Raw genomic sequence first — 57671 nt, forward strand, 5'->3', positions numbered from 1 at the left:
TCAAAATCGTTTGACTATTAGCGGCTAAAATCGCCCGGCGCTAACAGACAGCCCATGAACCAGACACGGCAAACCAATGCCTCCCATACTTTTTTGGCAGCGCATGCCATTAAGCAGCTGCGCGAAGAGCGCGGCCTCACCCAGCGCGCCCTGGCGGAAAGCCTTGGCGTGACCGATAAAGCCGTCAGCAAGTGGGAATCCGGCCGCGGCCTTCCCGACATTTCCCTCGTTGAGCCTTTGGCCCAGAGACTCGGCATAAGCGTGGCCGAGCTTTTGGCTGGTGACATTCGGGCCAACGCCAACCGTGCAGGCAATATGCTCAAAGGCGTCTTTTACGTTTGCCCTATCTGCGGAAACGTTGTGCACGCGCTCGGAGAAGGCAGCTTTAGCTGCTGTGGCTCCACGATGTTTCCCCAGGAGGCCGAAGAGCCGGACGCGGACCACGCCTTTTCCATCGAGCGCATCGAGGACGATTGGTACGTCACGCTTGATCATCCCATGACCAAGGATCACTACATTAGCTTTGTGGCATATGCGACTATGGACGGCATCTGCTTTAAGAAGCTCTATCCAGAGCAATCGGTGCAGCCGCGCTTCCATATTACCGGGCGCGGCAGAATATTTCTTTACTGCAACCAACACGGACTCTTTACGTCGCTGACGCCTCGCAAATAACGGCTGTCTATCCGCCCTCCTCATGCGTTCCCAGGGGACCCAAAATGAGCGTGGATAATCTCCCGTTTTTAGCCTGTTTGTGGGCTCAAAGTGGGAGATTATCCACGCTCGTTATCTGAGTGTCCAAAAATCCACGCTCGTCGCTACTTGAGTCCGGGCAGGCGGGTGTAGGGGAACGAGCGCTCTAAGAACTCGGAGCAGCGGGCGTAATCTTTGGCAAAGTAGCTGCTATAGAGCGAATCGAGTACGTATTGCACGGCGATATGGCTGGCGAACTGCGTGATGCGGTGCGTCATGCTCTCGTGGTCGCTTACCGTGAGATAGGCGGCAAAGCCGGGGTGAATGCGGGCACAGTACGGCGTGCCGATGACGATGACCGGGACATGTCGACTGCTAAGGATCGGCAAGATCTCCTTGAGGTTGGGGGCAAGGCCGCTGTAGGAGATGACGATTGCCACATGGTCGGGACCCGAGGCGAGCGCCGTGCGCACCTGCGCCTCGACGCTGTCGTGGCACGTCGCGCTTTTGCCGGCGGAAAGCAGGCGATCGCGGAACATTCCCGCTGGATACAGGTTATGCGAGCCCGTGTAGATGTCCACGGTGCCGGCGCGCATGATGAGCTTGGCGGCGTGGTCGAGCTGTGCAGGGTCGAGCAGCTCCTGCGTTTCGGCCAAGGTGGTCTGGTAGAGCCCCTCCATGCGCTCCATCACCTGCGCAGGGGCGGAGGTGGCATCGAAGGGAAAGTTGATGTCCACGTCGCGCCGGTTGCCCGCCTCGGTCGCCTGGCGGATGAGCTCGACCTTGAGGTCTTTGAATCCCTCGAGGCCGAGCTTTTTGCAAAAGCGGTGCACGCTCGCGACCGAAACGTTGGCGCACGCGGCAAATTCCTTAATGGAAAGCCCGCGCACATCCTCGCCCATGGCGAGGGCCGTTCGCCCAAGTTGTTGCTCGGTGGGGGTGAGGCTTTTGCCCTGCGTGATCTTTCGCCTGATATCCATATGGCTCCTATGCGTTTGCGTCGCGATAAACCAATCATAGCGATAAATAAAACGTTCGGCTTGGCTGGGAGTTTTGGTCCGCCGGTCTATGAACGACGGACCGCTCGACGCTGTGCGGGCTCAACATAGGGGCGCTGTCCTTGTTGGGCCGTTTGCGCCCGGGGCGTTACCCGAGCACGCGTACGGGCCCCAAGAGACCGCTGGGCTCGGAGGGCTCGGTCATGCCGAACACGTCGGGGACGGCGTGGTCGAGGGTGTTGATGATGTCAATCGTGAGCGCGTGCTCACCGGCTAAAAGTGCGGCGGCCTCAAAGCGGTAAGGCGGACAGATGCGGGTGCCGAGGGATTTGCCGTCGAGGGTGACGGTTGCGGTCTCAAAGACCTCCCCAAGGTCGATGACAGCGCGGCTGGCCGCTTCGCCCAGGACAAAGGAGGCCTGGTAGCGGAACGTGCCGGCCTTGCCGGGGAACTCGGCCGAGGAAAGGTCGTGCAGGTCTGCAAGCTCAACAGACTCGCCAAAGGCATCGGTACCAGGGGCAGAGAAGGCAACCGCCCAGGGCCCGTCGACGCATGTGGCTTCGTCTCCAGCAGTTGCCGCGCCGGCGGAACCTGTAGCCCCAAGGACCACGATGCAGCTCTCGTAGGGAGCCAGCTCGAGCGTGCCGTCAAAGGCGGCGGGCTCGGTGCCGTTGAGCAGGTCGAGGCGCGCGCCTGCAACGGGTGTGCCGTCGGCAAGCGTAATCTGAGTGGAGATACCCTGCTTGGGATGCTCGTTGACGAGCATCAGATAGCTCTCGCCCGCCCGCTCGTAGCGCAGTGCGCGCAGCCAGGGCTGGGGCTCGGCGCAAACCACGGTCTGCATGCCGGTATTGGCAAGTGTACCTGCGAGCTCGGTGGTCGCCAGGAGTTTGATGCCGGCGAGCGCGGTTGCATCCAGGGAGGCAAAGCCCTCGCGGGCTGCAATATCACCGTCGTAGCGCTTGCTCGGCAACTCATCCAGCGCGTACACGGCAACACCTGCGGCTGCGGCGCGCGCGGCAAAGTCGAGCACGGCGCCGCCGACAAACTCGGCTCCGGGCATCACCAGGCAGCGGTATGCCTGGCCGTTCACGCCAAAGCCGCTACCGTCTGCGGCAATTTCAACGGCATAGCGCCCTGCGTCCTCAAATGCCTCTGCCGGCACGATGTCAAAGTCGACCTGCGCGCGCATAAGCTCGGAGCCGGCATGCTGCATAAAGTTCGCCTCGCCTGTCCACTCGGCGTCCGCATGGTAGAGAAGCGCCACCGGGGTCGTTGCGCGCCCGCCGCTCAGCAGGCTCGCCGTACGGTTCATGTAGCTCATGAGCTGCCCAAAGTGTGCAAACTGGGGGTTTTGGCCATGCGCATAGAAATGCGGCGGGCAGTCCCAGTCGGGGAAGGCGGCCATGCTAAAGGCATGCGGCACAAACCAATTGACGCCGCGCACCAAAAAATGATCGGCGATCCACTTCATCTCGCGTAGGCCTTCGTGCCATCCAAATGCGCCAAAGACCTCGGCCATGCAGCGCCCCTGCTTTTTGGGATCGAGGTGTGCTGCCGAGGAGCCCAGCTTGGGCAGCACGTAGTTATAGAACTCGAGGTCCCACACGCCGCGTCCGTAGCTGTGAAGGCCGCGGTCCATGCCGGGTACCAGCTGGTTGATCACGATGTCGACGCCCGCCATGTCCTGACCGCCCACGGCGCGGAAGTAGTGCCCGGCGCCCACGCCCAGGCGCGCGTGGCAGTCCTTGTCCTCGATAACGTGGCCGATGTACTGCACGCCGCGCGCGCGGCACCAGTCTCCGAGCTGGTCGCAGAAGCACTCCTTATAGAGGGTGCTCGCGATGTCCATATAGACGTGGCGTACGTGCGCGCCGGCCGGCTCGCGGTCCCACAGGTGCGGGAGCTCGGCCAGGTAGCGCTCGCCCAGTGCCGCGCGTAGGCGACACTCAAGCTCGGCCGACCAGGGTAGGGGCGCGGTGGCCTTGCCGATGAGCGTGTCCGAGATGCCATCGGGGCCCGTGGTGCCCTTCTCGTTGGCAAATCCGGGCTCATCGGAGAAAAAGCCCAGGATCGTCTTGCCAAACTCATCGCCCAGATGCTCAAAATGCGGCTCGTAGACAGCATCGATGAGCTGCGCCACCGAGGTGCGGTCGACCATATTGATGTAGTCCTCGTTGTAGGAGGTCTTGCCGCTCGTGAACATCACGCATGCCTGCGTGAGGCCCGCAGGTGCATCGAAGACCAGGCGGCTGGGGTTGCCGTCTGCATCGTCGATTACTCGGTAAGCGACGTCGACGGGGCTGCCGTCCTGCATAAATGTCACGCCGTAGAAGCGCTCCGTTTTGTCGAGCATGTTGGCGAGCGCGATGCTCGCGGCGGACGTGGGGCCCACGATGTCGAACGTGCGGTGCGTGAGCACGATCTTGCGGAGCTCGGGCACGGCCTCCTTGACGGCGCCGTTGGCAAAGCCCGTGGGGAAGTGCGCGTCGTCCAAGATCCAGAGCTTAAGGCCCAGCTGCTTGCACTCGTCAATGACAAAGCGCAAGTCGCGCCACCAGCCCTCGCCGCAAAAATCGGGGTGTGGGCGGCTTTCGAGACAGACCTCGTGGATGTCGGCGCCGGCGATCTTCTCCAGATACTCGGCAATGGTCTTATGGCTCTCGCCCTTCATCCACAAAAACGGAAGCACATGGTTGTCGTATGTACCCTCGAGCACCTGCTGATAGTGCGCGGTCATGGATCCTCCTTGGCTCGATCGATCTGCTGCATAGCACAGATTATGGACGCGTCGGCGCGTTCTGCTAATATCTGAATCACGACGAACTATGACTAAATCAACGATTGGCAAGCCATGGAGATCGACGAGCTCGAGCGTAGGCTCAGCGAACTGAGCGCCAGTGAGATCGCTTATAAAGACGGCATGGCATTTGATTGGTCGATTATGACCGAGCATGTCGAAATCGACGGATGCCCAGTGCGCAAGATTGGGCAGCCAGGGTTTGCCTATGCCCAGCCTGGCATGCCGCGTGGCCTGACGATAAGGAAAAACTCGCGCTTTAATGCAGTTCCCGAGCACGTGCATGATTACGTGGAGATGAGCTATGTGTATCGCGGGTGCTGCCCGCAGACGGTGGCGGGGGAGAGGCTCGAGTTGCGCCGCAACGAGGTGCTTTTGCTCGACGCCCTTTGCCCTCATGCCGTGGCGGCGCTCGGCGAGGACGACATCATGCTGAGCATGACCGTTTCACGCTCTTTTTTGCGCCGGAGTCTCGAGTCGAGCCTCTCGCGCGAGAGTGCGGTCTCGCGGTTTTTGTTCAACGCGCTCAACAGCGAGACGGACCATCGGGGCCATGTCCGTTTTTACTGCGGCGAGAGCCGTCGGATTCGGCGCTACATGCAGGAGATGCTCTGCGAGCTGTACGACCCGAGCCCCAACGGTCCCGAGATCGTCTTGCGTCTGTTTCAGCTGATTTTGGCCGAGCTCATGGATTGCTACGAGCGCGAGCTGGTGCGCGGCGCGGCGGACGGCGCGGCGGGGCCCACTGCCCTGGTGACGGGAATGCTTGGCTATATCGATCGCGAATTCGCTGTATGCTCCCTCGAGGGGATGGCGGCGGAGTTTGGCTTGAGCCCTAATTATGCGACGGCGCTTCTCAAGCGCCATGTGGGCAAGACCTTTAGGCAGCTTGTGCAGGAGCGACGCCTGGTACGTGCGGCCGAGCTTCTGCGCGGCGGCGCCACGGCCGGGGCGGCTGCGCATGCGGTGGGCTATGAAAACATGAGCTTCTTCTACCGTAAGTTTCACGACAAGTATGGCTGCACCCCCGCGGCATACCGCCGGTAAGCGCGGGGCGGATCGTCTTCGCTCCTTCGGTGTCAAAAAGTTTCAGCTGCAGCGCTGTTGCAGCGCGCGTCTGCGAAAAGAAGTGTCGGGTTTGGCATCCCTGCCCCTGCCTGTCGCGTGCGTGGGCGATACTCGGCCTATCGACCCGCAATGCAAAGGAGATGCTCATGGCAAACATCAAGTTCCCCGAGGGTTTCTATTGGGGCGGCGCCACGGCCGCCAATCAGTTTGAGGGCGCTTGGAACGTTGACGGCCGCGGTCCGTCGGTCGACGACCACTTCTTGGGCGGCAGCTACAAGGAGCCGCGTCAGATTACGATCGACATCGACTCCGACCGCTTCTACCCCAACCATGACGGCATCGATTTCTACCATCACTACGAGGAGGACATCGCGCTGTTCGCCGAGATGGGCTTCAACATGTTCCGCATGTCCATCTCTTGGAGCCGCATCTTCCCCAACGGTGACGACGCCGAGCCCAACGAGGCAGGTCTCGCCTTCTACGACCGCGTCTTCGACTGCCTGCGCGCTCACAATATCGAGCCGCTCGTGACCCTGTCGCACTACGAGATGCCCTATCACCTGGTCGAGAAATACAATGGCTGGGCGAGCCGCGAGCTCATCGGCTTCTTTGAGAAGTACTGCCAGACCGTCTTCGACCGCTATCAGGACAAGGTCAAGTTCTGGCTCACCTTCAACGAGATCAACTGCGGCACCCAGGACATGGGTAACCTCTTTGGGACCAGCATGATCCAGGGCTTTGAGGGCCCGGCTTCGGCGGTCCACACCACGCCGCAGGCCCGTATGCAGGCCCTGCATCACCAGTTTGTCGCCAGCGGCCGCGTCGTGCGCTATGCCCACGAGCACTATCCGCAGTTTAAGATGGGCAACATGGACTGCTTCATCCTCTCCTATGCCGCCACGTGCGATCCGGCCGACGTGTTCGCCACGCAGCAGGAGATGAATACCATGAACTGGTACTGCTCCGACGTGCAGGTGCGCGGCAAGTATCCGTTCTATGCCAAGCGCTTCTGGGCCGAAAACGATGTCGAGCTCGTGATGGAGGACGGCGACCTGCAGGATATCGCCGACGGCAAGGTCGATTTCTACACCTTTAGCTACTACATGTCCGGCACCGTGGGCACCCACAAGGACCACGAGATGACCGAGGGTAACATGACCTTTGGCGGCAAGAATCCCTATCTGGAATCCACCGACTGGGGCTGGCAGATCGATCCGCTGGGCCTGCGCATCGCCCTCAACGAGATTTACGCCCGCTACGAGATTCCGCTGATGGTGGTCGAGAACGGCATGGGCGCCTACGACGAGGTCGAGGAGGACGGCTCCATCCACGACCCGTATCGTATCGCCTACTTGCAGAGCCACGTCAAGGCCATGGGCGAGGCCATTGCCGACGGCGTCGACCTGATCGCCTACACCTGGTGGGGCCCCATCGACCTGGTTTCCGCCGGCACCGGCGAGATGCGCAAGCGCTATGGCTTCATCCACGTCGATAAGTACGACGACGGCACCGGTACCTACGAGCGCCGCCGCAAGGACAGCTTCTACGCCTACCAGAAGATCATCAAGTCCAACGGTGCCGAGGGCCTGGATTAATCGACAATATGAGTGCCACCGGGGAAAAGCGTTGGGATGGGCTCGCGATTCGAGTCCCCACCTTAGCATTTGAACCATTTGGCACTATAATCACCATAGGCATGCGCATAACGTTGCGCTTAATCAAGAGGAGAAAACGTATGGGTCTGTTTGACATGTTCAAGAAGAAGGCTGAGCCCGCGGCTGCCGCTGCTCCGTCCTCCATCTCTGCTTCTGCCGGCGCCGACGTGCTGTGCTCACCCGTCAAGGGCAAGGTCATCAAGATGGCCGACGTGCCCGATCCCGTCTTTGGTGGCGAGGTTCTGGGCAAGGGCTGCGCCGTGTGGCCCGAGGACGATCTGGTTTACGCTCCCTGCGACGGCAAGGTGACCGTCACCATGGGCCACGCCGTGGGCCTGCAGTCCGATAGCGACATCGAGGTCCTGGTGCACGTTGGCGTCGATACCGTCAACATGAACGGCGATGGCTTCGAGGGCTTCGTCAAGGCCGATGACGTCGTTAAGGCTGGCCAGCCCATGCTCAAGATCGACCGCGCCAAGATCGCCGCCGCCGGTTACAAGGACTGCGTCGTGGTGGCCGTGTCCAACACCGCCGAGTTTGCCGATGTCGAACTCGCCGTCGAGGCCGACTCCGCTGTCGCCGCCGGTGACGCCATCGTTAAGGTCGTCCGCAAGTAAACTGCGGCAACATAAGGATGTGCAAGGGTGGTCGGGTTTTCCGGCCACCTTTTTTATTGCACCGCGGGGAAGCGTTTTATTGCACGTTGGGCGGGCTTGCAAACCGTTCGGACGTTAAATCGAGCCGGCTGCGCCTTTGCTTTGCCGGGGGTGTTCGTTAGCGGCTAGTATGGCCTTATTGTTACGACGTGCACCGCGTCGGGAAGCGTGGTGCCGCTTGTTGGGAGGAATGTCATGAAGAAGAAGCTGCTGCTTGCGCCCCTGATGGCTGTTCTGGTCGCGTGCGTGGTTGTGCTTTCCGGCTGCGGAGGTCCTTCGGTTGAGGAACTCATTACCGAGGATCTTTCGACGCAGTTTGACGAGGTCAAGAACGGCGGCGACGACTTCCTCGCCGGCCTGGAAGAGGCCTCGGGCGACGAGTTCGAGCAGCTGGGTATCGATCCCAAGGAGTATGCCAAGAGCTATCTCGAGGGCTTTGACTACAAGATCGGCGACGTGACGGTCGACGAGGACAAGGGCACCGCAACTGCGGAGGTCACCATTACCTGCAAGTCCATGAACCAGATCGTTGAGGATTTTGCCACCCAGTACCAGGAGAAGGTCGCCGCGCTCGATTCGATGCCTTCCGATGACGAGCTGTACAAGATGGCCGGTCAGGTTATGGTCGATGTGACTAAGGCTGCTAAAACCAAGGACACCAAGGTCACCTTCAAGTACTCCTGCAATGACGACGGCGAGTGGTCTGCCGACGATTCCGCAACCAACGAGATGATGAATGCGATGATGAACTAGGGGAGTTGCGGCGTTTTACCAAACGCCGCAACTGCTCGACGCTGCAAGCCCGCCAGAGCGGCAATCTGCCTTTCAGCTTCGGCGGCATGACCAAAAGGTCAATGCCGCCTTGTTTCAAGGCACCTTGCTCGCTCTGGCGGGCTTTCGCTGTCGTTGCCAAAACATCGGCGCTTCCGTTGCTGGGGCACTCATTGGGGACAGACTTAAATGAGTAGTCGGGAAAATGCGAGCCGGTATTTGGGCGAATAGTGGGTCGCGGTTTCCGGATGGGGTGGGTTGCGGAAAGTGTGACCAGGAATATTGCTCCAAAACGGGATGGCGTTTTCCCGACGCGCCTCAAGCGGAAAGCGCATCCCATTTCGGAGCTCCAAAACGGGATGCGCTTTCCTCGCGGAAGAATTGTCGCAGCTACGTTAAGCAGTGCCGCTCGCTACTCACCCAGCACCAGCGCCGCGAGCTCTGCCTGGGTGTCTACCACGTAGTCGGCGCCGGCGGCCTCCAGCTCTGCGCGGCCGCGGAAGCCCCAGCTGACGCCGGCGCTCTTAAGGCCGGCGTTGTGGCCAGTTAGGACATCGACATTCGAATCGCCCACATAGAGCGTGGTCGCCGGATTGGCGCCCAGCTCCTTCATCACGTGCAGTGTGACGGGCGCTTCGGGCTTAGGCGGAAACGCATCGACACGGCCTTGCACCAGCGCAAAGCGCTCGGAACCAAAGTATTTCTCGATAAGCGGAACCGCCGAGACGTGGTCCTTGTTAGTGAGCACGGCAAGCTGAATGCCCGCGGCGCGCAGACGGTCGAGCATCTCAATCGTGCCGGCGTAGGGGGCGGTGTGGTCCTCCTTGTGCTCGCCGTAGTAAGCCCTAAACTCGGCAAGCGACTGCTCAAAGGCGCGCCCGTCGCCCGCATACTCGGCGGGCATAAAGCGCTCGACCAGCTTGAGCATGCCGTTTCCCACCTTATAGCGGTACTCGTCAACGGCAAACGTAGGCCAGCCGTGCGTCTCGCAGGTATGGTTGCCGGCTGCCGCCAGGTCCTCAAGCGTGTTGAGGATGGTGCCGTCCAGGTCAAAGATCACATGGGAAAAAGCTGCTGCCATGAAAGCTCCCGTCATTGGGTTTAAAACGCACCTCATAATACTGGGCTTCCGCGTTGGGCGTGCTTGGAATCTGAACATCTTCAGGGATATCAGGTCACATTGCGCCGACCGTGCGGTTCCGCCCTAGCAAATTCTCGGCAGCTGTTCTCCCACGAGCATGTCGAGAATGCGGGTCGAGCCCCAGCCGGTGCGCACGCGCACGGCGGGATGGGCGCCCTCGGCAAGTGGCAGCACGCGACCGATGATGGCGGCATTCTCGCCGTAGCGGGCGGCGCGCATGGCGCTCAGCGCGGCATCGGCTTGCTCGGCCGGCACGACGGCAACCATCTTGCCCTCGTTTGCCACCTGCAGCACATCGTAGCCGAGCATCTCACAGGCGGCCTGTACGTCGGGACGCACAGGCACGGCATCCTCGTCGACCTCGATGGCAACGCCGCTGGCCTGGGCAAACTCGTTGAGCGTGGATGCCAGGCCGCCGCGCGTGGGGTCGCGGAAGCAGCGGGTGTCGGGGGCGGCGGCGAGCACGTCGGCAATCAGGTGGTTGAGCGGCGCGGCATCGCTTTCGATGGTGCTCGAAAACGCCAAGCCCTCGCGTTGGCTCATGATGGCGATGCCGTGGTCGCCTAGCGTGCCCGATACCAGGATGGCGTCGCCGGGCCGACAGTTTGCACCGCTGAGCTCTACGCTCGCGGGCACTTCGCCCACGCCGGCGGTATTGATGTAGACGCCGTCGGCACCGCCACGCTCGACCACCTTGGTGTCACCGGTGATTATGGACACGCCCGCCTCGCGCGCCGTTTCGGCCATGGTCTGCACAATCTGGCGCAGCTTGTCCATGGGATAGCCCTCTTCGAGGATAAAGCCGCATGAGAGGTAGCGCACGTTGGCGCCCGAGGTCGCGACGTCGTTGACGGTTCCGCATACGGCGAGGCGGCCGATATTGCCGCCGGGGAAGAACTGCGGCGTCACCACAAAGCTGTCGGTCGACATGGCGATTCGCCCGTTTGCGGGCAGCGCGGCGACACCGGCATCGTTGCCCTCGAGCAGCTCGGGCGACCCAAAGGCATCCAGAAAGACCTCGTCGATGATGCGCTTCATCATCTGGCCGCCGGAGCCGTGGCCCAGCAGGACAGTGCTATCGGTGGCAGTACGGGACATATCGAAAACTCCAATCGTGGGTGGTGCCAGCGTGCGGGTGCGTCCGGGCTAGTCGCGGTATCTAAAGTACGCCGCGCAGCTGCCTTCGGAGCTCACCATGCAGGGGCCGACGGGATGCTCGGGCGTGCAGGTGCGGCCAAACAACGGGCAGTCGCTCGGCGTGATAGCACCGCGCAGCACGTCGCCGCAGCGGCACCCGCGTGGCTCAACCGTCGCCTCAACGGGCACGTCAAAGCGGGTGCCGGCATCAAAGCGCGCGAATTCGGGTCGGATGGAAAGACCCGAGCCGGCGATCGGCCCCAGCCCGCGCCACGTGGTGTCGCATGGCTCAAACACCTGCTCGACCAGCTGGCGCGCTACGGGATTGCCGTCTGCATTGACGCCACGGCGGTAGGCGTTGTCGATTGCGGGCCTGTTCTCGACAACCATCTGGACCAGCATGCAGATGCCCTGCAGGATATCGACCGGCTCAAACCCGGTGACTACGCCGGGGGTCTCGAACTCATCGACCAAAAACCCAAAGGGTGCCAAGCCCGTGATGGTGGCGACGTGGCCAGGCAGGATAAAGCCGTCGATGGTGGTCTCGGGATCGTTGGCGATGGCGCGCAACGCCGGCGGCGTGGTCTTGTGAGCGCAGTAGACCGAGAAGTTCTGGAGCCCGCGCGCGTCGGCCTCCAGGATAGCGGCGGCAATGGTGGGCGTTGTGGTCTCAAAGCCGACGCCCATAAAGATGACCGGGCGTTCGGGATTTTGCTCGGCAATGTCGAGTGCGTCGAGCGGAGAGTAGACGATGCGGATGTCGCGCCCCGCCGCCTTTTGCGCGGCAAGCGAGGTGGACGATCCGGGCACGCGCATCATGTCGCCAAAGGTGGTGATGATGGCGCCGTCTATGTTAGCGAGCGCGATTGCGTGGTCGATGTCGCGGTTGGCGGTGACGCAAACGGGGCACCCCGGGCCGCTTAGCAGTTTGAGTCCTGTCGGCATAATGGAGCGAAAGCCATAGCGGCCGATGCTCACGGTGTGCGTGCCGCAGACTTCCATAAGGTTGATGGTGCGGTCGCCGACGAGTTCATGGATGCGTTCGATGAGCTCGCGGGCCAGCTTGGAATCGCGAAATGCCGAAAAGTCGATACCGGAGCGAACCGGCTGCGCCGCCGCCACTAGTATGCCTCGGCCGGGTTGGTGGCGAGCTGGTCCTCTTCGGCCAGCTCGGTCATGGTATTGACGAGCTCGAGTGTCTCTTGGGCTTCCTGCTCGTCGACAATCTGAATGCCAAAGCCGGCGTGCACGAGAATATAGTCGCCTACCTGTGCCGTCGGCACGAGGCGCAGCGAAACGGGGCGCTCGATGCCCATCATGTCGACGGTCGCCTTAAGGTCGTCGTCGCGTTTGACCACTTTACCGGGAACGGCAAGGCACATAATGTTCCCCTTTTATACGTTTTGCGCTGGATAGGCGCCTAATTACCCATCAGTTGATGGTAGCGCTCGCGGGGGTCACGAGCAAACGCGTTACACCTGTGAGACGGCGGGGCGCAGGCTGGCAAAACAGCCTATCGCGATGCTGTCTGCGCGAGGCGAACGCGAGTGATGGCGGCCTGACCGTAGGCGATGCAGCCGTCGTTAACGGGCACGGAGCGGGGGACCAAGACGGCAAGACTGGCGTCTTTGAGTTCGTGGGTAAGGAGCCGAAGCAAAAGTCGGTTCATGAACACTCCGCCCGAGAGCACGACGGTGTCGAGGTCTTCACGGACGCAGATCTCGCTTGCGATGCGGGCCGACGCGCGTGCGATGGTGACATGGAAGTCGAGCGCGAGCTTGCCAGCGGGCACGCCGGTCCTGATTCCCTCCAAAAGCGCCTCAAAAAGCGGCCTGGAGTTCAGAACATGGCAGTCGTCCGGACGGGATGATTCGGTTACGGAAAAGCTGGCCATATTGCCGGTGGGGCAGGCACTTTCACTGCTGAACGCGCGCCAGGCGGCGGCTTCGAGTTCTATGGCGGGTTCGCCCTCGTAGGTTGCCTTGTCGCAGATGCCCAGAATTGCTGCCGCGGCATCAAAGAGGCGCCCCATGCTGCTGGTACGCGGGCTGTTGATGCCGCGCTCGATCATGGTGGCTGTCACGCTGCGCGTTTGCTCGTCGAGACTGTCCAAAAGCCGAGCGGCACCTGGGTGCTCGAGCAGGCCGAGCTCACTGAGCAGGGCAAAGGCGTTGCGGCGGGCGTCGCGCACGGAGGCCGCCCCGCCGGGGAGCGTCCAGGTGCGCAGGTGCGCGGCGCGTTCAAAATCGGCAAGGCCGGCAACAAGAAACTCGCCGCCCCAAATGGTCCCATCGGTGCCGGCGCCGGTGCCGTCAAAGGCGATGCCAAGGACACGCGCGTCGGTTGTAAGCTGGCCCGCGGCGATGGCCTCGGCCATCACGCTCGCGATATGTGCATGATGATGTTGGACTTCGATAAGCGGCAGATTGTGCTTCCGTGCCAGTTCACGCGCCCACTGGCTCGACAGATAGCTGGGATGCATGTCACATGCCAAGGCGGCAGGCGCCAGGTCAAAGAGGTTTTCCAAGCGCGTGCGCGCGGCGTTCCAGGCATCGAAGGTCTCGCCGTTTTCGACATCGCCGATATGCTGCGACACAAAACAGGCCACATGGCCGTCGGCGTCCTCGCGCGTGAGCGCGATCGTAGCTTTTTGCTGCGGCCCGCAGGCGAGCACGCAGGGTGCAGTGCCGTCGAGCGCCGGCAGCGCTAACGGCTGCGGCGCATATCCGCGTGCGCGACGCACAGGCATGGCGGCGCCATCGACCACGCGTACCACGGAGTCGTCGTAGCGCGAGAGGATCGCGCGGTCGTTACCGAGCAACGAGTCGGCGATGCCGGCGGCAACGAGGTGTTTCCAGGCAAGGTCGTCGTCGGTCTCGATGGGTTCTTCGCTCAGGTTTCCGCTGGTCATGACGAGCGCGTGCATACCGCAGACTTCTGCCGCGGCAAGCAGCAGATGCTGAAGCGGGGTGTAGGGGAGCATAACACCGAGCTCGGGAAGGTCGTGCGCGACGGACGGCGCGAGCGCGAGGGCGTCGGGGGAATCTCCACTCTCGCAAACGGCACGTCGGCGCAGCAGCACAATGGGGCGAATGCTGCCGGTCAGCAAGCCGCGCTCAACGTCGTTGACATGGCACAGGCGTTCAACGTCGGCAAGGTCGCGTACCATAACGGCAAGCGGCTTGTTGCTGCGGCGTTTGCGACGGCGCAGCTCGGCTACCGCCTGCTCGTTGGAGGCGTCGCATGCCAAGTGAAATCCGCCCAGACCCTTGATGGCGACGATGCCGCCGCTGGCCAGCAGCTCGACGCAGCGCTCGATGATAGCGTCGCTGGCCTCGCGTGTGGTGCCGACGGCCGGTGTCGCGGACGAATTCCCGCACGCATCGCCGTTCACAGCCTCGCGCCACGTAATATGCGGCCCGCAATCAAAGCAGGCATCGGGCTGCGCGTGAAAACGCCGGTCGAGTGGGTCGGCATACTCCGCGGCACACTCAGGACACATGGGAAAACAATTCATCGACGTGGCCGCTCGGTCATAAGGCAGCGACCGGATGATGGTAAAGCGCGGTCCGCAGTTAGTGCAGTTGATAAAGGGGTAGTGATAGCGTCGGTCGGCGGGATCGAACAACTCGCGCAGGCAATCGTCGCAGGTGGCGATATCGGGCGAGACGAGCGTCGTGTGCGCGGTCTGGTCCTGCGATGCCACAATGCGAAAGCCCTGCTCATCGGCAGCGCTCCAGCCGCTAGGCTCCAAATCCGCAATATCGACTCGCTCAACGCGGGCTGCCGCAGGCGCATGCGCAGAAAGCGCGGCAACAAAAGCATCGAGCGCATCGGCCGGAGCGTGCGCCTCGATATGCACGCCGTCGCCCGCGTTGAGCACCCATCCGCAAATGCCATGCGCCATGGCCTCGCGATACACAAACGGCCGCATGCCAACGCCCTGCACAATGCCCGTCACATGAATATGCACATGTCGCATGCGACACCCCTCATCAAAACCGACCAAATAGGGACAGGTGCGCTACAGCCCCAGGCTCTGCTTGGTGGCGGCGCACGTGAGCTCGCCGTGCTTAACGCCGCGCAGGCCCAGCAGGCGGTCGGCTAGTTCGTAGACGCGCTCGCCGCGACCCTTGAGCGCCAGAATCTCCAAGCAGTTGTGGTGATCCAGATGCACGTGCATGGTCGATACGATCTCGTCGGTGTAGTCGTGCTGCACTTCGTCCAGACGGCGCGTCAGGCCACCGGTATGGTGGTCGTAGATCATGGTGAGCGACCCGATAACATGCTCATCGGGCGTGCGCATCTGCTCCTTGGCGATCGAGGCGCGAATCAGGTCGCGCACGGCCTCGGAGCGGTTGGCCACGTCGCCGCGGCGCGCGATCTGTTCGTCAAAACGGCGCAGCAGGTCGTCCGGTGCGGTAACCGAAAAGCGGACTAGCTCGGAGCCGGAGCCACTACAGTGGCAGCCTGCGTCACCGTCCGCCCCGTGCGGATGCTCGTGCTCGTACCCGCAGCCGTGCTCGTGCTCGGCCACGCTACACCAGCTTTACGGAGCCAACGGAGTTATGGTCGGCCTCGATGGCCTCCTCGTAGCCCTCGAGCGCATCGTGCGCCTCGTGCAGTGCGGACATGGCGGCCTCGAGCTTGGCGCCAATGCGCTCCATGTCAAAGTTCTCGGTCGCATGCAGCAGCTGATGGCTCCACTCGTGAGCGAGCTCAATGGTGTCGTCGACCTGCTTGACGCTCATGGCAAGCTGGCTCATGTTCATTCCGACGTCATGCATGGGAATCTCCTTTTGTGCGGGGCGATATGGTGGTTCAAATTTTACTACGCCCGCCCTGGGCGCCGTCGCATAAGAAAACGGGCGCGAGTCCGTCTGACCCGCACCCGTTCACTGGGGGCTGTTTGTGTCTACCATACTATCCGTGGTTGCATGCCTTGCGTTTGGCACTCCAGTGAGCGGTGCGAAACCGCTCATGGACGGCAGGCAAGTAACAAGCGTATTACAGATGTTTCTTCAGCAGTGCCTGAAGTCTTGCCTTGGGTAAGGCGCCGACCGAGCGGTCGACCTCCTCGCCGTTCTTAAAGACGATCAGCGTGGGGATGCTCATGACGCCAAACTTCATGGCCAGGTCCTGGTTGTCGTCGACGTTGCATTTGGCGACGGCAAGCTTGCCGGCCAGCTCGTCGGCAAGCTCGTCTACGATGGGCGAGAGCGAGCGGCAGGGACCGCACCACGGTGCCCAAAAATCGACCAGCACGGGAAGGCTGCCGTTAACGACGGAATCGAAGTTCTCGGGGGTAATCTGCTTAATGTCAGCCATAGTGACCTCCATAGTGCGACGCGGCTCGGCCGCGTAAAACTCAGTACGACCGTGCTTATACCCAACGGCCCGCAATGCAACCACTCGCAGGCGGCTCTTTTATATAATGGTGGGCACGCAAACGATTGGAGAGCGCATGCCCACGTCACAAAGCCAGAAAAAAGAAGCCATCGCCCAGGCGACCGAGCAGGAGCTCGCATCGCTCGCAGGCCGCGGCGTGCGTATCGCGGGCAACGCGTGCTCTCCGATTGTGCTGGTCAAAGGTGATTTGGATGATGCCGAGCGTGCGGGCGGTGAGCTGGCTGCCGGCGCGGATGGCGCCGCGTTGCGCAAGGCGCTCGGTGCCATCGGATATGCCCCCGAGGATTTTTGCGTGCTGGCAAGCGTCGCCGGCGCGGGCGACGGAGCGGTCGCGGCGGGCGAGGCCCTGACGTGCGACCTGTTCCGCGAGGCGCTGGAGACCTTGGACCCCGAGGCGGTACTGCTGCTGGACAACAGTGCGGCCGATGTCATGCGCGAGACCTATGCCGATATGCTTGTGGCAATTGATGACTTTGACACCGCCATGCTCAAGCCCGGCCTGGTCGCCCATGTGCAGGGGCGCCGCGTGCTGGCGCTCGACGGTTTTGAGGCGGCGCTCACCGACAAGGCCGCCAAGCAGCGCATGTGGGCCTACATTAAGCAGCTGACCCCGGCGGCTGCACCGCTGTAGCGAGGCTGGCGGCAGCTCTACATCACGGCGCGCAGGTCGGCGGTGATGCCGTGCGCGTTGATGTCCGCGGAAAGCGACGAGAGCGCAATGTTGACCGTTTCGTTGGCGCAGTAGCGGCGCACGGCGGTGCGGTCGTTGATCTCGCGGAGCGCGTCGATGCGCTCGAGCGCCTCATCGGTGTGACCCTCTTCGATCAGGGCCGCTAGACCGCGCAGGTAGTGGCGCATGTCGTGACGGAGAACCGAGAGCTCGCGTCCGGACTGGCGCCAGGCTTCGAGCTCTTTGATGGCCGCGCTGTCGCGGGTCGCGAGCATCCAGCGCTCGCGATCGGCGATTTCCTTTGCCTCGTATTCGCGAAGGTAGACGGCAAGAAACATAAGGTAGGAGGCGCAGAGGGCGAAGGCCAAAAACTCAACGGTTTTTCGGTTTCCTGCCGCAAGAACGGGTTTGTTCCCGGAGCCCAGCTGCTGCGTCGTGAAGTCGTTTCGGTTCCCGAGGGGGAACGCGAGTTCTTTGGCGATGAGGTCGAGGAGTTGATTGCCATCGACCGCATCCGCACGGCCGACGGCAGCCCCATCATGGTCGAGTACAATCTTTTCCCTCGAGCGGGTCTCGAGTTCCTCGAGACTGAGCCGCTGGGCGACGCTTCGCTGTTCAAGCTCATTCGCGAGCGGACGGATCGTCGCGCGTTTCGCGGCAGCGAGCAGTCGCTTGGTATCCAACTGGCAAATGACGAGCTCGCGAAACTGCTCGAGGTCCCTCTCGCCGAGCCCCTCTTCAATCTGAGGGGCAGGTATCGCGATCAATTCAACAAGCCGCTGTACGTGGGGCAGCAATATATCATCGGGTCGCGATACACCTTTTCGATGTAGCGTCGCGAAGGGCGCCCTTCGCCGTTGCGGCGCACGAGTGGATTCAGGAGAACCATCATCATGGTCCAAGGAGCCTTCCCTTCAAAGCCGTCATCTTCGATATGGACGGCGTCATCGTCGATACCGAGGCGTATTACCAGATCGAGCAGCGCGAGTTCTTCGAGGAATTCGGCATCGAGGTGAGCGACGAGGAGCTGTTGGCGACCGTGGGCGCCTCGTTCCAGTCGTTCCAGCGCTCCCTCGTCGACTGGTTGGGCCGCATCGGGCGCGTGGTGACGCCGGACGAGGCCCTGCGCATCTATCGGGATTGGAAGAATGGGCGCGAGGTCGATTACGCCGCACTGATGAATCCCGGCGTGCACGAGTCTTGGCGGGTCTCAAAGAGCGCGGCGAGCGCCACACGCACGCCGCGCGCTCGTTTTCGGCAAACGCTTTCCTTCTCGGAAGGGAAAAGCCGGGTATGGAACCCGTCCCATCGCCGTTGGTATCATAGCTAGGCGAGAGGAGGTCAAAGCCGATGGACGTGCAGCTGGCGCGATTTGCGCTCCACATCATGGAGCACGAGGGCATCAAGCCCGCTGAGCTTGCCGAGGCGTTCGGCGTGAGCGTTCGTACCGTGCGCAACCATGTGCAGGCGGTCAATCGCAGCCTTGAGGGCGTCGCGTCTATCGACCTTGCGCGCGGGCGGGGCTATACCGTTTCCGTCGCCGACGAGCAGGCGCTTGATGCGATATTCGAGCAAGCGCGCAAGCAGCGGCGTGCGTCGTTGCCCCAGACGGCCGAGGCCCGCGTCTCCTATCTCCTCAACGATTTGCTCTCGCGCAGTGATTACATCGCCATCGACACACTGGCGAGCGTCCTTTATGTATCACGGACGAGCATATCGAACGATTTGAAACAGGTCGAGGAGCGCTTGGCGCAGTTTGGCCTCGCCATCGACAGGCACAGCCATCATGGCATCAAGGTCATCGGATCCGAGATGGCCAAGCGTCTGTGCCTCGCGAGCCTCGCCATGGAGGGCTCGGATGAGCTGAAGGGCGCGGCGCGCCTCTCGGTCGACGCCGAGGCGTATCGTGCGCTGTTCGACGTGGTTTCCGATTGCGTCGACGACGTGACGACCGAGGAACGCTTCGCCATCAACTCGGTCGCCTACCGCAACCTCATCACGCATATCGTCATCGCTTTGTTGCGGATACGCGAAGGTTGCTATGTGCCCATGGAGGGCGAGCAGCTCACCGAGATTCGGAAGTCCCCGAGTTTCCCGATTGCCCGGCGCATCTCCGATGCCATCGGCGCACGCACCGGCGTCGTTTTGCCCGACGAGGAGGTCGCCTATATCGCCATCCATCTGGCGGGCAAGCGCCTGCTCGGGGATTTCGATGCCGGGGATGATCAGGAGGCGGGGCTTGTCATCTCGGATGAGGTGTGGGATGCCGTGACGGGCATGCTCGACGCGGTGTGGCGCACGTTCCGATTCGACTTGAGGCACGATTTGGAGCTGCGCATGAATCTCGCGCGCCATCTCGTGCCGCTCGAGGTGCGCTTGCATCACCATCTGCATCTCGATAATCCCATCTTGGGGGACATCAAGTCGCGTTTTCCGCTTGCCTATTCCATGGCCGTCGAGGCGGGCTCCTCGTTGGCGGCGCATTATGAAGCTGAGCTTTCCGAGGAAGAGATTGGCTACATCGCTCTCTCCTTCGCCTTGGCGCTCGAGCGCCAAAAGACCGATGCCCCCAAGAAACGCATTCTGGTGGTCTGTGCCTCGGGCGCGGGCAGCGCCCGGCTGCTGGAGCACCGCTATCGTCAGGAGTTCGGTTCGTACGTCGAGCATATCGAGACATGCGATGCCGCCCACGTGCGCTTCGTCGACTTCTCGCGCATCGACTATGTGTTCACGACGGTTCCGCTTGCCGAGGAGGTGCCGGTCCCGGTACGCCAAGTGGGCTATTTTCTGGACGCGGCAGAGGTGAGCGACGTGCGTGAAATCCTGTTTTCCGATTCGCGGCGGTCGGATGCCCGCCCGCTGTTCTGCGAGGAGCTTTTTCTGCCGCATGCGTCGTGCTCGACGCCCGAGGAGGCAATCGAGCTGCTGGTCGGCAAGGCCTCGCGCGTCTACGACCTTTCGCCCGATTTCCTCGATTTGGTGTATCGCCGCGAGCAGGCGGCTCCGACGGCATTCGGCAACCGGGTCGCCATGCCGCACCCGCTCGAAGCGGCGAGCACGCAGAGCTTCGTGGCCCTCGCCCTCACCGACGAACCTATCATCTGGGGAGGTCGCGAGGTGCAGGCGGTGTTCCTCGTCTCAATCGCCCGCGATGCGACCGACGTCTCCGAGGGTTTCTTCTCGGCGATGTCTGAGCTGGTTTTGAGCGAGGCGTCCATCGACCGCCTGCTTTCCGAGCGCTCTTGGCAGACGCTCATCGAGTTGGTCGATCCCATCGAGTCGTGCTCCGCACGATAGCCCATACGTTTTCCATTGAGATATTTGCAAACCGAGAGGGAGGTGAAAACCATGGCAGAGGAGGAACAGAGCACCGAGATGATCTCCTTCGGCATCATCGCTTCGGCGGGTCAGGCGCGCAGCCTCGCCTTCGAGGCGCTGAAGAAGGCCAAGGAGTATGATTTCGAGGCGGCGAAGGCCCTGCTCGAGCAGAGCAAGGAGGCCGCGCTCGAGGCCCATCACGTGCAGACCCAGCTTCTTTCCAAGGAGGCTTCGGGCGACCATACCGTCGTCGACGTGATGCTCGTGCACGCCCAGGACCATCTCATGACCTCGATGCTCGCGCAGGAGCTGGTCGAGGAGATCGTGAATGTGTATCGCGAGCTCGACGCGACGCGCGCCGAGTAATGCGGGCGGGATGGCGCGCTCAAGGCCGCCGTCTTTGTTGATACGACCGTTATGCAAGGAGAATCAAAACAATGAAGGTATTGCTGGTTTGCGCCATGGGGATGTCCACGAGCATTCTCATGAAGAAGCTTGAGAAGTATGCCGCTGAGCAGGGGATCAATTTCAGCATCGCCGCCCAGAGCGTCAACACGTACAAGACGGTCTGCCATGAGTATGACTGCATCCTCATGGGTCCGCAGATTTCCTATCAGAAGGACAACATCGCCGCCGAGTCCGGCATGCCGGTTGCCGTCATTCCGCCGACCGATTACGGCACGGGCAACTGCGCCAATATCATGAAGCTCGTCGAGTCTCTCGTCCAGGGCTAGATACCCGTCTCGATCGAAGAGAAACGGAACACCAATGTCCAAACTTGACAACCTGTATCAATCCCCAGTGATGATGAAGCTGCAGGATGGGGCGGCAGGCTCCAGGCCAACAAGGCCCTGTCCGCCATCAGCGGTGGCATGATGGCGGCCATGGCGGTCATCCTCGCCGGCGCCATCTTCACCGTCGTCGCCACGCTGCTGGATATCGTAGGCGTGCTCGAGACGACCGACGCCGCCTATATGTGGCTCACCACGCCCTATAACATGACCATGGGCATCCTGGGCGTCGTCGTGGCCTTCGCCGTGGGCTACATCTACTCCAAGAACTTGGAGATGGAGGGCGCGCTGGCGAACGGCATCGTCACCATGATTCTCTTCCTGCTCGTGTGTGCTCCCGTTCAGAGTGTCACCCTGCAGGACGGCTCGACCATGAGCGTGCTCGCCACCACCTACCTTGGCGGCACCGGTCTCTTCACCGCGCTCATCATCCCGCTGGTTTCGGTCAAGATCATCGATTTCTGCCAGAAGCATCACGTGAGCCTCAAGATGCCCGACGCGGTTCCGCAGTTCCTTTCGGACGCTTTCGCGACCCTCGTGCCGCTCGTCACCTGCATCCTGCTCTGGCATGGTCTCAACACACTTGCCCAGATGACCATCGGCGTCGTGCTCCCGGGCGCCATCGCCGGTATCCTGTCCATCCCGCTGACGCCCCTCATGTCGGTGCCCGGCATGTTCGTACTCGCGTTTGTGTGCCAGCTGCTCTGGAGTCTCGGCATCCACGGCGCGATGGTGCTCTCTCCGGTCATCATGGCCCCCATGATCCAGTTCTACACCCAGAACGCCGAGCTCGTCGCCTCCGGCCAGGCTGCCATGTTCGCTCCGATCGCCCTGTATGGCGTCATGTCTTGCTGCGGTGGTAGCGGCAACGTGCTGCCGCTCGCCGTGCTTTGCATGCGTTCCAAGTCCGAGCAGCTTCGCGCTGTGGGCAAGGCCGGTATCGTTCCTGCGGTGTTCAACATCTCCGAGCCCATGGCGTTCGGTACCCCCATCATCTATAACCCCATCATGGCCATCCCGTTTATCCTGAACCCCATGATCATCATGTTCTTTGCCTATATCGGCTACTCGCTCGATTTCTTCCAGCCCGGCCACCTGCTCATCATGACGCAGCTGCCGATCATCATGCAGAGCTTCATGCCCTCCCTTGCGTGGCAGAACCTCTTCATTGCCCCTATGGCCTTCGTCATCGCCTTCTTGGTCTACCTGCCGTTCGTGAAGGTGTATGACCATCAGCTGTGCGAGAAGGAGGCTGCCGAGAAGGCCGCTTCCGAAGCGTAGGGACCATCTTGGCGCATGTGCGCATGTGCCCCGCTCTCTGCGGGTGACTTGTGATTGGGGCGCGGCTCTTCGAGTCTCGCCCCTCGTTGTATTTGGAGGTGTTCCATGGGTAGATTTCCCGATGGATTCTTGTGGGGCGGCGCCATCTCGGCCAATCAGATCGAGGGCGCATGGGATGTGGACGGCAAGGGCGTCTCGGTGCCTGACGTGTGCACGGCCGGTTCGCATAAGGTCGACAAGCGCATCACGCCGACCCTTGAGCCGGACACGTTCTATCCGAGCCACGAGGCGTGCGATTTCTACCATCGCTATCGCGAGGACATCGCGATGCTCGCGGAGATGGGCTTCAAGGCGTTGCGGCTCTCGATTGCGTGGACGCGCGTCTTCCCTACGGGGGAGGAGGCGGAGCCCAACGAGCTCGGTCTGGCGTTCTATGACCGCGTGTTCGACTGCTGCCGCGAGCACGGCATCGAGCCCATCGTGACGCTCAGCCATTATGAGATGCCCTATGCGCTGGCGAGCAAGTACAACGGCTGGGCCGGCCATGAGCTCATCGCGTGCTTCGAGCGCTTTTGCGCCTGCGTGTTCGAGCGCTATCGGGGCAAGGTGCGCTACTGGCTCACGCTGAACGAGATGAATACGGGCATCGGTCGCGGCGGGGCCGTGCTCAACTTGAGCACCGTCCGTGGGTACGAGGGGCCCATCAACGGCCTGCCCGATAACCCCGCCGAGCGCTTCCAAGCGCTGCACCATATGCTCGTCGCTGCCGCGCGCGTGACGGCTCTGGCCCACGAGCGCTATCCCGAGTACCGCATCGGCTGCATGTCCTCGTTTGCGCTCATGTACCCCTATACCTGCGATCCCGATGACGCGGTGCTCGTGCAGCAGCGCATGCGCGTGGCCAATTGGTTCTGCTCCGATGTTCAGGTGCGAGGATACTATCCCAGCTACATGAGGCGCCACTTTGCCGAGAAGGGCATCGAGGTCGCGATGGAGCCGGACGACGCCGAGACGCTCGCGCGCGGCACGGTCGACTTCGTCACGTTCAGCTACTACATGTCGGTCTGCCTCTCCGCGCATCCCGAGAAGTTCGAGACGACGGGCGGCAACTTCGCCTTCGGCGCAAAGAATCCCTACCTCAAGACGAGCGACTGGGGTTGGCAGGTCGATCCGGTGGGCCTGCGCTGGTCGCTGAATGCCATCTGGGATCGCTATCAGAAGCCCGTCATGCTCGTGGAGAACGGCTTGGGTGCCTACGATACGGTCGAGGAGGACGGTTCCATCCACGACCCGTACCGCATCGAGTATTTACGCCAGCACATCGAGCAGATGGCCGAGGCGGTGGACGACGGCGTCGACCTCATGGGTTACACCTCGTGGGGCCCCATCGACTTGGTGAGCGCCTCGACCGGCGAGTTCGCGAAGCGCTACGGTTTCATCTACGTCGATCGCCACGATGACGGAACGGGCACCTTCGAGCGCAGCCGCAAGGACTCGTTCTATTGGTACCAGCGCGTGATCGAGACGAACGGCGAGGATCTCGGCGGGGAGGTCTCCCATGCGTGAGGTGCGGTTGGGCATTTCCCTCTACCCGGAATTCGCCTCTGCCGAGGCGTGCCGAGAATACCTGCGCCTCGCCGCCCGTCACGGCTATCGCGTGCTGTTCGTGGCGCTGCTCGGCGTCCGCGATGAACGCGATGAAGTCACGGCACGTTACCGGGCTTTGACCGACGAGGCGCATGCGCTCGGCTTCGAGGTGTTCTGCGACGTGAACCCTTCGGTGCTTGCGCGATTCGGCGTGAATGCGAGCGTTTTGCGCGGCAAGCTCGATCTGGGATTTCTCCAGGAGATAGGCTGCGATGTCATGCGTCTCGATCTCGGTCTCTCCGAGATGGAGGAGGCGTTTCTCACGCGCAACGAGGCGGGCATCGGGGTGTGCCTCAACGCCTCGGCAAACGCGTGCGACCACATCGGGGCGCTGCTCGCAAGCGGTGGGGAGCCGGCGCGCATCGTAGGCTGCCATAACTACTATCCGCATCGCTACACGGGTCTGACGCTCGAGTATTTTCTGACCTGCTCGCGTCGGTGGAAGGAGCGCGGGCTTCCACTCCAGGCATTCGTGTCATCGCAGGAGCCGGAGGCCTTCGGCCCGTGGCCGGCATGCGACGGTTTGCCTACGCTTGAGATGCATCGCGATCTGCCCGCCGCCGTGCAGGCCCGTCACCTCGTGCAACTCGGCTGCGTGGATGACATCATCGTGGGCAACTGCTTTGCGAGCGAGCGCGAGCTTGCGGCAATCGCTGCGGGCGTCGCAGCCCCGATGGCGTTCACCTTGCATCGCGCTCCCGGTTTGCCGAAGGAGCTTGAGCGGCGCCTGCGCCTCGGCCTGTCGTGTCGTCCCGAGCAAAACGGCTATCTCGTGCGCACCGTCGAGAGCCGGATGGTGAAAGGGGAGGTCGCTCCCTTCAACACGGTCGATATCCGGCGGGGCGATGTGCTCGTGGACAACGACGGTTACGGCCAGTATGCCGGCGAGGTTCAGATTGCGCTCGCGGCCATGGAAAACAGCGGGCGGACGAATGTGGTGGGGTATATCGATGGCGCGGAGCTCATGCTGCTCGACGGCCTGCGTGCGGGCACGCGCTTCACGTTCAATGTGGTCTAACCGTCCGGACTGCGGCGGGGCGGTTAATCGAGTTGCGCGATGCGCCGCCCCGCGCATCTGCTGATTACAATCGCAAGAGACGCACGCTCGTCTCCGCAAGAGCGGGGGCGAGCGTTTGCGTAGAGGTGCCGCGGATCTCGGCGAGCAGGGAGAGCGTGTGGGCGAGCGAGGCTTCCAGCTCTGCGGCGGAGCAGGGGGCATCGAGCCATGCGGGCGCATCTGTCTCCAAGAGCAGTGCGTCTTCCGGCAGTTGGCGCGCGTAGGCGCGCCCGCGCCTGGTCGCGAGCATGCACGCGTTGACCGAGACGAGGCACCCGAGCGCGCGCAGGCGGTTCAAGTCCTCGCCGCTGCCCGAAAACCAGTGGAAGATGCAGGTCGCGTGCGCGGGGAGGCCGTGGCGCTCGAGGATGTCGAGCGCTTCTGTGGCGGCGTGCACGGCATGGATGGACACGACGCGGCCCGCGCGCGGCTGCGCGGCGCAGGCGGCCACGATGCGGTCGAAGGCGCAGAGCTGCGCCGCGCGCGTCGATGCATGGGCGCGCGAGAAGTCGAGCCCGACTTCGCCCACGAATTCGTGGGCGGCGGCTTGGGCGGTCGTCCACGCAGCCGTCTTCTCGCCGGCAGGGCCCGCCTCGATGCGCTGGATTGGCAACACCTATTTGGACGATTCCGGTAGGGACAGCCCCGCCTTTCTGAACTCGACCGGCGACATGTAGCCCAGCGTCGAGTGGATCCTGAAGTTGTTGTACCAGTGCACGTAGTCCGAGAGCTTGGCCCGGAGCTCGCGCGTCGTGCCGAACGTCTCGCGGTGGACGAGCTCGGCCTTCAGTATCCCGTCGGTCGACTCGTCGACGGCGTTGCCGTGGGGGCGGCCCTTGGCCGACAGCGACCTCTCTATGCCGAAGGCCTCGAGCATCAGGTCGATCTCGGCGTTGTCGAACTCGCTGCCGCGGTCCGTGCGGAATACCTCGATGCCCGCGCTGCGCCGACATGGGGCAGCGGCCCCCGTTGGCCGCCATGGCCCTCACTTCCGAGCGTATACCGGCGCCGCTCGTCTTAAGACGTCGACCTCCATCCGGAGCCTGCGGTTCTCGCGCTCGGGCTCCAGGATCCGGTTCTACTCGGGCGTGCGGTTGTCGGCGGCGCGCGGCGAGCCGGTCGCGTTTATCGGCTTGACCCGCCTCTCCACGGTGCTCTTGCCGAGGCCGCACTCGTCCATGGCCTCGCGCCTGGGCTTTCCGGCGTTGTGGAGATCGACTATCTTCCTCTTGAACTCGTCGGTGAAATGCCTCGGTCTGGGGCCGGTCGAGGCCGAGCCCCCGGTCCGGCTGGGATAGCATGTCGCTGCGGGCCATCGTCTTTCCTCTCGTCGAATATCTAGGCGCTGACGATTCTAGGCGATGGCCCTCTCTTGCTTCTTACACCTCGATTGTGCGCGCTACCCCCAGCGGGCCCGGATCGAGCGATTCGGGCCCGCTTTTGGGGTCTGCCGGAAGCCCGGTGGTCAAAAAAGGCCAAATATGAGTACTGTTACCAGTTTAGTGGCAGCCAAATGGCCTCCAAAATCGGTGCCAGCGGCCAAAAGCGCATCGATTTTCGTCCGTCAGAGTCACGATCGGGCTCCAAACAAGGCGATTTTGCTGATCTGGACCGGAAAATCGCTGCTACTAATTTGGTGACAGTACTCATATTTGGCCTTTTTTGACCACTGCCCCTTGGTCCAGGACAATGCGGGCCGCTCGAATCTTGGGGCGGGTCCATTTTCGACTATCCTCAGCTTGCCAGTTCGAAAATGGACCCGCCCCAAGATTGAATCTTTATTTCAACTTTACACCTAGGTTTACAGCTGTCTTGTCAGCTGTAAACCTAGGTGTCATACTAAAGCCCCAAGATTCGCCAAAAGAGAGGGGCCTTGATGGCACAGAGCGCGAACATGGATGCGTCGGAGCTTGCACGCGATATCGCGGCCGGCCTAGCATCGGCAACGACGGCAACGGAGCGCGCGGCACTGGTGCCCGCAGAGCTCGTCGAGGCCATTCAGCAACTAAAAACCCAACGTGACACGGTGATCCTGGCGCACTACTATGTGGCGCCCGAGGTCCAGGCCGTTGCCGATTACGTCGGCGACAGCTTTTACCTGGCAAAGCTTGCCAAAAGCCTGCCGCAGCAGACTATCGTGCTGTGCGGCGTGGAGTTTATGGGTGAGAGCGCCAAGCTGCTCAACTCCACCAAGACCGTGCTGCTGCCCGAGCCGGGTGCGGACTGCCCCATGGCGCACATGGTCAAGCGCGAGACGGTCGACGCGGCGCGCGCCGAGTACGGCGACGACCTTGCCGTGGTCTGCTACGTCAACTCGACGGTCGAGATCAAGAGCTGGAGTGATGTGTGCGTCACCAGCTCCAACGCCGTCAAGATCGTGTCCGAGCTGCCGCAGCAGCATGTCCTGTTCATCCCCGATCAAAACCTGGGCCGCTTTGTGGCCGAGCAGGTGCCCCAAAAGCACGTCATTCTCAACAACGGCTACTGCCCGCGTCATCACATCATCACCGTCGAGCAGATCGTCGACGCGCAGGAGGCGCACCCCGACGCGCTCGTGCTAGCGCACCCCGAGTGCAAGGCCGACGTCCTGGCTGAGGCCGACTACATCGGGTCTACTGCCGGCATCATCAAGTATGCCGAGGAGTCGGACGCGAGCGAGTTCATCATCGTGACGGTCCGCGGCGTGCTCTACGAACTTGAGCGCCGCTGCCAGGGCACCGGCAAGAAGTTCTACTTCCCTGCGGTGCAGCCCACCTGCGTCAACATGGATCTCATCACGCTCGAAAAGCTCGTACGCTGCCTAGAGACGGGCGAGGGCGAGGTGCAGATTGGCGTGTCGGACGAGGCTGCCGACCAGGCCAAGCTCACGCTCGACCGCATGCTCGAGTACGCGGCGCGCTAGAACAATGTGACATGAGGGGCGGTTCCCCAGTCACGTCACAAGGGAGAGGATTCCTGTGGAAACCAAGCAATACCCCGACATGGAGTGCGACGTCGTCATTGCCGGCTGCGGCGTAGCGGGCCTGTACGCGGCGCTCAACCTGCCGACGAGCACGCGCGTGATCATGCTCTCCAAGGGCGCGGTCGACGAGTGCGATTCGATGCTCGCGCAGGGCGGCATCTGCGTGCTGCCCGAGGGCTCGGACTACGATGCCTTCTTTGAGGACACCATGCACGCCGGCCATTACGAGAACCGCCGCGAGAGCGTCGACATCATGATTCGCTCGAGCCGCTCGGTCATCAACGACCTGCTAGCGATGGGCGTGGATTTTGAGCGCAAGGCCGATGGCGGCCTCGACTTTACCCGCGAGGGCGCGCACAGCCGTCCGCGCATTGCCTTCCATGCCGACATTACGGGTAAGGAGATTACGACCAAGCTGCTTCAGGCCGTCCGCAAGCTGGACAACGTGCAGATTCTCGAACACGTTGCCATGACCGACATCCTGACGGCCGAGCGCGATGGGGCCACGGTGTGCACTGGTGTCGTCGCTGTTGCCGTGGACGAGGACGATTCAGCTCGCCCCGCCGACGAGCTGGCAAATGCCGCTGAGGGCGTGCATGTCGGTAAGCCGTTTAAGATCCATGCCCGCCATACGCTGTGGGCGACGGGCGGCATCGGTGGCGTATACGACCATTCGACCAACTACCCGCAGCTCACGGGCGACGCCTGCTACATCGCGCAGGAGCACGGCATTAAGATGGAGCACCTGGACTACGTGCAGATCCATCCCACGGGCCTGTTCTCGCCGCAGCCAGGCCGTACGTTCCTGATCAGCGAGAGCTGCCGCGGTGAGGGCGCGATTCTGCTCAATGCCGCCGGCGAGCGTTTTACCGACGAGTTGCAGCCGCGCGACGTTGTCGCTGCCGCCATCCGCGAGCAGATGAAGCAGGACGGCACCGAGCACGAGTGGCTGAGCTTTGCCCCCGTCGAGCGCGATGTAGTGACCGGGCACTTTGCCAACATTCGCGCGCGCTGCCTTGAGGACGGCCGCGACATCTTGGACGAGCCCATCCCCGTTACGCCCACGCAGCACTACTTTATGGGCGGCGTATGGGTCGATAAGGACGGCCGCACTTCGATGCCCGAGCTCTACGCCGCGGGCGAGACGGCTTGCAACGGCGTTCACGGCAAGAATCGCCTTGCATCAAATAGTCTGCTCGAGGCGCTGGTCTGGGGTCGTCGCGCCGCGTGGTACATGCGCACCGGCGAGTCGCTGGCCGTGGAGCAGGCGGGCGAGCCCGCGCTCGATGGACGCCATCGCGCCCTGAGTTCCGATACCCTTGCAATCGATGATTTGGCCCGTGCCGCCGGCACGCAGGCCGCAGAGGAGTAGACCATGAATCCCATTACCATGAAGCTCGTCGTCGATGATCTGATTTTGCAGGCTCTGCGCGAGGACATTACGTTTGAGGACGTGAGCACGGCGAGCGTGTGCCCCACGGCGCGTCCCGCCACGGTGGAGCTTATCGCCAAGGCCGACGGCATCATCGCCGGCTTGGATGTGTTTGCCCGTACCTTTGAGCTGCTGGATTCGCAGAGCTCGGTGCTGCTCGACGTTGCCGATGGCGAGGAGGTGCACGCCGGCGACCATGTGGGTCAGGTGCGCGGCGATGCGCGCGTGCTGCTTTCGGGTGAGCGCGTGGCGCTCAACTACCTGCAGCGCATGAGCGGCATCGCTACCTACACGCACAGCATGGCCGCGGCGCTCGAGGGAACCAAGACCGTGCTCGTCGACACGCGCAAGACCACGCCGGGCATGCGCGTGTTTGAGAAGGCGGCGGTTGAGATTGGCGGCGGCAGCAACCACCGCTACAACCTGTCGACGGCCGTCATGCTCAAGGACAACCACATCGATGCCGCCGGTGGCGTGACGCGCGCGATCGAGATGGCGCGCGCTCACGCATCGTTTACCACGACGGTTGAGATTGAGTGCGAGAACCTGGACATGGTACGCGAGGCCGTGGAGGCCGGTGCCGACATCATCATGTTCGACAACATGACCCACGATGACATGGCTGCCGCGATTGAGCTTATCGCCGGCCGCGCCAAGACCGAGTGCTCGGGCAACGTGGACGCCAACAATGTCCGCGCGCTCGCCGACCTGGGCGTTGACTTTATTAGCTCGGGGGCATTGACGCACTCTGCGCCGATTCTCGACCTCTCGCTCAAGCACCTGCGTCTGCTGGACGGTAAATAATGAACGCCCGCGAGCGCCGTCGTGCCATCATGGGCGTGCTCGAGGGAGCCAGGGAGCCCGTTTCGGGCAGCGCACTTGCCCGCGAGGTTGGCGTGAGCCGCCAGGTCGTGGTTCAGGATATTGCCCTGTTGCGTGCCGATGGGCACGATGTCGTGGCAACCAACCGTGGCTATGTGCTGCAGGAGGCCCCCAGCAGCCCCGCCGTGCCCACGCGCTTGGTCAAGGTTCGCCACAGCGTGGAGCAGGCAGGCGATGAGCTCACGAGTATCGTCGACGCCGGCGGCGCCGTGCTCAACGTGATCGTCAATCACCGCGTGTACGGTAAGATCACGGCCGACCTGGACATCCGCAACCGTCGCGATGTTGAGCGCTATCTGCACGATATCGAGAGCGGCAAGAGCTTTCCACTGCTAACGGTGACGAGCGGCTATCACTTCCATCGCATTGCGGCAGAGGACGAGCAAACCCTCGACGAGATCGAGGCCATGCTCAAGGAGAAAGGCTACTTGGCAGACCTCATGCCCTACGAAGACGACCTATCGTAGCCGACGCTGCAAACGCCTCATTTGGGCAATCTGGCCTTCAATCGTCGGTCGCGTACCAAAGTACGCTTCCCTCCTCTTTCAGGCCACCTTGCCTCAAATGGGGCGTTTTCGCTGGCGCGAGTTCAACCAACGGCGGTGCCAAATTAGCTGCCTGTACAAACAAAAGGAGGCCTCCGCGGCGATGCGGAGGCCTCCTTTTTGTGCACGGTGTACTTTTGAGTGTGCAAGTGCGGGAGTTGTTACTCCTCGACGATCTCGGTGATCGCGCCAGCGGGGCAAGCGTCCTGGCAAGCGCCACAGGCGACGCAGGAGTCCTCGTCAGCGACGGTGGCGACGTCCTGGAGCTCCAGAACGCCAGCGGGGCAGGAGTCGACGCAAACGCCACAAGCGATGCACTCGTCGGCATCAATTACGGGATGAGCCATGGTAGTTTCCTCTCTGTTGACCGACGCTACAGACGATGCGCGCCGGTTTGATTCGGGCAAAAACATACCACGGGAGCGACCGTTTGCAATACCCTCTGGCCGGCATCTTCATACCGTTCGCCGAGTATGCCAAGGTTTACTAAAAAACACGCAGGTGGGGCCGTTGAGCTGCGTAAATGTTAGCTAAAGGTGACTTGAAATATTGCGCTATTAAGCGCGCCTGCGGAAAGGGCATCCCGTTATTTGGCCGAAAAACGGGTCGCAGCTTCCGGTTGGACCGCCTGGCGGAAACTGTGTCCCAGAATTCGCGCTCAGACCGGGATACCCTTTCCGCAAGGCAGCCCTAGGCACCTTCGGGCCCAAATCTCAGCCATCTCTACATAGATCTCAATAGATTTGCCGAGAATTCAATCAGCGCATCTACCTGCGCATTTAAGAACCTAAACTCTCAGCAATAAGAAATCTTATATGAATTGACTTAGATTTTGTATATTCCAGCCCATAAGGGGATACACTACATCCTGAAAGACAAGCCGAAGCGCCGCGCGACAGACCGTCGAGGCGACGCGAACGCAAAAGAGAGAGGGAATTTCTAATGAGTAAGATTCTTGGTATCGACCTTGGTACTACTAACTCCGCCATGGCCGTTCTCGAGGGCGGTTCTCCGACCATTATCGTGAACGCCGAGGGCGACCGCACCACCCCGTCCGTCGTGGGCTTCCGTGCCGACGGCGACCGCGTTGTGGGTAAGGCCGCTAAGAACCAGGCTGTCACCAACCCCAAGAACACCGTGTTCTCCATCAAGCGCTTCATGGGCCGCAAGTACTCCGAGTGCACCTCCGAGATCAAGACCGTGCCGTATGAGGTCAAGGAGGGCCAGGGCGGCCGTGCCGTCGTCGACATCGAGGGCAAGGATTACACCGCCGAGCAGGTGAGCGCCATGACGCTCGCAAAGATGAAGGCCGACGCCGAGAAGTATCTGGGCGAGACCGTCACCGACGCCGTCATCACCGTCCCGGCCTACTTCAACGACGCCCAGCGTCAGGCCACCAAGGACGCCGGTAAGATCGCCGGCCTCAACGTCAAGCGTATCGTCAACGAGCCGACTGCTGCTGCTCTTGCCTATGGCCTGGACAAGCAGGGCACCGACCAGCGCATCCTGGTCTTCGACCTGGGCGGCGGCACCTTCGACGTCTCCATCCTCGACCTCGCCGACGGCGTGTTTGAGGTTCTGTCCACCTCGGGCGACAACCACCTGGGCGGCGACGACTGGGATCAGCGCGTCATCGATTGGATGGCCGATAAGTTCCAGCAGGAGAACGGTGTCGACCTGCGTCAGGACCCCATGGCCCTGCAGCGTCTGAAGGAGGCCGCCGAGAACGCCAAGAAGGAGCTCTCCGCCGCCCAGCAGACCACCATCAACCTGCCGTTCATTACCATGAACCAGTCCGGCCCGCTGCACCTCAACTACACGCTGACCCGCGCCGAGTTCGAGAAGATCACCCGCGACCTGCTCGAGCGCTGCAAGCAGCCTGTCACCAACGCCCTGCGCGACGCTAAGCTCAAGCTCTCCGATCTGACCGAGGTCATCCTCGTCGGCGGCTCCACCCGTATGCCCGCCGTCCAGGAGCTCGTCAAGACCATGACCGGCAAGCAGCCCAACATGTCCGTGAACCCCGACGAGGTCGTTGCCGACGGCGCTGCCGTCCAGGGCGGCGTGCTCACCGGCGACGTCGAGGGCATCCTGCTGCTCGATGTTACCCCGCTGTCGCTGGGCGTCGAGACTATGGGCGGCATCATGACCAAGATGATCGACCGCAACACCACGATCCCGACCTCCAAGACCGAGGTCTACTCCACCGCTGCCGACAACCAGACCAGCGTCGAGATCAACGTGCTCCAGGGCGAGCGCGAGCTTGCCCGCGACAACAAGTCGCTCGGTAAGTTCCAGCTGACCGGTATCCCGGCTGCCCGCCGCGGTGTGCCGCAGATCGAGGTCACCTTCGACATCGACGCCAACGGCATCGTCAAGGTCTCCGCTAAGGACAAGGGCACCGGCAAGGAGCAGCAGATCACCATTTCCGGCTCCACCGCTCTGTCCGACGACGAAGTCGATCGTATGGTCAAGGACGCCGAGGCTCATGCCGAGGAGGACAAGAAGCAGAAGGAAGAGGTCGAGGTCCGCAACCAGACCGATAGCCTGTGCTACTCCACCGAGCAGACCCTCAACGAGCTGGGCGACAAGGTTTCCGCCGATGTGAAGTCCAAGGCCGAGACCGCTATCGCCGACGCCAAGAAGGCGCTCGAGGGCTCTGACGTCGAGGCCATCAAGGCCGCTGGCGAGTCCCTGCAGTCCGTGGCCTACGAGCTGGCCCAGGTTGTCTACGCCGACGCTCAGCAGCAGACCGACGGTGCCGCCGGCGCCCAGCCTGCCGACGATGACGTTGTCGACGCCGACTACGAGGTTGTGGACGACGAGGACAAGTAATCATGTCCGCCCGTAAAGCTCGCACGGAGGCGGCCGCCACTGGCGCCGCCCCCGTTGACTCTGAGGAGAAGGACGTGAAGATTCCCGTAGAGGCCGTCGACGATACCGAGGCCAACGAGGCCCCGGCCGCCGAGGCTGCCGAGAACCAGGTAGAGGATTCCAACAAGGAGGCGACGATGACCGAGGACGAGATGGTGGAAGCCGCTATCCGCGCCGGTGAGGAAGCCGCCGACAACGACTTTAAGCTCAAGTTCGAGCAGGCCCAAAAGGAGCTTACCGACGTGCGCAGCGAGCTCGATGCTGCGGCAGAGGCTCAGAAGGCTGCCGAGGACAAGGCGAAGGACGCCACCGAGCGCACCGCCCGTTTGCAGGCCGACTGGGAGAACTTCCGTCGCCGCACCGCCAACGAGCGCATCGCCGAGCGCGACCGCGCGACTGAGAAGCTTGTCACCGCGCTGTTGCCGGTAATCGACGATATCGAGCGCGCGATCGACCATGCCCGCAGCCAAGAGCTTGCCGACGACTTTAAGCAGTTCGTCGATGGCGTCGACGCGGTGCATGCCAAGCTGCTCGATGTGTTTGCGCACGAGGGCGTTGAGCCCATCGACCCCAAGGGCGAGGCGTTCGATCCGCTCGAGCACCAGGCTGTGGGTCGCGTCGAGGACGCATCGCAGTACGACGAGACCGTCAACGACGTGTACCAGAAGGGCTACCGCATGGCGGATCGCATCCTGCGTTCCGCGATGGTGACGGTGACCTACGGTGGCGAGAAGCGCCCCGCACCGGAGCCCGAAGCGGCGCCCGAGGATGCTTCGGCCGATACGGCCGAGAGCACCGAGGAGTAATTGAGAAGGGCCCCGGGGCAACACCCGGGGCCCTTTCTGGCCTAGTGCCATATGAAAGCATGAGCCGTCGTCTGCATGGGCGGCGGACGTAACAGGAGAGGAGCTACGATGGCTGCAGGCAAAACCTTCTATGACATCCTGGGCGTATCCAAGAGCGCCTCCGACAAAGAGATCAAGAGCGCGTTTCGCAAGCTCGCGCAAAAATATCACCCCGATGCCGGCGGCGACGAGGCCAAGTTTAAGGAGATCAGCGAGGCCTACGAGACGCTTTCGGACGAGAAGAAGCGCAAAGAGTACGACCAGATGCTCATGTTCGGCGGCATGCCGGGCGCGGGCGGCGCGTATGGCGGCGGCTACGGTGCCGGCGCGGGCGCCAGCGGCTGGGGCGATATCTTCGACAGCATCTTCAGCGGCAATGGCGCCTGGGGTAGCGATTGGGGCTCGGGCTTTGCCGGGGCTGCGGGCGCTGCCGGTGCCGGCGCGGGTCGCAGCCGCGCTCGCAAGGGCGGTGACCTATCGCTGACCGTCGATGTGACGGCCGAGGACGCGTTTCGCGGCGTGACGCACAAGGTCACCTATCGCATTCCCTCGACAGGCGAGCAGCAGACCATCACGGTCTCGGTGCCCGCGGGCGCGGTCGATGGCGGCAAGCTACGCTACAAGCGTCGCGGCGAGTATGGCGTTGCGGGTGGCGAGCGCGGCGACCTGGTCGTGACCACGCATGTGGAGGAGCACCCGCTGTTCAAGCGCAAAGGCGCCGACGTGACCATGGAGGTACCGGTCTCGGTCTACGAGGCGGCGCTCGGCTGCACGGTGGACGTGCCCACACCCGGCGGTGCGACGGTCCGTTTGAAAGTGCCCGCGGGTACTCAGACGGGTAAGAAGTTCCGCTTTAAGGAGATGGGAGCGCCCGACGTTAAGCACCGTGGCCGTACGGGCGCGCTGCTCGTCGAGATCAAGGTGCAGGTCCCCACGAACCTATCCGATGACGAGCGCGATGCCATGACCAAGCTGCGCGAGGCCGACACGCGCGACTATCGCGAGAAGGTCAACCGTTACAAGGCGACGTACTAGGGCGGTCGCGGCGCGCGCCCGCGCCCGCGGGCTTATGATGGACGATAACGAGACGGAAAGGGGTCAGGTAGCATGGCCGAGGACAATAGGAACAAACCGCTGTACATGATCAGCGTGGCGGCCGAGCTGACCGGCATGCATCCGCAGACTCTGCGCGTCTACGAGTCTAAGGGTCTGGTGAACCCCCAGCGCTCGGGCGGTAACACACGCCTGTATTCGCGTGCCGATATCGAGCGTCTGGAGCTCATCAACCAGCTGACTGACGAGGGTATCAACCTTGCCGGCGTGGTGCGCATTCTCGATATGAAGGAGCGTGCCGAGGAGCGCGAGCGCGAGAACGAGAAGCTCCGCGCTCGCGTGCGCCAGCTCGAGGATGAGCTGCACGAGTACAAGATGCAGAAGAAGATCACCGCCCTGGCCCCGCGCGATGGCTCGGTTAACCCCGAGCAAGTCATGCGCAAGCTACTGGGCGCCGGCGGGGATCTCTAGGTTCCGCCGTTCTGCCGACCGGCGGACCGGCCGACGCTGCGCGACGTCCAGAGCGACAATTTGTCATTCAAAAGGCAAGGCATGACCAGAAGGTCTATGCCTTGCCTTTTTCATGCCAACTTGTTCGCTCTGGACGGCGCTCGCTGTCCGTCCTCTGCCTGCGGCGTTGCCTTGCTCCGGATGCGGTAGGGTAGTCATTGGGGACGTTCTTAAATGACTAGTCGAAAGGGACACTCTTGCGCCAAATCTGCCGGCCCCACACCGGGCTCGTCCTTTACTTTACTGAGATAAAGTGAACGCGCAGATTCGTAACCCGCTCGCAACCGTTCTATGGCACGATATTGAACGAATGTATGCTATGCGCCCGAGCCTTTCGGGCAGAGTGGGAGACAGTATGGTTAAGCTGTACGAGGACGGCATCTACCTGCGCGGCGGCAGCGAGGTTGTGCCTGCAGCCGAGGCCGCTGAGCGCGGCATTACGCAGACGCCCGAGGATGTCAAGCGCGGCACCATCGCGTATTCGATCCTTCAGGCACACAATACGTCCGGCGACCCCGAGGCGCTCAAGATTCGCTTCGACGCCATGGCGAGCCACGACATCACCTTTGTCGGCATCATCCAGACGGCGCGCGCCTCGGGCATGGAGCAGTTCCCGCTGCCCTACGTGCTCACCAACTGCCATAATTCGCTGTGCGCCGTGGGCGGCACCATCAACGAGGACGACCACGTCTTTGGCCTCTCTGCGGCCAAGAAGTACGGCGGCATCTTCGTCCCGCCGCACATCGCCGTCATCCACTCCTTTATGCGCGAGAACTTTGCCGGTTGCGGCAAGATGATCTTGGGTTCCGACTCGCACACCCGCTACGGCGCTCTGGGCACTATGGCCGTGGGCGAGGGCGGCGGCGAGCTGGCAAAGCAACTGCTGCGCGACACCTACGACGTCGCCTATCCCGGCGTTGTCGCCATCTACCTCACGGGCGCCCCGCGCCCCGGCGTCGGCCCGCACGACGTTGCGCTCGCCATCATCCGCGCTGTCTTTGCCAAGGGTTACGTCAAGAACAAGGTCATGGAGTTTGTGGGCCCCGGCATCGCGAGCATGACGACCGATTACCGCAACGGCGTCGACGTCATGACCACCGAGACCACCTGCCTGTCGAGCATCTGGGCCACTGACGAGGACACGCATGCATTCCTGACCATGCACGGCCGCGGCGACGACTACCGCGAGCTCAAGCCCGCCGATGTCGCCTACTACGACGGCTGCGTCGAGGTCGACTTGTCGAGCATCAAGCCCATGATCGCGCTGCCGTTCCATCCTTCCAACGGCTTTGAGATCGACGAGCTCAATGAGAACCTCGAGGACATCCTTCACGAGGTGGAGCTCGAGGCCGCCAAGATCGGCGAGGGTAAGACGCACTTTAGCCTGCTCGACAAGATCGTCGACGGCAAACTGCACGTGCAGCAGGGCGTTATCGCCGGCTGCTCGGGCGGCAACTACGACTCCGTGGTCCAGGCTGCCCGCGTGCTCAAGGGCGCCAACACCGGCTGCGGCGAGTTCTCGCTGTCGGTCTATCCCACGAGCCAGCCCGTGGCGCTCGAACTTACACGCCGCGGCTATATCTACGACCTTATGGAGGCCGGCGCGATCGTGCGCACGGCGTTCTGCGGCCCGTGCTTTGGCGCTGGCGACACGCCCGCCAACAACGGCCTTTCGATCCGCCACACCACGCGCAACTTCCCCAACCGCGAGGGTTCCAAGCCGGGTAATGGCCAGCTGAGCGCCGTGGCCCTGATGGACGCCCGCTCCATCGCGGCGACGGCTGCCAACGGCGGCGTCCTGACGCCGGCGACCGACCTGCCCGAGGAGACTTGGGACGAGGCCTGCGAGTACACCTTTGACGACGTGCCGTACAAAAAGCGCGTGTACTGGGGCTTTGGCAAGGCGGAGCCTGCCGACGAGCTGGTCGAAGGCCCCAACATCAAGCCGTGGCCCGCGATGGAGCCCCTCGGCGACGACATCCTGCTCAAGGTGTGCTCCAAGATTATGGACCCGGTCACCACGACCGACGAGCTCATTCCTTCGGGCGAGACGAGTTCCTTCCGCTCCAACCCGCTGGGCCTGGCCGAGTTTACGCTGAGCCGTCGCGATCCGGCCTACGTGGGCCGCTCCAAGGAGGTCGACGCCGTGGAGAAGCGCCGCGTGGCCGGAGAGGCCGCGGGCGACCTGGCGGCGCTCGATGCCGAGCTTGCCGGTGTGTTCGAGGCGCTGGCTGGTGCGGGTGTCGCGGCCGATGCCAAGGCGACCGAGTACGGCTCCATGCTCTATGCCAAGAAGCCGGGCGACGGTTCTGCCCGCGAGCAGGCTGCGAGCTGCCAGCGCGTGATCGGCGGCCTGGCCAACATCGTCCACGAGTACGCCACCAAGCGTTATCGCTCCAACGTGATGAACTGGGGCATGGTGCCCTTCCAGATGGAGGTGGAGCCCAACTTTGAGGTGGGCGATTACGTTTTCGTGCCGGGTATCCGTGCCGCGCTCGATGGCGATCTGAAGGACATCGCCGCCTACGTGGTGCGCGCCGACGGTGCGGTCGAGCAGATTGAGCTCTATATTGCCGATATGACGGCCGAGGAGCGTGCCATCGTCAAGGCCGGCTGCCTGATCAACTACAACAAGTTTAAGGCCGCTGCCGAGTAACGCACTTAATTGTCCGCCCGGGTCTTACCCTTTCCCGCCCGCTCACGCGCTTCGCGAGGGTCGCGTTCGGGAAAGGGTAAGCCCCGGGCTACATTTCTGCGTTCTCGTTGGGTCTTGAGGGACGCTAATAAATAGACTTACTTGATGCCGCCTCTTTTTATTGGGGCGGCTTCTTTTTGGACCACCACAAAGGTGCCTGTCCCCTTTGTGGCGGTTTCGTTTGTCTCGATCTGTAACAGCTGGTCTGATAAAAGCGGGCTTGGTGTTACAGATTGAGAATTTCGGACGGGGCTCCGCGTTCCATCTCGATCTGTAACATCTGGACCCCAATTTGCCGAGTAGTTGTTACAGATCAAGACAAACGTCCGCAGCCGATCATTTCATCTCAATCTGTAACACTTAGGGCCCAAAGGGGCTGCTAGATGTTACAAATCGAGACAGTGGAACATCGGAGCCGAAACCACCACAAAGGTGCCTGTCCGGCGGGTTCTTATTTCGATGGGGTCCAGGTTATTTCATCGTCAAATAGCCAAGTGCGTGCTGAGCCACTGTCGCGCGCTGTCTGTGGATCGGGCTCGCAGGTTTGTTCGTAGGCATCCTCGGTACACCGATCCATAAAATCGACGACTGCCGTCTGGTCGCCTTCCATGACGTAGATCACGTTGCCATCCGAGATATAGACTCCCGGCCCTTCGTTGTCCACGCAGCCGGGGTCGTATGAGACGTTGCACAGTCTGCTCCCGTTTGCCGCATCGAGTTCAAGGGTCGAATGATACCCGCCATTCATTTGGCTGTTCTTGGCTCGATATATTACGGCGCCGTACCACCGCTTAAACGTCTTGCCTTTGAGCAACTTGGCTGCCTTACCGATAAGCTGCTCATCTTTGGTATAGCGCTTGGCCCCAAGTTCGATACGGGGATAGTTGCTGACCCCAAGCGCTGCGGGCGTACCGTCAAAATCGACGGTGATCGAATCGGGTTTGACGATATCGGTGAGGATTTCGATGGGATAGCTTACGGTCTCAATCGCTGCCTGCGTTGCAGAGGCGGGGAGAAATGCGAGATAGATAATTCCTACGCCGACTGCGGTAATCGCAAACGCTAAGACGAGCAGGCCGATATAGGTGGAGCGTTTCACGGCGGGTACCTCGCAAACAGTATGCATTCATTAAGATAAGTGATACCAGCTTACGACAATATTCAAAAGAAAGCGACCGCCCGGAATGAGGGGGCTGAAAGGCCCCATTGGGCTTCGATTTGGGGTCGCCAAACGTAGGCCGGGCTTGATGCCGCCTCTTTTAATCGGGGCTGATTCTTCTCTGGACCACCACAAAGGGAACAGGCACCTTTGTGGCGGTTTCGTTTGTCTCGATCTGTAACGTCTTGGCCGCTAAAAGTGGGCCTGGTGTTACAGATTGAGATTTTCGGATGAGGCTTCGCGGTTAATCTCGATCTGTAACATCTGGACCCCAATTTGCCGAGTAGTTGTTACAGATTTAGACAAACGGTTGCCGTCGATCGCTTCATCTAAATCTGTAACACCTGGGACCGAAAAGGGCCGCTGGATGTTACAGGTTGAGACAGCGGGGTGTGTTGGAGCGAAAACCACCACAAAGGCCCCTTGCGGTGGTTTTTGAGGGGCCAAATGTTTTCCTGTTAGAGTCTAACGCGGACTGTTGGCACCTTTAGTTGTTAGCGGCGGGAAACGGCCGCATGATTAAATAGTTGACCTATTCTCACTACTTTCACTATTTGCACTATTGATACTATAATCACGATAACGACGACAGTAGGAAGGTGGGTACATTGAAGCGCACGATAATCAACCCGTTTAAGCCGACCGCTGGCGCTGAACCTCCGGTCCTTATCGGACGCGAGCGGGTTATTGATGATTTTAGGGACGGCATCGAAGAAGGCGTGGGCGCCCCCGGAAGGCTCATGCGCATTACCGGCCCGCGCGGGTCGGGCAAGACGGCGCTGTTGACAGAGCTCGGCGATATTGCGAAGTCGTATGGTTGGCGCGTGGTTGACGTGACTGCGGCGGGCAGTATCGTCGACGCCATCCAACATGAGCTCGCACGCACCTCGGACAATACCGAGCTTCATTTAGAAGCAAGTCTTGGTGTGGTGAAAGCGGGCGTATCTAAGTCCTCGACCGGGCCTGAGACGTTGCGGGGCGTCTTGACGCGCGTGGCGTCGCAGGAAACGCAACATGGTGCCGGTCTGCTGGTGACGGTCGATGAAATACAGGATGCGGATGCTGATGACGTGCGGCTCGTTGCAGCGGCCGTGCAGCACCTTATCCGCGAACGCAAGAATATCGCGTTTGTATTTGCTGGCTTGACCATGGGCGTAATGGACCTCATCAACGGCCGTGCCCTTACATTTCTACAACGAGCTAAGGCTGAGGAGCTCGCCTCGATTCCGCTGTCGGATGTTTCGGATTCGATGGCTTCAACCGTGGAAGGTGCCGGTTTGCACTTGGATGGCAAGGCGCTTGAAATGACGGCTTGTGCTACGAGGGGATATGCGTATCTCGTGCAACTCGTGGGCTATCGCGTATTCGCGAATGCGCGCAGGCATGCCGACCGCGATGCGTCGATTTCACTTGAGGATGCCCAGAAGGGCATTGAAGATGCGTATGGGGAGTTTGAGGGCTCCGTGCTCGACGTTGCCCTTGCCGATTTGCCGCTTCGCGCGATTGAGTACCTCATTGCCATGGCCAAGCATGAGGGGAATGTGCCGACCAAAGAGATCGCAGCGGGGCTCTCCTTGCCCCCTGCGAGCCTGACAGCGACACGACGGCAACTTATCAAGGCACAGGTTATCGATGCACCCTCACGCGGCATGGTGAGGTTCTCGATTCCATTGCTGCGCGAATATCTGCTTAAGAGCTCGAATGAAATCCTATCAAGATATTGATATTTGTCGGATAGCTTGAAGGGGCCAAAAGCCAACGTCAGAGACTAAAAACGGCCTTCAACGCCGGCGATTGGTCCCTGCCAACCCAAAGAAGCCGCCGCAGGGATGGTTCCTGCGGCGGCTTCTTGCATCGTAGGGCGGAAATGATCGCCGAAAACCACCACAAAGGGGACGGGCACCTTTGTGGTGGTGGGGAGCGAGCTCGATGTCGCCGTTCGGGTTGAGCAACATTTCGATGAAAACCTCTACAGGATTTCGTCCGGGCTGGCGGATTTGGTCGTTTTGGGGATGCCGAGTTTGGACGATGCGAAATCGTCAACATTGTCCTTGATTCCATCTTTAGTGAAGACGGTGACCGTATAGGTGCTGTGCCCAAATTCGCTTTTGTCGCGTATCGCCCAGGCCTGCCAGTAGGCAGCTCTGCCTCGCTCTCTGATTTTTCCAATGCGGCGGAGTTCTGTTCGCTTTAATTTCTGGTCGCTGTCGACGGTTCGGCCGACCTCATCGGTGAGCCCGCACTGTTCAAGCAGTTTGTCGAGGACTTGGTTCATGTGACGCTCATCGGTGTTTGGAGCATAGTCGTAAGCGAGGGTGATGGAGGCAAGGGGTTGGTCATCGATCAGATAGTTCATCGCTTGAGGTTCAAGGTTGAAGTAGGGAGAACGTCCGTCGACCTGACCGAGCAGCGGCAGCTTTGACCGCCAAAGCCCGGTGGGAATTGCATCTTCGTAGAGCACACCGCGGCAGATAAAGGAGAGCGAGGTGGCACGCGAGCCGGCGTCGACCATCCCGCACAAATCGAAGGGCGAGGCGATACCCAGGGAAAAGGGTGTGACGACGATAAGAAAGAGCATCACGATGGGTATGGCGAGAATGGCAATGACGTTGCGAGCAGTAGAATAAGACGACTTCATATCTGCTCCTTGAGACGAAGAGCTATCAAGAACGAGAGAAATGAATATGCTTTAATCACAGTTCATTTTAACCTCAATACGAGCAGGAATAACGGATATTAGGAGCGAGCTCGATGTTGATGTGGACCAACACAAATGAACTGCGTCCCCTTTGTGGTGGTTCCGTTTGTCTCGATCTGTAACAGCTGGGCTGTTAAAAGCGGGCTTGGTGTTACAGATTGAGATTTTTGGGCGGGGCTCCGCGCTCCATCTCAATCTGTAACACCTGGGACCGAAAAGGGCTGCCAGATGTTACAGATTGAGACAGTTGGGTTCCACGGTCGCGCCGGACCGACACTCTCAAGTCCTATCTTTCAATCACTCAGAAAATCTTATATATAGAGACTTAGATTTGTGTATAAGATCGCGCAAAGCTGGCAACAATACTTCTCGAACAACGTGAAGCCGCCCCGTAGGGCGGCCGCCCCAAGAGAGGTGATTCCATGAGAATCGATAAGCTAGCAATGACGTCGCGCGAGGCGTTACAGACTGCCATGAGCACGGCCGCCGACGCGCAGGCCGGCGCGGTGGAGCCGATTCACCTGCTGTCTGCCCTGCTCGGTGCCGGCGAGCGCAATATCTCCGTGATCATCGAGCGCATCGGCGCCGACCCGGCCCAGCTTGCACGCTCCACACAAGATGCCATCGACCATGCGCCCAAGGTGTCGGGCGAGGGTCAGCAGATGGGCCTGTCCAACGAGCTCGTTCGCGTGATCGAGAAGGCCGAGAAAAAGGCCACCAAGATGGGCGACAGCTTTGTGGTGACCGAGCATCTGCTGATGGCACTTGCCGAGGACAAGGGTGAGGCGGGCCGCGTTCTGCGCGACGCCGGCGTTACCAAGGAGCGTATCGAACAGGTCTACGAGGAGCTGCGCGGCGATGACCGCGTGACGTCTGCCGAGGACAAGACGCAGTTTGAGGCGCTGGAGCAGTACGGTCGCAACATCTGCGACCTCGCCCGCGCCGGCAAGCTCGACCCGGTCATCGGCCGTACCGACGAGATTCGCCGTACTATTCAGGTCCTGTCCCGCCGCACCAAGAACAACCCCGTGCTCATCGGTGAGCCGGGCGTGGGCAAGACGGCCATCGTCGAGGGCATCGCCCAGCGTATCGTGGCCGGCGACGTGCCGAGCACCCTGCGCGACCGCGACCTCATCGAGCTCGACATGAGCGCGCTGGTCGCCGGCGCCAAGTATCGCGGAGAGTTCGAGGATCGCTTGAAGGCTGTGCTCAAGGAGGTACAGAAGTCCGAGGGCAAGGTCATCCTGTTCATCGATGAGCTCCATACCATCGTGGGCGCGGGTGCCACCGAGGGCTCCATGGACGCCGGCAACATCCTGAAGCCGGCGCTTGCCCGTGGCGACTTGCATGCGATCGGCGCGACTACGCTTGACGAATACCGCAAGTACATCGAGAAGGACGCGGCGCTCGCCCGTCGTTTCCAGACCGTAATGGTCAGCGAGCCCACCGTCGAGGACACCATCTCGATTCTGCGTGGCCTCAAGGAGAAGTACGAGATCTTCCACGGCGTGCACATCACCGATAGCGCGCTCGTGGCAGCTGCCGACCTCTCCGATCGCTACATCGCCGACCGCTTCCTGCCCGACAAGGCCATCGACCTGGTCGATGAGGCGGCAAGCCGCCTGCGCATGGAACTCGACAGCATGCCGGTCGAAATCGACGCCACCACGCGTCAGCTCACCCAGCTGCAGATCGAGGAGCAGGCGCTTATGAAGGAGACCGACGACGCCTCCAAGGAGCGTCTGGAGGTCCTGCGCCAAGAGATTGCCGAGGTGCAGGAAAAGCTCAACGTGCAAAAGGCTGGCTGGCTCAACCAAAAGAACGCCATCGACCACGTGCAGGAGCTCAAGGGGCAGCTCGACGAGGCCAAGAGCGAAGAGGAGCGCGCGACGCGCAACGGCGATCTGGGCCGCGCGTCCGAGCTGCGCTATTCCGTGATCCCGGGTCTGCAGCAGCAGATTCAGGAGTCCGAGGCTGCACTCGAGGCGCAAAAGCAGCAGGATGGCGAGGGCCTCAACGAACAGGTGACCTCCGATGAGATCGCCGAGGTCGTGAGCGCCTGGACCGGCGTGCCCGTGTCCAAGATGATGCAGGGCGAGCTCGACAAGCTGAAGGGCTTGGAGGGCGAGCTGCATAAGCGCGTCATCGGCCAGGACGAGGCCGTCTCTGCTGTCGCCGCAGCTGTGCGCCGCAGCCGTGCGGGCCTCTCCGATCCGGACAAGCCCATCGGCAGCTTCTTCTTCCTGGGCCCCACCGGCGTAGGCAAGACCGAGCTCGCCAAGGCGCTTGCCGAGTGCCTGTTCGATGACGAGCGCGCGCTCGTGCGTATCGACATGTCCGAGTACATGGAGAAGTTCAGCGTCCAGCGTCTGATCGGTGCGCCCCCGGGATACGTGGGCTACGACGAGGGCGGCCAGCTCACCGAGGCCGTGCGCCGTCGTCCGTACTCCGTAATCTTGCTCGACGAGATGGAGAAGGCCCATCCGGATGTCTTTAACGTGCTGCTGCAGGTGCTCGACGACGGCCGCCTGACCGATGGCCAGGGTCGCCAGGTGTCCTTCAAGAACACGATTATCATCATGACGTCTAACGTGGGCTCCAAGGCCATCGCCGATCTGTCCGGTAAGGACGAGGAGGAGATGCGCCATCAGGTCGACGCCGCCATGGCTCAGACCTTCCGCCCCGAGTTCCTCAACCGTATCGACGATATCGTGGTGTTCCATCCGCTTGGCATGGCGCAGATCGAGAAGATTGTCGACATCCAGCTTGCCGACGTTCGCGCACGCCTGGCCAAGGAGCGCATGACGCTTGCCATCACCCCGGCGGCCAAGCAGATGCTCGCCGTGGGCGGCCTGGACCCCGTGTTCGGTGCCCGTCCGCTCAAGCGCCTGGTCCAGCGCGAGGTCGTGGACGCCATCGCCGCCGCCATCATCGACGGCACGGTGCGCGAGGGCAATCAGGTGACGGTCGATGCCGACAAGGACGGCGGCTTTACCGTCGTGTGCGACAACACGCCGGCGGCCACCTACGAGGTCCCTGAGGACAAGTAATCGGCGCGGGCGAGGATAATCGCTGCGCAGCGAGAGGCGGCGAGTCGCGTCAAGCGGCCCGCCGCCTTTGTTTTGCGCGCCGTTTTCGACGTCGGATGCATTGTCGCTGCATGCCCCGAGTGCGCCCCGATCTTCGACGGATTGACCGCTGCGCTAAAAGCCTCGCCGCCCCTCACTCACGGAATAATTCCAAAAAGTAGCCATGGCAACCTGCACGAAGTTAGCCTTGTGTAACAATTAGCCATTGCAGCTGGGTGCTATGCCGCCGTTCCATCCAGCTGCCTTTCCGCGTGTAGGGAGGGCGGCTGAAAAGGAGCCATCGAGTACCATGGATGTCGATGAGGCAACGCTGGCTGTTCTCAAGAAGTCCCCGGTCTTTGCGGGCATAGATCCCGCCGAGCTGCCCGGCCTGCTGCGCGCCCTCGGCGCGTACACGCGCTCCTTCTCCAAGGGTGAGGCGGTCTTCCGCAGCGGCGATAAGCTCAAGGCCGTGCCCGTGGTGCTCAAGGGTCGCATCGAGGCGCGTATGCTGGGCAAGGACGGCTCGCGTCAGATTATCTCGCGCTTCGAGGTGGGGGATTCCTTTGCCGAGGCGGTCCCCATGGCGGTGGGGACGGCGCCCGTTGAGGCGATCGCCCTTCAGGGCTCCGTCATCCTCTTTCTTCCCGCCGAGGGGGTCAAGGGCAACGGTGACGGTGCACTACTGCGGCTGTACGCCAACGTGATGGGCGAGATGTCCAAGAAGGTCAAGACGCTCACGGCTAAGCTCGCGCTGCTCTCCGAACCGCGCCTTCGCAAACGCATCGCGCTGTACCTGCGGCGCCTGCCGGAGGACAAGGACGGTTACGTGATTATTCCCTATAGCCGCAAGGCCTTGGCGGAGTACCTCGCGGTGAACGATAAGGCGCTGCTGCGCGAGCTCCGCCGCATGATCGAGGAGGGCGTGATCGAGGGCGAGGGTCGGCGCCTTAAGCTGACGAGCCGCGGAGACCTCTAGAAAGCATTCCGAAAAATCTCAAAAAAGTTAGCCAAAGGTAACCCTGGCAACCTTTTTTAAGTTTCTCTTATGAAACAATGTACGCCAAGAGATGAACAGAAGCATGCAGCGTTCAACTCCAAGCTTTACCGCAGTTCCCGATGAAGGGGGAGCACTATGAAGAAGGATTATTCGCGTCGAGATTTTCTGAAAGTGACGGGTGCTGCTGCGCTGGTCGCAGCGGCGGCAGGTTGTGGCCTGGCGACGGAGCCCACGAGCGCGTTTGCCGATGCGAGCACAGATGGCACGTACACGGTCACTGCGAACGTGTACGTTGATAAGGCAGACACGCCTATCGGAAAGAACGCCTATGTCACTAACAGCGGCAACCCTCCGCGCAATAAGCCTACGAGTCCCGTGTATAACAATGCAACACTTGTAATAAAAGACGGGAAAAAACTGCTGACGGTCCCCATCGTTAACGATACGTTTGGCATTTTATCTATCGCTGATACCTCGACGGATGGTGTTGTCTCGGTGGTCGGTACAACTGAAACGGCATGGAAGGCCCCGTTCCCATGGACCACACCTTATGCGAACCGGATCGCAACCATCACCTTTGATGTGACGAACTTTGCAGCGGGTACCTCGGTCGCAACGTTTTCCCCGTCGAAGGAGTTTGCGACGTTCCCGCTGTACAGGGGCGATAAAGCTTGGAACCTGCATCTTGTCGCAGATTTGAGTGCGGCACAGTAAGAGCTTTTGCACGAATTTTGGGGCGCAAAGCTAAAGGCCTCGGCTCAGCTTCGTTAGAGCCGGGGTCTTTTGGAGTAAGGGAGAGGAAATGGATAACAGGGCTACGCGATTGCTCCGCTATGGTTTGAGGCAGGCGGTGATACTCGTTGCCGCCCTCTCGATGGTGGGCTCCCAGCTGCCGATGACGGCGTTTGCCGAGGTGGCCCAGGAGGCCCAGGAGGCCCAGGTTGCCTCTGAGCGGGCAAATTCCGACCAAGGCGTCACGGTCACGGATTCCGAGGCTGCGGGTACCACCGATAATACCGATACTGATTTGTCGGAGAATCATCCGGATGCCGATGCGACGCAGCAAGTTCAGACGGACAAGCAAGAGACCGATGAGAAAGCTGCTGCGGCAGAAGACGTTCCCTCGGCGGCGAAGGGGGAGCAGGAGAAGCAGGGTGCTTCGAGCGATGCGGAGAAAATGCAGGATTCCCAGTCTGCTGAGGAGGAGTCTGCAGCCGCCTCCCTCCTTGCCGCGTCTGATGAGGCTGACCCCGAGTCCTCGCGCATCTACTCGTCCGTGGACAAGCTCGCGCCGGGAACGTATAGCGTTCTGGCGAACATCTCCATGCGTGACCCCATTCCCGGCATGAATCTGCGAGCCTATGCCACAAATCCTCTTAATCCGGAAGGCATTAACGGTGCCAGCGGTATCCCCAATGTTCCCGTAAAGACTCGTAATGCCACGCTTGTCGTTGCTGCGGACGGCACGGTAACCGTTGTCGTCACCCTGCCCAACCCGGTTTTCACCTTTCAGAAGCTTGGTACGAGCGATGGGGCGAAGATTACGAATGTAACCAAGAAGCCAATCGAGAAGAAGGACAACGATGACGCCTACAACAAGGGGGTTGCCGATGCAGGCATTACAACGCGCATCGAACACATCACCTTCCAATTGGACAATCTGAGCGGCACCTACCATTTGACCGGAAATACCGAGTACGCAACTACGCTCAATAAATACCTCAACAAGGATCTCGATTTGGACCTTGACCTCGCGAACGCCAAGAAGGAAGTCTCGGGTGATTTTGCGAAAACGTTCAGCGATCAAGCGACTGGCGTGAAGCTCGATGTAAAGGCCGATGCGAGCTCGTCGGCGATAAATGAGCTGTCCGAGGCGACCCTTTCCGTCGCGTCGGTTACCAGCGGTCACGCATATGAAGCACTGAAGGTCTCTCTCGGTCAGAAGTATAAGACGGTTCCCGATTATGCGCTCTATACCATCGATTTGATGGCACAGGGGGCCGCCATCGTACCAGATGACGCTATGGCCTTGACGTTGAAGCTGTCCAAGCAGCCTGCCGGATCCAAGGTGTTCCGTTTCGCCGGAAACAAATTGGAGGAAGTTGGCTCCGTTGCCGCCGACGGCACCCTGAGCGCCCCGGTTTCCGGTCTGGGTTCCTTTGTGATTGCGACTCCCAAGGACGAGGCAAATACGGGTGAGTGGGCCTGGACTTGGGATAGCCTGGACGCGGTCTCAGGTATCGGCATCTCGTACGAGACCGATGGAACGCTTGATGGTCCTTTTACGGATCTGGGTACGCCCGAAGAGAGCGTTGAGATTATGAAGTGGTACTCAGGATATTTCAAGTTGAACACAAAGATATTGAACGACAGGGGATATACCGATCAGGTGCAATCTCTGGTGTCGAGTGAGTCTTCGTTTTCCTCGCCACAGGTGAAGGGTCTGTATAGTGCAGGGCTAACGATGCCCGAGTTTGTTCCCGATGCTAATCTCTTCGATCCCGCGGGCAAATTCACTTTCTCTGATGAGCACATTGTGTTTGCCATGACGGTGCCCGCCTCCCAGGGAAGCGAGTTCTACCTGATAACGGGCACCAAAGGCTCGGGTGCCACCAAAGCAATCAAGCTCAAGGCATCGGTGGCGGACGGCAAGGCGTACGTTCGCCTGACAAAGGAGAATACCGGCACTGACAACGTAACGAACTACCTGTTCAACTCCGCGTTGGATCTTGACGGAGGGACGATGCAGCCTGCCAGTGACGATACCCCCTGGGGCTACATTGCCGTGGTCAACGACGCTCCCAAACAGGTTGTCCAGCCGACGGCGGTGAAGGATCTCGTCTACACCGGAAAGGCCCAGATCGGCGTGACCGCGGGCGAGGGCTATACCGTTGGTGGCGTGGCTTCGTCAACCAACGCGGGAAGCTACAAAGCTATCGTTACCCTCAAGGACGGCTACGTCTGGAAGGATGGCACGAACAACCCCGTGATTATCGACTGGTCCATTGCTAAAGCCCCGCTTACGGCAGCCTTCAAGAACACGACGCTCAATGTGGGTGATGAGCTCAGTACCGGCCTTATGGATATTACGGGGTTTGTGAACGGCGAATCTATTATCTCGGTGAAACTGGCAGATACAACGTTCACCTTGCCGACGATGTCGGGCGGTGATACGTCGCAGGTTGGTACGTATACCGTGACCCCGACGGGCGGTACTGCTAAGAACTATGAGTTTGTGGGCGTACCGGGAGTGTTGACGGTCAAGAAGCCCGAAGCTTCCAAGGAACTCACCCCCGGCACTTACCGGATTACCGCCAACCTCTCCATGCCGGGCAAGTACAACCCGTTGTTGCCGGGCACCACGGTGTATCCGACGAATCCGAATAACCCATTTGGACCCGTGATCGATTACAACGATCAAGCCGAGGTGTCGAACGCTATTCCAACGACCCCTGTTTCCATGAATGCGACGCTCGTGGTGGCGAAAGATGGGACGCGCACGCTTGTCCTACCTGTTAAGAATCCCGTGTTCACGCTGCAGGAACTTGGTACGTCAAGCGAGCTCAAGGATATTTCGGTCACGCGCGTGCCGCCCAAGGATCCAGCAAACTGGAAATACGGGAAGTACGAAACGCGGATCAGTCAGCTGACGATTAAGCTGACTGACGACTTGACAAGTGGGACGAAGGCATACTTCTTCAAGGGCTCTAAGATGTACGCAGTGCCCCTAGACCAGGATATTCAGCCGGCGGGTGATGTCGCCCTGCAGCTTGATGTTGCCTATAGCTCCGCCAAGAAGGTTTCTGACACCACGACGGTTCCCGGCGGTAACGGCGGTTCCACGAAACCCGGAGGCAACGGGGGAGGGTCGGATCATAACAACTCCGGCAACGCCGGTGGTAACCAGAACAACAATCAAGGCAACCAGGGCAACTCGAACAACGGGGGCTCCACGGGCGGTGGCGGCACGGCGACCGGGCACCTTAAGGAGGGTACCTACACCGTGACGGCGAACATCTACGTGAGCCGTGCGAGCTCGGGCCTGCCGCTCTCGCCGCACATCACGAGCGGCGTGTTCCCGCCCAAGGACCCGGTCACCAACAACGCCACGCTCAAGGTGGACGCCAACGGCCGCGCCGTGCTCTACCTGCCCATTAAGATCCAGTCGCGCATCATGACGGTGCAGAGCGTGAACGGGTTGAACGTCATCTCGAGCACAGGTGGCAACGCGCTCACCGGCGTGACCATCGACCTCGGCGTGCTTGAGAACCCCGGCTCCACCATCAAGAAGGGCTGCTCGGTGACCATCACCATGGGCTCACTCGCCTCGACCATCTCGGGCATCACCGGCCAGCACACCTGGGACGCCACCTTCGAGCTGAACCTCTCGGGGCTGCCGAGCTCCGGTGGCGGCTCGGTCCCGGCCGGCCTGCTCTCCAAGCTGCAGAACGCCGATTCCAACGTGACGGGCGTCACGACCAAGGAGGCCGAGCAGGCCGCCCTCGAGGCGCTCGAAGCCGAGGCGGCGGCTGCCGGCGAGGACGGCAAGAACAGTCCCGTGCAGAAACTTGCGGGCAAGAGCAGTGGCGAGAAGGCGCTCGAGACCAACCCGATTGCCTTTGCGGCCGGCGTGGTGTTTGCCGGCGCGCTGGTTGGCGGTGGCTGCGTGTGCGGCGTGAACGCCTATCGCCGCCACAAGCGCGAGGCAGAGCGGAGCAGTCGCACGGCCGAGAAGACCGAGGCTTAGTCGCCGCAAGGCATGCAGGCAGGGCGGACGGGATGCTGGTCCCGTTCGTCCTTTTCAAACGTACTGGGAGACGCATCCATGAATATCACCACCGATCTTTCGCGCCGTAGCTTTCTGGCGCTTGGCGGTTCTGTCCTCACGGTTCTGACTGGCCTAGGCCTCGCCGGCTGCTCGGGCGGCTCATCTACCGGCTCCGGTTCCGCTGCTGCCGACTCGTCGCCCGCGGGCGTGACCTTCAAGTCTAAGACCGAGGATCGCGAGCTCAAGGGCTCGGCCGACGCCACCAAGGTGCGCGTGGGCCTCATCATGGGCCCGCCCTCCATGGGACTCTCGCAGTTCCTGCTGGCGGCTAAGAACAACAAGACCTTCAACGACTTCTCCTTCGAGCTGAACGGCGTGGACTACGTGGGCCTCTCGGCTAAGTTCAACCAAGGGGACTACGACATCTGCACCCTGCCCAGCAACATCGGCCCCATCCTTTTCAACAACGACGAGCTCAAGAACGACTATCAAGTCATTTCCATTGACAACCTGGGCGTGCTCTACGTGATGACCACCGATCCCTCCATCAAGACGCTCGACGACCTCAAGGGCAAGCAGGTGCTCGCCTACGGCCAGGGCGGCACGCCGGAGTACACCATCGAGGCGCTGCTCAAGAAGACAGGGCATGCTGGCGACTTCAACATCGTGTTCAAGAGCACACCATTCGAGATCCTGAACCTCATTCAAGATCAGCCGAACGCCATCGCCATTCTGCCGCAGCCCTTCGTGGCGCTCGCCGAGACCATGGTGGACAAGCTCTACGTGCCCATCTCCATCACGGACGAGTGGAACAAGGCGTTCAAGAAGGAGGGATCGATGGCTGTTACCACCACGACCATCGTGAATAAGAAGTTCGCCGAGGAGCACGAGCAGGCCGTGGTGGAGTACCTGCAGATGGCGGGCAAGAGCGTGGAGTGGTCACTCAAGAACATGAAGGCCGCCTCGCAGCTGCAGGAGGAGTTGGGGACCTTCCTCAACAACCAGGTATCGCTTGCGGCTATGCCGCACATCGAGATGGTGAACCTCACGGGCGAGCGTATGCGCACGGCGCTCTCCGGGTTCGTGAAGTGCCTCTACGACGCCAACCCCGATAGCGTGGGCGGCAAGATTCCCGGTGACGGCTTCTACTACCTGCCGCCCCAGGGGTATCTGGACGATTCGAACACGAGCGTCTCGGGCGAGGACGTGCCCACCGACGGCAGCGCGAGCGGGGATCTGCAGTGAGTGCCCAGGAGAGGGGTGCCGGCAAGGCAGGTGCCGTGGACGCGGGCATACCGGCGTCTGCGGCGGACGAGGCCGCGCGCGGCGAGGCTTGGGCCGAGGCGGCGGGCGCTCCCGGGCGCGTGCTCACCCCGGCGCAGATCCACGACATGATGGGCGTGGACGAGGCACGCGCCGCGCAGATGATCCAGATGGTGCGTCAGAACGGCTTGCCCGACGACCAGATGGCGTTCATGGTGCGCACCGCCGCGGGCAAGGGCGCCACGCCGGACAGAATCCTCGCGGTGATGCGGACCTTCGGGGCCGCGGACGAACGGGCTATCGGCGTGATGCGCACCTCCGGCGTGCTGGGTGACGAGGAGGCCGACGCCTTTCTTGTGGGTGTGCGTGCGCTTGCCGTGGCGGCCACGGGCGCCGCGGATGACGAGGACGCCGCTGCCGTCGCGCGGCGCGAGAAGTGCCTCGGCCTCCTCAAGCGGGCGGGCATCATCCTGTTCTGGTTCGCGGTGTGGGAGGTCGCCGACCGCCTCATCGGCAACCGCCTGGTGCTCGCCGGGCCCATCCGCACGCTCGAGGCGCTGGCCGCCCAAGTGGTGAAGCCCAACTTCTGGGTGATCAGCCTGGCGTCCACGGCGCGCATCGCCGTCGGCTTCCTCATGAGCTTCACGGCGGGCGTGCTGCTGGCGCTCGTGGCGTACCGCATGCGCATCGTGCGCGACTTCGTGGACCCCATTATCTCGCTGCTGCGGACGCTGCCCATCGTGAGCTTCATCATCATGCTACTCATCTGGGTGGGGCCGCAGAACCTCACCATGTTCCTGGCGTTCTTCATCGTGCTGCCGCTCATCTACACCAACGTGCTCTCGGGCTTTGAGAGCGTGGATCACCAGATGCTCGAGATGGCGCGGGTGTTCCGCCTCTCGCCATGGCACACGTTCATGTACGTGTACCGGCCCGCGGTGATGCCGTTTCTGGCTTCGAGCTGCAAGATCAGCCTGGGCATGAGCTGGAAGAGCGGCATCATGGCCGAGGTGCTCGCCATGCCCGATCCGTCGATCGGCAAGCAGATGAACACGGCGCGCACCTTCTTGAACACGCCGGACCTCTTTGCCTGGACCGTGGTGGTGATGATCCTCTCGCTCGCGTTCGAGAAGCTGTTCATGCAGCTGGTGAAGCTCGCGGCGCGGCCGTGGGGCGGACCGTTGGGACGCGGCGGCACCGCGAAGGGCGGTGAGTGACGTGGGGTCGGTGGAAGACGTTCGCATCGAGGGGCTCCGTAAGAGCTTCGGCGATCTGGACGTGCTGCACGGCGTGACCTTCACCCTAATCGCGGGTGGCGTCTACTGCCTCATGGCGCCCTCGGGCAGCGGTAAGACAACGCTCTTCAAGGTGCTGCTGGGGCTCGATGCGGCAGATGCCGGCGTCGTGACGGGTATCGCGCCCGGGCAGATCGCGGCGATGTTTCAGGAGGAGCGCCTCTGCGAGGCGTTGACGCCCGTGGAGAACGTGCTGCTCGTGTGCCCGCGCGGAACGCGTCGGGCGCGGGTGCGCTCGCTGCTTTCGCGGATCCTGCCCGAGGACTCGCTCGACCGGCCCGTTTCGCAGCTCTCGGGTGGCATGCGGCGACGCGTGTCGCTCGCCCGCGCGGTGGCGTATCCCTCGCGGATGCTGCTGCTCGACGAGCCCTTCACCGGCCTCGACGCCGTGACCAAGGGACGCGTCATCGATTTTTTGCTGTCGGAGCGGCGCGGGCGCACGATGCTCGTCTCGACCCATGCCGAGGGCGATGTGGCGCTGCTGGGCGGGGAGAAGATCGAGCTCGACCGCGTGCAGGACTAGAGGATTGATCGCGGCGCCGCTGCGGGACCACTCCCGCCTGCGCCGAACCGATACCGAGATGAGGAGACAACTATGTTCGATAGCACCAAGACCATGCGTGAAATCGCGACCGAGGACCCCCTGTTCGCCGAATTCCTGGTGAGCAAGGGCTTCCCCTTCACCGTGGACAACCCCATCACTGAGCTCGTCACCTTCGACGACGTGGTGAACGTACGGCAGCTCGACCGTGACGCCTTTCTGGCCGAGTACGAGGAGTATCGCGCGGCGCGCGCGTAGAGCTTCGTGCACAGGAGGGGCGCCGAGAGGGGACAGAGGGGTCTTCATATGGCTATGACGCAGCACTACACGCTGGGAATCGATATGGGCGCGAGCTCGGTCAAGGTGGTCGCGCTCGGGACGGGCGCAGCCGCGGCGGAGGGCGCGGGTGCGGGGAGCGCGCCGGCCGTGCTTTGGAGCACGCGGCGGCCGCACTACGGCGATCCCGTCGCCTGCCTGCGCGACCTGCTCGCGGGCATGCCCGCGGCGCTGGCGCCCGAGGGCTGCGGCGGCATCGCGGCGACGGGCTCGGGGGCGGGTGCGCTCACCGAGGCGGGTGCCGCGCTGCCCGTGCTCGAGGACGTGCCGGCCATTGCCTCCGGTGCAAAGATCATGGCTCCGGAGGCCCGCTCGGTCATCGAGATCGGCGGTCAGAACGCCTACTTCGTCTGCCGGCTCGCGGCGGCGGTGCCCGAGTTCGCCATGAACGAGAGCTGCGCTTCGGGTACCGGCTCGTTCTTCGAGGACCAGATGACCCGCCTGGGGCTTAGGATCGAGGACTTCTCCGCACTCGTGGGGCGCGCCGAGGGACATGAGGTTCCACGCATCTCGGGACGCTGCGCCGTCTTCGCCAAGACGGACATCATCCACCGCCAGCAGGAGGGCGTCCCCGTGGAGGACATTCTGCTCGGCCTCTGCTACGCCATGGTGAAGAGCTACAAGGCGCTCATCGTGCGCGGCCTGCCCGTGGAGGCGCCCGTGGCACTCTCGGGCGGGGTGCTGCTGAACGCCGGCGTGGTGCGAGCCGTGCGCGAGGTCTTCAAGCTGGGTGAAGATGGGCTCATCGCACGCGAGGAGAGCCTCTTCTTCCAGGCGGCGGGCGCGGCGCTCCATGCCTCTAAGCTCGCGGCGGCGGGCGGCGGGGCGGCGACCCTCAATGCCCTGCGCGGTGTGCTCGACCACCCGCGCTCCCAGGCGGGCGAGCTGCCCCGTTTGGCACCGTTGCCGAACAGCGGGTACCGTCCCGGCGAGGGCTTCGCCGTGCTGCCGCGCGAGGATTGGGAGCGCGACCCCCTGACCGGCCGCATTCCGGTGTTTTTGGGAATCGACGTGGGGTCGACCTCGACGGACCTGGTCCTCCTCGACCCCCGTGGCCGCGTGCTCAATGCCCAGTACCTGCGCACCGGCGGCGACGCGCGCCGTGCCGTGCACGAGGGGCTGGCAACGCTGGCCGCCCGCCTGGGTTCCGAGGTGCAGGTTCGCGCCGTGGCCACGACGGGCTCCGGCCGCAGCCTCATCGGCAAGTTCGTGGGCGCCGACGCCGTGGTGGACGAGATCACCTGCCAGGCTGCCGGCGCGGCGCATGCCGACCCGAAGGTGGACACCGTCTTCGAGATCGGCGGACAGGATTCCAAGTTCATCTCGCTCGCCGGCGGGCAGGTTTCCGACTTTCAGATGAATAAGGTTTGCGCTGCCGGAACGGGCAGCTTCATCGAGGAGCAGGCCGCTCGCCTCGCCATACCGCTCGCCGAGTACGGACTGCTCGCGCTTTCGAGCGAAGCACCGGTCGATCTGGGCGAGCGTTGCACGGTCTTCGTGGAGAGTGCTATCAGCGCGGCCCTCTCCGCCGGTGCCGCCAAGCGCGACGTGGCCGCCGGCCTCGCCCTCTCCATCGTGCGCAATTACCTGCACCGCGTGGTGGGCGGCAAGCGCGTGGGGTCGCATATCGTGCTGCAGGGCGGCGTCGCCTACAACCCCGCAATCGTGGAGGCGTTCCGCTCGTTTTACCCCGACACACTCACGGTGTCGCCCAACTTCGCCATCTCGGGTGCGGTGGGGGCGGCCCTCATGGCCGCCGATGCCGCCGCGAAGCCGGGTTTCGAGCTCACGGCGTTCAAGGGGTTCGATCTTTCCGGCACGGCAGCCGCGGCGCGCGGCGTGGACGAGCGCGCGGTCGCGCTCAACCGTGCGTTCTACAAAAAGACCGAGGAGCTCTTTCTCGAGGGCTACACGGGCAAAATCGACCCGGCCAAGAAGACCGTGGGCATCCCGCGCTGCCTCATGTTGCACCGCCTATTCCCGCTTGCCAACGCCTACTTCTCCCGTTTGGGCTACAACGTGCTGCTCTCGCCCGACACCACCGAGGAGCAGGTCCGCCTGGCACAGGAGAACGCGCGCGGTGAGACCTGCTATCCCGTGAAGCTCATCTACGGGCACATGGCGTGGCTCGCGGAGCGCGAACCCGACTACATCTTCATGCCGAGCCTGCACACCATCCGGCACGCGAGCTCGCGTGTGGCGCACAACTACGCATGCCCTTATATGCAGACGGCGCCGCGCTTGGTGGCGGACGCCCTCGGTCTGGAGCGGCGCGGCATCGAGCTACTGAACCCCCTGCTCGACATGGATTTTGGCCAGGAGGCCATGGCGCAGGCGCTGCTGGGGCTGGGCGAGCGGCTGGGCCATACGCGCCAGGAGGCGGCCGTGGCCATGATGGCGGGCGGCTTTGCCGTCACGTCCTTTGGTGAGAAGACCGAGGCGCTGGGCGACGAGCTTTTGGGTTCGCTCGCGCCGGGGGAGCGCGTGCTTGTGCTCATCACGCGCAACTACGGTATCTCCGATGGCGCCCTCAACATGGGAATCCCCGAGATTCTGCTGGACCGTGGACAGAAGGTTATCACGCTCGGGCACCTGCACGCGCATGATATCGATGTCTCGGCTGACCACCCCGGCATCTGCTGGCCGTTTGGGC

The 57671-nt window shown here is 62.0% G+C and carries 50 protein-coding genes (1 of these 50 running past the window's edge); 33 read left to right on the top strand and 17 right to left on the bottom strand.

Annotated features, from left to right (window positions below):
* The first annotated feature begins 54 nt into the window (after nucleotides 1-54).
* Entirely contained in the window at nucleotides 55-675 is a 621-nt protein-coding gene (locus DWZ15_RS04905; protein ID WP_118449710.1) for a helix-turn-helix domain-containing protein, read from the top strand.
* A 143-nt stretch (nucleotides 676-818) separates the two neighbouring features.
* On the opposite strand, the gene DWZ15_RS04910 is transcribed toward DWZ15_RS04905, so the two are convergent.
* Nucleotides 819-1673 carry a MurR/RpiR family transcriptional regulator gene (locus DWZ15_RS04910; RefSeq protein ID WP_117634523.1) on the bottom strand — a complete coding sequence of 285 codons (855 nt, stop codon included), beginning with the start codon at nucleotides 1671-1673 and terminating at the stop codon, nucleotides 819-821.
* A gap of 166 nt (nucleotides 1674-1839) precedes the next feature.
* Entirely contained in the window at nucleotides 1840-4431 is a 2592-nt protein-coding gene (locus tag DWZ15_RS04915; protein WP_118449712.1) for a glycoside hydrolase family 2, read from the bottom strand.
* 114 nt (nucleotides 4432-4545) lie between these two features.
* Between DWZ15_RS04915 and DWZ15_RS04920 the strand changes: the two genes are divergently transcribed.
* The 4 genes from DWZ15_RS04920 (at nucleotide 4546) to DWZ15_RS04935 (ending at nucleotide 8623) form a co-directional block, all read left to right on the top strand.
* Nucleotides 4546-5538 carry an AraC family transcriptional regulator gene (locus tag DWZ15_RS04920; protein ID WP_118449714.1) on the top strand — a complete coding sequence of 331 codons (993 nt, stop codon included), beginning with the start codon at nucleotides 4546-4548 and terminating at the stop codon, nucleotides 5536-5538.
* 167 nt (nucleotides 5539-5705) lie between these two features.
* Nucleotides 5706-7154: a glycoside hydrolase family 1 protein gene (locus tag DWZ15_RS04925; protein WP_118449716.1), complete on the top strand. Its 1449-nt coding sequence runs from the start codon at nucleotides 5706-5708 to the stop codon at nucleotides 7152-7154.
* A 140-nt stretch (nucleotides 7155-7294) separates the two neighbouring features.
* Complete coding sequence (locus DWZ15_RS04930; RefSeq protein WP_118449718.1) at nucleotides 7295-7831, top strand: PTS glucose transporter subunit IIA; 537 nt, start codon at nucleotides 7295-7297, stop codon at nucleotides 7829-7831.
* A gap of 234 nt (nucleotides 7832-8065) precedes the next feature.
* On the top strand, nucleotides 8066-8623 hold the full coding sequence (locus tag DWZ15_RS04935) for a hypothetical protein (protein ID WP_118449720.1): 558 nt from the start codon (nucleotides 8066-8068) through the stop codon (nucleotides 8621-8623).
* 430 nt (nucleotides 8624-9053) lie between these two features.
* Here DWZ15_RS04935 and DWZ15_RS04940 read toward each other — a convergent pair whose 3' ends face one another.
* The 8 genes from DWZ15_RS04940 to trxA all read right to left on the bottom strand — a co-directional run bounded on the left by DWZ15_RS04940 (nucleotide 9054) and on the right by trxA (nucleotide 16247).
* Complete coding sequence (locus DWZ15_RS04940) at nucleotides 9054-9722, bottom strand: HAD family hydrolase (protein WP_233544637.1); 669 nt, start codon at nucleotides 9720-9722, stop codon at nucleotides 9054-9056.
* A 123-nt stretch (nucleotides 9723-9845) separates the two neighbouring features.
* Complete coding sequence (gene hypE / locus DWZ15_RS04945) at nucleotides 9846-10880, bottom strand: hydrogenase expression/formation protein HypE (protein WP_118449724.1); 1035 nt, start codon at nucleotides 10878-10880, stop codon at nucleotides 9846-9848.
* A gap of 48 nt (nucleotides 10881-10928) precedes the next feature.
* On the bottom strand, nucleotides 10929-12041 hold the full coding sequence (gene hypD, locus DWZ15_RS04950; RefSeq protein WP_118449726.1) for a hydrogenase formation protein HypD: 1113 nt from the start codon (nucleotides 12039-12041) through the stop codon (nucleotides 10929-10931).
* A complete protein-coding gene (locus DWZ15_RS04955; RefSeq protein WP_055250830.1) occupies nucleotides 12041-12301 on the bottom strand; it encodes a HypC/HybG/HupF family hydrogenase formation chaperone in 261 nt (86 codons plus the stop codon). Before DWZ15_RS04955 ends, hypD begins: the two co-directional genes overlap by 1 nt.
* A 131-nt stretch (nucleotides 12302-12432) precedes the next feature.
* Complete coding sequence (hypF, locus tag DWZ15_RS04960; RefSeq protein ID WP_118449728.1) at nucleotides 12433-14901, bottom strand: carbamoyltransferase HypF; 2469 nt, start codon at nucleotides 14899-14901, stop codon at nucleotides 12433-12435.
* A gap of 42 nt (nucleotides 14902-14943) precedes the next feature.
* Complete coding sequence (gene nikR, locus DWZ15_RS04965) at nucleotides 14944-15456, bottom strand: nickel-responsive transcriptional regulator NikR (protein ID WP_118449730.1); 513 nt, start codon at nucleotides 15454-15456, stop codon at nucleotides 14944-14946.
* 1 nt (nucleotide 15457) lies between these two features.
* Nucleotides 15458-15706: a hypothetical protein gene (locus DWZ15_RS04970; protein WP_117564540.1), complete on the bottom strand. Its 249-nt coding sequence runs from the start codon at nucleotides 15704-15706 to the stop codon at nucleotides 15458-15460.
* A 220-nt stretch (nucleotides 15707-15926) separates the two neighbouring features.
* A complete protein-coding gene (gene trxA / locus DWZ15_RS04975) occupies nucleotides 15927-16247 on the bottom strand; it encodes a thioredoxin (RefSeq protein WP_118449732.1) in 321 nt (106 codons plus the stop codon).
* 136 nt (nucleotides 16248-16383) lie between these two features.
* Here trxA and DWZ15_RS04980 point away from each other — a divergent pair, with 136 nt between their 5' ends.
* Entirely contained in the window at nucleotides 16384-16959 is a 576-nt protein-coding gene (locus DWZ15_RS04980) for a hypothetical protein (protein WP_118449810.1), read from the top strand.
* A 17-nt stretch (nucleotides 16960-16976) separates the two neighbouring features.
* Here the strand turns inward: DWZ15_RS04980 and DWZ15_RS04985 are convergent, their stop codons facing one another.
* On the bottom strand, nucleotides 16977-17186 hold the full coding sequence (locus tag DWZ15_RS04985) for a hypothetical protein (protein WP_118449734.1): 210 nt from the start codon (nucleotides 17184-17186) through the stop codon (nucleotides 16977-16979).
* A gap of 3 nt (nucleotides 17187-17189) precedes the next feature.
* Between DWZ15_RS04985 and DWZ15_RS04990 the strand changes: the two genes are divergently transcribed.
* From DWZ15_RS04990 to DWZ15_RS05010, 5 genes are all read left to right on the top strand, one after another.
* Nucleotides 17190-17831, top strand: coding sequence for a GntR family transcriptional regulator (locus DWZ15_RS04990; protein ID WP_233544638.1), 642 nt, complete (start codon nucleotides 17190-17192; stop codon nucleotides 17829-17831).
* A gap of 101 nt (nucleotides 17832-17932) precedes the next feature.
* Nucleotides 17933-18328: a hypothetical protein gene (locus tag DWZ15_RS04995; protein ID WP_118449736.1), complete on the top strand. Its 396-nt coding sequence runs from the start codon at nucleotides 17933-17935 to the stop codon at nucleotides 18326-18328.
* Nucleotides 18329-18348: 20 nt separating this feature from the next.
* The gene (locus DWZ15_RS05000; RefSeq protein WP_118449738.1) at nucleotides 18349-20295 is read left to right on the top strand and encodes a BglG family transcription antiterminator; all 1947 of its coding nucleotides are present in this window, start codon (nucleotides 18349-18351) and stop codon (nucleotides 20293-20295) included.
* Nucleotides 20296-20346: 51 nt separating this feature from the next.
* Nucleotides 20347-20682 (top strand): PTS lactose/cellobiose transporter subunit IIA, encoded by a 336-nt coding sequence (locus tag DWZ15_RS05005; protein WP_118449740.1) that lies wholly within the window; start codon nucleotides 20347-20349, stop codon nucleotides 20680-20682.
* Between the two features lie 71 nt (nucleotides 20683-20753).
* Entirely contained in the window at nucleotides 20754-21050 is a 297-nt protein-coding gene (locus DWZ15_RS05010; RefSeq protein ID WP_118449742.1) for a PTS sugar transporter subunit IIB, read from the top strand.
* Here DWZ15_RS05010 and DWZ15_RS10675 read toward each other — a convergent pair.
* Entirely contained in the window at nucleotides 21047-21202 is a 156-nt protein-coding gene (locus tag DWZ15_RS10675; RefSeq protein WP_233544639.1) for a hypothetical protein, read from the bottom strand. The genes DWZ15_RS05010 and DWZ15_RS10675 overlap by 4 nt on opposite strands.
* Between DWZ15_RS10675 and DWZ15_RS05015 the strand changes: the two genes are divergently transcribed.
* The 3 genes from DWZ15_RS05015 to DWZ15_RS05025 all read left to right on the top strand — a co-directional run bounded on the left by DWZ15_RS05015 (nucleotide 21201) and on the right by DWZ15_RS05025 (nucleotide 25053).
* Nucleotides 21201-22388, top strand: coding sequence for a PTS sugar transporter subunit IIC (locus DWZ15_RS05015; protein ID WP_233544640.1), 1188 nt, complete (start codon nucleotides 21201-21203; stop codon nucleotides 22386-22388). The genes DWZ15_RS10675 and DWZ15_RS05015 overlap by 2 nt on opposite strands.
* A 105-nt stretch (nucleotides 22389-22493) precedes the next feature.
* On the top strand, nucleotides 22494-23954 hold the full coding sequence (locus DWZ15_RS05020) for a glycoside hydrolase family 1 protein (protein ID WP_118449744.1): 1461 nt from the start codon (nucleotides 22494-22496) through the stop codon (nucleotides 23952-23954).
* Nucleotides 23947-25053, top strand: a complete 1107-nt coding sequence (locus DWZ15_RS05025; RefSeq protein WP_117742909.1) for a DUF871 domain-containing protein — start codon at nucleotides 23947-23949, stop codon at nucleotides 25051-25053. Before DWZ15_RS05020 ends, DWZ15_RS05025 begins: the two co-directional genes overlap by 8 nt.
* A 64-nt stretch (nucleotides 25054-25117) precedes the next feature.
* Here the strand turns inward: DWZ15_RS05025 and DWZ15_RS05030 are convergent, their stop codons facing one another.
* Complete coding sequence (locus tag DWZ15_RS05030; RefSeq protein WP_158572496.1) at nucleotides 25118-25705, bottom strand: TatD family hydrolase; 588 nt, start codon at nucleotides 25703-25705, stop codon at nucleotides 25118-25120.
* A 3-nt stretch (nucleotides 25706-25708) separates the two neighbouring features.
* Entirely contained in the window at nucleotides 25709-25969 is a 261-nt protein-coding gene (locus DWZ15_RS10680) for an IS3 family transposase (RefSeq protein ID WP_233544641.1), read from the bottom strand.
* 999 nt (nucleotides 25970-26968) lie between these two features.
* Here DWZ15_RS10680 and nadA point away from each other — a divergent pair.
* From nadA to DWZ15_RS05055, 4 genes are all read left to right on the top strand, one after another.
* Complete coding sequence (nadA, locus tag DWZ15_RS05040; RefSeq protein ID WP_118449748.1) at nucleotides 26969-27994, top strand: quinolinate synthase NadA; 1026 nt, start codon at nucleotides 26969-26971, stop codon at nucleotides 27992-27994.
* 79 nt (nucleotides 27995-28073) lie between these two features.
* Entirely contained in the window at nucleotides 28074-29426 is a 1353-nt protein-coding gene (locus tag DWZ15_RS05045; protein WP_369833231.1) for an FAD-binding protein, read from the top strand.
* A gap of 3 nt (nucleotides 29427-29429) precedes the next feature.
* Nucleotides 29430-30290, top strand: a complete 861-nt coding sequence (gene nadC, locus DWZ15_RS05050; protein WP_118449752.1) for a carboxylating nicotinate-nucleotide diphosphorylase — start codon at nucleotides 29430-29432, stop codon at nucleotides 30288-30290.
* Nucleotides 30290-30835 carry a transcription repressor NadR gene (locus tag DWZ15_RS05055; protein WP_117770262.1) on the top strand — a complete coding sequence of 182 codons (546 nt, stop codon included), beginning with the start codon at nucleotides 30290-30292 and terminating at the stop codon, nucleotides 30833-30835. Before nadC ends, DWZ15_RS05055 begins: the two co-directional genes overlap by 1 nt.
* A 239-nt stretch (nucleotides 30836-31074) precedes the next feature.
* Here DWZ15_RS05055 and DWZ15_RS05060 read toward each other — a convergent pair whose 3' ends face one another.
* Entirely contained in the window at nucleotides 31075-31260 is a 186-nt protein-coding gene (locus DWZ15_RS05060; RefSeq protein WP_006235216.1) for a DUF362 domain-containing protein, read from the bottom strand.
* A gap of 595 nt (nucleotides 31261-31855) precedes the next feature.
* Between DWZ15_RS05060 and dnaK the strand changes: the two genes are divergently transcribed.
* The 5 genes from dnaK to DWZ15_RS05085 all read left to right on the top strand — a co-directional run bounded on the left by dnaK (nucleotide 31856) and on the right by DWZ15_RS05085 (nucleotide 38851).
* Nucleotides 31856-33748, top strand: coding sequence for a molecular chaperone DnaK (gene dnaK / locus DWZ15_RS05065; RefSeq protein WP_055250813.1), 1893 nt, complete (start codon nucleotides 31856-31858; stop codon nucleotides 33746-33748).
* A 2-nt stretch (nucleotides 33749-33750) separates the two neighbouring features.
* Nucleotides 33751-34593 (top strand): nucleotide exchange factor GrpE, encoded by an 843-nt coding sequence (locus tag DWZ15_RS05070; RefSeq protein ID WP_118449754.1) that lies wholly within the window; start codon nucleotides 33751-33753, stop codon nucleotides 34591-34593.
* A 108-nt stretch (nucleotides 34594-34701) separates the two neighbouring features.
* On the top strand, nucleotides 34702-35667 hold the full coding sequence (locus tag DWZ15_RS05075) for a DnaJ C-terminal domain-containing protein (RefSeq protein ID WP_055285310.1): 966 nt from the start codon (nucleotides 34702-34704) through the stop codon (nucleotides 35665-35667).
* 72 nt (nucleotides 35668-35739) lie between these two features.
* Nucleotides 35740-36156, top strand: coding sequence for a heat shock protein transcriptional repressor HspR (locus DWZ15_RS05080; RefSeq protein WP_006235210.1), 417 nt, complete (start codon nucleotides 35740-35742; stop codon nucleotides 36154-36156).
* A gap of 394 nt (nucleotides 36157-36550) precedes the next feature.
* Complete coding sequence (locus tag DWZ15_RS05085) at nucleotides 36551-38851, top strand: hydratase (RefSeq protein WP_118449756.1); 2301 nt, start codon at nucleotides 36551-36553, stop codon at nucleotides 38849-38851.
* Nucleotides 38852-39341: 490 nt separating this feature from the next.
* On the opposite strand, the gene DWZ15_RS05090 is transcribed toward DWZ15_RS05085, so the two are convergent.
* Nucleotides 39342-39989, bottom strand: a complete 648-nt coding sequence (locus tag DWZ15_RS05090; protein ID WP_118449758.1) for a hypothetical protein — start codon at nucleotides 39987-39989, stop codon at nucleotides 39342-39344.
* A 668-nt stretch (nucleotides 39990-40657) separates the two neighbouring features.
* Between DWZ15_RS05090 and DWZ15_RS05095 the strand changes: the two genes are divergently transcribed.
* Nucleotides 40658-41773, top strand: coding sequence for an ATP-binding protein (locus tag DWZ15_RS05095; RefSeq protein ID WP_158568459.1), 1116 nt, complete (start codon nucleotides 40658-40660; stop codon nucleotides 41771-41773).
* A 245-nt stretch (nucleotides 41774-42018) separates the two neighbouring features.
* Here the strand turns inward: DWZ15_RS05095 and DWZ15_RS05100 are convergent, their stop codons facing one another.
* A complete protein-coding gene (locus DWZ15_RS05100; RefSeq protein WP_089573291.1) occupies nucleotides 42019-42687 on the bottom strand; it encodes a hypothetical protein in 669 nt (222 codons plus the stop codon).
* 482 nt (nucleotides 42688-43169) lie between these two features.
* Here DWZ15_RS05100 and clpB point away from each other — a divergent pair, with 482 nt between their 5' ends.
* From clpB to DWZ15_RS05145, 9 genes are all read left to right on the top strand, one after another.
* The gene (gene clpB / locus DWZ15_RS05105; RefSeq protein WP_118449760.1) at nucleotides 43170-45797 is read left to right on the top strand and encodes an ATP-dependent chaperone ClpB; all 2628 of its coding nucleotides are present in this window, start codon (nucleotides 43170-43172) and stop codon (nucleotides 45795-45797) included.
* Nucleotides 45798-46125: 328 nt separating this feature from the next.
* Complete coding sequence (locus tag DWZ15_RS05110) at nucleotides 46126-46794, top strand: Crp/Fnr family transcriptional regulator (RefSeq protein WP_158572497.1); 669 nt, start codon at nucleotides 46126-46128, stop codon at nucleotides 46792-46794.
* A gap of 156 nt (nucleotides 46795-46950) precedes the next feature.
* Nucleotides 46951-47529 carry a twin-arginine translocation signal domain-containing protein gene (locus DWZ15_RS05115; protein ID WP_118449764.1) on the top strand — a complete coding sequence of 193 codons (579 nt, stop codon included), beginning with the start codon at nucleotides 46951-46953 and terminating at the stop codon, nucleotides 47527-47529.
* Between the two features lie 88 nt (nucleotides 47530-47617).
* Nucleotides 47618-51562, top strand: a complete 3945-nt coding sequence (locus DWZ15_RS05120) for an MBG domain-containing protein (protein WP_118449766.1) — start codon at nucleotides 47618-47620, stop codon at nucleotides 51560-51562.
* 78 nt (nucleotides 51563-51640) lie between these two features.
* Complete coding sequence (locus DWZ15_RS05125; protein WP_199580033.1) at nucleotides 51641-52828, top strand: ABC transporter substrate-binding protein; 1188 nt, start codon at nucleotides 51641-51643, stop codon at nucleotides 52826-52828.
* A 35-nt stretch (nucleotides 52829-52863) separates the two neighbouring features.
* Complete coding sequence (locus DWZ15_RS05130; protein WP_199580034.1) at nucleotides 52864-54063, top strand: ABC transporter permease; 1200 nt, start codon at nucleotides 52864-52866, stop codon at nucleotides 54061-54063.
* Nucleotides 54056-54664, top strand: coding sequence for an ATP-binding cassette domain-containing protein (locus tag DWZ15_RS05135; protein ID WP_199580035.1), 609 nt, complete (start codon nucleotides 54056-54058; stop codon nucleotides 54662-54664). The genes DWZ15_RS05130 and DWZ15_RS05135 overlap by 8 nt, the downstream gene beginning before the upstream one ends.
* Before the next feature lie 72 nt (nucleotides 54665-54736).
* Nucleotides 54737-54940 carry a nitrate ABC transporter ATPase gene (locus DWZ15_RS05140; RefSeq protein WP_118449768.1) on the top strand — a complete coding sequence of 68 codons (204 nt, stop codon included), beginning with the start codon at nucleotides 54737-54739 and terminating at the stop codon, nucleotides 54938-54940.
* Nucleotides 54941-54988: 48 nt separating this feature from the next.
* Nucleotides 54989-57671, top strand: the 5' portion of a protein-coding gene (locus DWZ15_RS05145; protein WP_199580036.1) for an acyl-CoA dehydratase activase. Its footprint extends 1694 nt past the window's final position; the window shows 2683 of its 4377 coding nt (coding positions 1-2683); the start codon lies at nucleotides 54989-54991; the stop codon falls past the right edge of the window.

Source organism: Collinsella sp. AF29-7AC (assembly GCF_003475665.1).
Taxonomy (GTDB): domain Bacteria; phylum Actinomycetota; class Coriobacteriia; order Coriobacteriales; family Coriobacteriaceae; genus Collinsella.

Bases quoted from the DNA above. Each gene is read 5' to 3' on its own strand.
- DWZ15_RS05115 (WP_118449764.1), top strand. From the start codon at position 46,951: ATGAAGAAGGATTATTCGCGTCGAGATTTTCTGAAAGTGACGGGTGCT.
- DWZ15_RS05055 (WP_117770262.1), top strand. From the start codon at position 30,290: ATGAACGCCCGCGAGCGCCGTCGTGCCATCATGGGCGTGCTCGAGGGA.
- DWZ15_RS05125 (WP_199580033.1), top strand. From the start codon at position 51,641: ATGAATATCACCACCGATCTTTCGCGCCGTAGCTTTCTGGCGCTTGGC.
- DWZ15_RS05070 (WP_118449754.1), top strand. From the start codon at position 33,751: ATGTCCGCCCGTAAAGCTCGCACGGAGGCGGCCGCCACTGGCGCCGCC.
- DWZ15_RS05075 (WP_055285310.1), top strand. From the start codon at position 34,702: ATGGCTGCAGGCAAAACCTTCTATGACATCCTGGGCGTATCCAAGAGC.
- DWZ15_RS05010 (WP_118449742.1), top strand. From the start codon at position 20,754: ATGAAGGTATTGCTGGTTTGCGCCATGGGGATGTCCACGAGCATTCTC.
- clpB (WP_118449760.1), top strand. From the start codon at position 43,170: ATGAGAATCGATAAGCTAGCAATGACGTCGCGCGAGGCGTTACAGACT.
- DWZ15_RS05110 (WP_158572497.1), top strand. From the start codon at position 46,126: ATGGATGTCGATGAGGCAACGCTGGCTGTTCTCAAGAAGTCCCCGGTC.
- DWZ15_RS04915 (WP_118449712.1), bottom strand. From the start codon at position 4,431: ATGACCGCGCACTATCAGCAGGTGCTCGAGGGTACATACGACAACCAT.
- DWZ15_RS05120 (WP_118449766.1), top strand. From the start codon at position 47,618: ATGGATAACAGGGCTACGCGATTGCTCCGCTATGGTTTGAGGCAGGCG.
- DWZ15_RS04935 (WP_118449720.1), top strand. From the start codon at position 8,066: ATGAAGAAGAAGCTGCTGCTTGCGCCCCTGATGGCTGTTCTGGTCGCG.
- DWZ15_RS04985 (WP_118449734.1), bottom strand. From the start codon at position 17,186: ATGCGCCACTACCTGCGCGGTCTAGCGGCCCTGATCGAAGAGGGTCAC.
- DWZ15_RS04905 (WP_118449710.1), top strand. From the start codon at position 55: ATGAACCAGACACGGCAAACCAATGCCTCCCATACTTTTTTGGCAGCG.
- DWZ15_RS04920 (WP_118449714.1), top strand. From the start codon at position 4,546: ATGGAGATCGACGAGCTCGAGCGTAGGCTCAGCGAACTGAGCGCCAGT.
- DWZ15_RS10675 (WP_233544639.1), bottom strand. From the start codon at position 21,202: ATGGCCGCCATCATGCCACCGCTGATGGCGGACAGGGCCTTGTTGGCC.
- DWZ15_RS04910 (WP_117634523.1), bottom strand. From the start codon at position 1,673: ATGGATATCAGGCGAAAGATCACGCAGGGCAAAAGCCTCACCCCCACC.
- DWZ15_RS04955 (WP_055250830.1), bottom strand. From the start codon at position 12,301: ATGTGCCTTGCCGTTCCCGGTAAAGTGGTCAAACGCGACGACGACCTT.
- DWZ15_RS05140 (WP_118449768.1), top strand. From the start codon at position 54,737: ATGTTCGATAGCACCAAGACCATGCGTGAAATCGCGACCGAGGACCCC.
- DWZ15_RS05015 (WP_233544640.1), top strand. From the start codon at position 21,201: ATGGCGGTCATCCTCGCCGGCGCCATCTTCACCGTCGTCGCCACGCTG.
- DWZ15_RS05000 (WP_118449738.1), top strand. From the start codon at position 18,349: ATGGACGTGCAGCTGGCGCGATTTGCGCTCCACATCATGGAGCACGAG.
- DWZ15_RS04925 (WP_118449716.1), top strand. From the start codon at position 5,706: ATGGCAAACATCAAGTTCCCCGAGGGTTTCTATTGGGGCGGCGCCACG.
- DWZ15_RS04940 (WP_233544637.1), bottom strand. From the start codon at position 9,722: ATGGCAGCAGCTTTTTCCCATGTGATCTTTGACCTGGACGGCACCATC.
- DWZ15_RS05085 (WP_118449756.1), top strand. From the start codon at position 36,551: ATGGTTAAGCTGTACGAGGACGGCATCTACCTGCGCGGCGGCAGCGAG.
- DWZ15_RS05080 (WP_006235210.1), top strand. From the start codon at position 35,740: ATGGCCGAGGACAATAGGAACAAACCGCTGTACATGATCAGCGTGGCG.
- DWZ15_RS05005 (WP_118449740.1), top strand. From the start codon at position 20,347: ATGGCAGAGGAGGAACAGAGCACCGAGATGATCTCCTTCGGCATCATC.
- hypE (WP_118449724.1), bottom strand. From the start codon at position 10,880: ATGTCCCGTACTGCCACCGATAGCACTGTCCTGCTGGGCCACGGCTCC.
- trxA (WP_118449732.1), bottom strand. From the start codon at position 16,247: ATGGCTGACATTAAGCAGATTACCCCCGAGAACTTCGATTCCGTCGTT.
- DWZ15_RS05025 (WP_117742909.1), top strand. From the start codon at position 23,947: ATGCGTGAGGTGCGGTTGGGCATTTCCCTCTACCCGGAATTCGCCTCT.
- DWZ15_RS04980 (WP_118449810.1), top strand. From the start codon at position 16,384: ATGCCCACGTCACAAAGCCAGAAAAAAGAAGCCATCGCCCAGGCGACC.
- DWZ15_RS04995 (WP_118449736.1), top strand. From the start codon at position 17,933: ATGGACGGCGTCATCGTCGATACCGAGGCGTATTACCAGATCGAGCAG.
- nadC (WP_118449752.1), top strand. From the start codon at position 29,430: ATGAATCCCATTACCATGAAGCTCGTCGTCGATGATCTGATTTTGCAG.
- DWZ15_RS05100 (WP_089573291.1), bottom strand. From the start codon at position 42,687: ATGAAGTCGTCTTATTCTACTGCTCGCAACGTCATTGCCATTCTCGCC.
- hypF (WP_118449728.1), bottom strand. From the start codon at position 14,901: ATGCGACATGTGCATATTCATGTGACGGGCATTGTGCAGGGCGTTGGC.
- nadA (WP_118449748.1), top strand. From the start codon at position 26,969: ATGGCACAGAGCGCGAACATGGATGCGTCGGAGCTTGCACGCGATATC.
- dnaK (WP_055250813.1), top strand. From the start codon at position 31,856: ATGAGTAAGATTCTTGGTATCGACCTTGGTACTACTAACTCCGCCATG.
- DWZ15_RS04970 (WP_117564540.1), bottom strand. From the start codon at position 15,706: ATGCATGACGTCGGAATGAACATGAGCCAGCTTGCCATGAGCGTCAAG.
- DWZ15_RS10680 (WP_233544641.1), bottom strand. From the start codon at position 25,969: ATGCTCGAGGCCTTCGGCATAGAGAGGTCGCTGTCGGCCAAGGGCCGC.
- DWZ15_RS05060 (WP_006235216.1), bottom strand. From the start codon at position 31,260: ATGGCTCATCCCGTAATTGATGCCGACGAGTGCATCGCTTGTGGCGTT.
- DWZ15_RS05045 (WP_369833231.1), top strand. From the start codon at position 28,074: ATGGAGTGCGACGTCGTCATTGCCGGCTGCGGCGTAGCGGGCCTGTAC.
- DWZ15_RS04930 (WP_118449718.1), top strand. From the start codon at position 7,295: ATGGGTCTGTTTGACATGTTCAAGAAGAAGGCTGAGCCCGCGGCTGCC.
- DWZ15_RS05020 (WP_118449744.1), top strand. From the start codon at position 22,494: ATGGGTAGATTTCCCGATGGATTCTTGTGGGGCGGCGCCATCTCGGCC.